Genomic DNA, 57,671 nt, shown 5'->3' on the forward strand with positions numbered 1-57,671 from the left:
TCCCTTTCGACGAAGAATCCGTAGTTGGGACTTCCTTCAGCACATTGCATACCGACGCGCCTTGGACCGTGAGCTCTACGGATGTGGCGCCGATCGACCGCAAATTAGGCTCATTGCGAAATCACGCAGGCAACCGGTGCTTTCCATGTTCACGGTCGGCAAATCGCATTGGATGGGGCGAACGCGATCCACTGTACCAAGTGGGATAGCGCGCACACTGGCAAATTCGTGATGGATCGCGACTCGCGGCGTGTCGCGATCCATCCATTGAATGAAATGGATTCGAGAGAATGAAGCGGAGTTAAGGAACTGGTCGTGAACGGCCGACCCAGTATTTGAGTTCCGTGGGCTCGTGCAATGTCGCACCGCCAATGGACGGCCAAAGAAGGCTCTTGTCGACGGCGCCGGCTGCGGGCTTCGCGTAGTCGCACACTCCATCCGGGAAAATCGATTGGAGCTCGGCAAATTGTGCGTCGGTCATGAAGCCTTTGTAATCGGCTCGATCGAGCGGTTTGAGCTGACACCGAATTACGTCGTCGGTCATCGGCATGCCGGCGACCATGCGCGGTGTGCGCGTGACCGGCAATAGGGTCGAGCACGCTCCCAGACCCGAGTCGAAGTCCTCTGGGATATCGATCTTCAGCGGTACGGTGATATTCAGCAGCGGCAGTCCCGGCAAGATTGGCAGCGCGAGCCCCAGAGGCCCGAAAAGCACATTGGGCAATTCCAGTCTCCCGCCCAGGGTCGAAATGACGCAGCGATCCCCCGCGGCCGCCGGCTTGCTCGCTGCAATGGCGGCCACCCGATCGGCGCCATAGGGCAGATCGCGCAGGGCAGGGAACCACGTTTCCATCGTGGGGTATGCGTCGGGCTGGACGGCAATGCCGCGCCAGATGCTATGGCTCTCGTCCTGTCCAGTGTATTTGCGCAATCGTGCGCGAACGGTGAATGGCCGCACCGCCTCGTGGATATTGGCCAGCGGAATCAAATCGAGGTACGGCGCGAGATCCATGACCGGCGTCTCGGCCATCGCTCCGTGGCCCACGACACCCCCGATGCGGTAGGTCATGGCCTCCACCTCGGGGTCCATTTTCATGCGGGTGGGAACGTAGTTGCCGTCGATGTCGTAGCCACCGATGTTTCGATTGAGGTCCAAAAATTCCGCGGCGCTGATCACGAAATGGTTGAATGCGTCCAACCCGTATTGCACACCCATGTTGTCGAGTGGACGCCGGGCAAAGCCGGTTTTCGGATCGCGCCCGAAGAGGTTCACATTGGCGTCTTGCAAGGTGCATCGCGCCCCGTGCGGATTGGTGACCGGATCGTAACGCAGCTCCTTGGGAACGGAGCCATCACACCCGTTTTTCGCGTCGAGTACGGGCAAGAACGTGGTCACCCAACTCTGGCAAATGCTGTTGAGCGGTGTGCCGCTGAGAAGATTGTGCCCTTCCACCAGAGCGCGCTTCAAGGGGTCCCAGTACCACCCGCGGCCATTGTAATAATGAATCAGCAAGCCACAGTCGCCCACGGTCATGGCCGTGGAGAGGATGTCCGCGAAGGTGGCGCCCGGAAGCGCGGCGCTGAGGAGTCCCGGTGCATTGTTGATGGCATTGAACTGCTGCAATGCGCCACCCGAGACACCGCTGCCGACCATGGCGTCGATCAGGCCGTAGCTCTCGGAGACGTGCTCTTTGACCATCATGGCCGTCTCGATGCTGACCAGCGGGTTGCAATGCACGCCGAAGCTGCTCAGCGTGGAGTGCACGACCACGTCGCCCTTGGCGAGCCGTTGCCCCACCCCGAGCAGATCACCCAATCCGCCGAGCACCTCCGCGGTGCCGTTCGTGCCCTGATGGTAGCCCGTTCCGCACGAAGCTCCGTATGCATAATACACGCGATGATTCCATGTGCCTGCATCGAATGCGGCACCCGGCCCGCGGGCATGGGGATCGTCCAGCACGGCGATGCGCGTGATGCCTCGATTGATGGTGGCCGACTCCAGCCGGACCACGAACGGTACGACCTTGCCTGTCGACGTGACGGTCTTCATCACGTCCGCGGGGTAGGCAGCAAAAGGATCGCTTAGCTTGATGTACCGTTGTGTGAGCGCTGTGCGGTAATACCATTCGTAACGCGTCTGCACACTGCAGTTGGTATCCAGCGGCGCGCCCAAGCCCGCGGCTTCGGTTTGGCAAATGAAGGGCGTCTGATGGGGCCCCGAGAGGACCGGGCCCGTGACGGGATGGTTCTTCACCGTGAGTGCGGCGCGTCGTACGCCGGCCGGTCCACGGGCCGTGGCGACCAATTGGGTGTCGCCGAGCTCCAAACCCGTCACCAGGCCGCGCGCCTCGCCGCGTCCCATGTGCGCGAAGGCCGCCGTGACATCCGTTCCGTTTCGCGTGACCGTGACCTCATCGGCGTCGTCAAGACCGCGAAGTCCCACGAGAACATCCCCGCCGGTCACCGTCTCGGGCAAGGTGGACAAGGTGACGAGTTCGAATTCGCCCGCGCCGAGCGGCGGTGTTTTCCTCGTGTGGTAATCCGCTTCGACCCGATATTCGGTGATGGTGGCGCTCTTGGACGCATCTCCGTTTGGAGCGTCCGCTTTCGACACACCGCTCGAGGACGATGACGGTTCTGCCGAACATTGGGTTAGCGAGGCGCTGCAAAGCGCGAGCAGGCAGAAATCGACGCGGAATCGAATCATGCTTCACCCCTGGCAACCCAGATGGCCGCCGCGCTCGGTATTTTTCTTAAAAGATTACCGGTGCGGTACTTTTCGGGCTGCGGATGAAATGTCCGCTCGAGCTCAGATGCTCCGCTTGATCGCGTCCTTGATCTTCCGAATCTGTGCCTCGTCCCGTTTGTAGAACGTCCACTGCTTGATGCGCTTGGCGCGTACGAGCCCTGCGCGCGAGAGCACCTTGAGGTGCTCGCTCACGGTGGCGGGTGTGACGCGGAGCTTTTCGGCGATGAAGATGCCGCAGACCCCATCCTTGACGAGATCGCCATCGACCTGCGGAGGAAAATGGGCCTCCGGATCTTTGAGCCATTCGAGGATTTGTAGCCTGCGTTCGTTGGCCAGGGCCCGGATTGCGACGACGATGGACACGTTGACAATTTGCCAAATGCCAAATTAGTGTCAAGCCCATCTCCATGACCGAAGAACTGCAGGGGGCACGTATCACCCAGGTTGAAAAACTCATCCGGCCGCATGTGCGCACGACGCCGATCGTGCGGCTCGACGGGGCCGATTTCGGCTTGCCCTCGTTTCCGCTGACCCTCAAGTTGGAGCTGCTTCAGCACGCCGGCTCGTTCAAGACGCGCGGCGCGTTCACCAATTTGCTCACGCGCAAGGTCCCCTCCGTCGGGGTGGCCGCCGCATCGGGCGGCAACCATGGCGCCGCGGTGGCGTATGCGGCGCACAAGCTGGGCATCCCCGCGAAAATCTTCGTGCCCAGCATTTCCTCGCCCGCCAAAGTGCAGCGCATTCGCGACTACGGGGCGGATCTCGTGGTGGGCGGCGATCGCTACGCCGATGCCTTGGCGGCCTGCGAAGCGTACATTGCGCAATCGGGCGCGCTGTCCGTGCACGCGTTCGATCAGGTCGAGACGCTGCTGGGGCAGGCCACGTTGGGCCTCGAGCTCCAGGAGCAAGCGCCCGACGTGAACACGGTGCTTTCGGGCGTCGGGGGCGGTGGGCTCCTCGGCGGCATTCTCGCGTGGTATGCGGGGCGCGTGAAGGTCGTCGGTGTCGAGCCGGATGGCGCACCGACGCTGGCGAAGGCGCTGGAGGCGGGAAAGCCGGTGGACGCGGAAATGGGCAGCATCGCGGCCGATTCGCTGGCCCCGCGGCGCGTGGGCGAGTTGATGTTTCCGCTCGCGCGCAAGTACGGCAGCGGCGTGCGTCTGGTGACGGACGACGAAATACGGCAGGCGCAGCGTGCCCTGTGGAAGGTGCTCCGCATCGTCGCCGAGCCGGGCGGTGCGACGGCGTTCGGGGCGATTCTGTCGGGCCGCTATCAGCCCGAGCCGGGAGAGCATGTGGCCGTCGTCGTCAGCGGCGGTAATACGACGGCGGTGGATTTCGATCGATAGGCAAGGAGACGAGCAATGGCTGGCAAAATCGAAACGCGATTGAAGGAGCTTGGCATCGAACTTCCCGCGGCCACGGCGCCGGTGGCGAATTTCGTTCCCTGCGTCCAAACCGGGAATCTGCTTTACGTGTCGGGCCAAGTGACGGCATTCAACGGGGAAATCCGGCACGTCGGCAAGGTGGGCGGGACCATCTCGCTCGAGGAGGCGGTGCAGGCGGCGCGGCTTTGCGCGCTCAATGTTCTCTCGCAAGCCCGCGCCTTCTTGGGCGATCTGGATCGCGTCACGCGCGTCGTCCAGGTGCAGGGCTTCGTGAATGCGGAGCCGGATTACCGGGATCACCCGAAGGTGGTCAACGGCGCGTCCGACGTGTTCGTCGAGGTGTTCGGCGATGCAGGCAAGCACGCGCGCTTCGCCGTGGGCGTGGGATCGCTGCCGCTCGGCGTCTCCGTCGAGGTAGCGGCCGTTCTCGAGGTGAAATAGGGCGGATCGAAGGCCCGTTCGTCAGCGCGGACGGGCCGTCCGTCGTCCCCGGTGCGCTATCCGCACCTGTACCAGGGATCGCAGTGGCCCCCGCAGCAGTCGGACCAGCAGCAGCTCCGACAGAACTCGCAGTTTGGGCCGCGGCATTCGTTCCAACAGGCCGCGGGTTTGGCCGGGGCGGCAGGGGAGACGTCCGACGGGGCGGAGCTCGGGCTCTGCTCCGTGCCATCGAGGGGGGCGGCGTCCTCCTCGGTTGCGCTGCAGCCTGCCACGACGCCCAAAATGAGAACGACATAACATACGGCCCACGAGCCGATTCGTTTTCGATGCATGGCCTTCCTCCGTAGTGGAAATCCATTTCAAGGCGCTACGTCTGCAAAAGCAGATTCGACCGCGAATAACAATTCGTGTGCCGAGGGAGTGGGGATTTCGAAATATCGAATTTAGGCGCAATCGACGAGGCGACTTCCCGTTGCTGTATCCACGTCAAGCGGCGATTCTGGTACACGGCCGCGGGAAATGGGCCTCATCGCATGTACCAATTGGCGCGGTACACGCGCGGTACATTCAGGACGCTCGAGCTGTCAGGCAGACGTCGCGCTCATTTCCCGCGGCGCATGGTTTCTCGCCAACTCGCGGTGAACTTCAGCAGAAGGCGCCCGAATTGTTCGCGCTCGCGATCGGACCAGTCTTCCATCGCACGCGCGAACTGGGCCTGCCGAAAGCGATGCATCGTGTCTTCGAATTGGTGCCCCGATTCGGTGAGCCGTAGCGTGATGCGCCGGCCATCGGATTGGGAGGCCACGCGTTCCACGTAGCCGGCGTCGATGGCGGTCGCGACCATGCGGCTCGCCCGCGAAGGATCGACGCCGAGCCGCTCGGCCACGAGGCCCACGGTGATCTCACCATCGGGCTCGTCCGCGCCTTCCTGGACCACATCGAGCACCGCCATGGTGCCGAGGTCGACGTCGAGCCCCAGCTCGCGGACGGCAAGCTTTCCCAAGGTGCGATTGGCCATGCTGCGGCGAAGCCGGACCATGCCGCGCTCGACGTCGGCCAGCGCCGGATCGCTCTTCTTCGAAACAGGACGGCTCATGGACGCCGCCAAGCTACCAGGGTGCGCCCCTTGAAATTGAGTGACTTATGCATATGATTGATAAAGTCACACGATTGCTGAAGGCACTCTTTACCGGAGACACCCCATGACCGCTGCAGCGTTCGAAGAGATTTACCGCAAGGATCAACGTGCACCCTGGGATCAGGACGGCCCCACCCCCTTCGTCGTCGAGCTCGAACGCGAGGGCTACATCCGCGGCGCCGTGCTCGATGCCGGCTGCGGCACCGGCGAAAATGCGCTGTATCTGGCCAGTCGAGGCCACGAGGTGTTCGCGCTCGATGGGGCACCCACCGCCATCGAGCGGGCGCGCGAGAAGGCGCGCACCCGCGGCATCGACGTGCCCTTCCAGCTCGCCGACGCGCGCGATCTCGCCGGGTACACCGACCGATTCGACACGGTCATCGACATCGGGCTTTTTCACGTCTTCGACGAAGAGGAGGATCGCCTTCGCTACGCCGCCTCACTCCAGCGCGCTTGCAGACCTGGCGCCTTGGTGCATCTGCTTTGCTTCAACGCCAACAACGACTTCGACGCCACCATCCCGCGCCCGCGCGGCTGCGGCACGCACCCCGTGGACGAGGCCGAGCTGCGCCGTGCCTTTGGCGCCGGATGGACATGGGAGTCCTTTACGGAGGTGACCGGCAGGTCTGCCGCTCCAGGAGGCGGCGCGAGGCGCTTCTGGCTCCTGCGCGTGCGAAAGGCCTCTGGCGTTTGAATCTACCGGTCTCGCGTCGCCCTCTCGTGAGAAGCGGACGAGGGCGCCGGCCCCGCCGGGGATGTTTCGCTGCCGCTGCTTGTCAGGATCGCCCCCCCGGAACTGGGACAAACCATCGAATGTTGCGCTAATTTCTACGAAAATCGCCTAGAGTTTGCCGGCGCATGCCCCGGCATACCGAAGATGAGCCCCAGCTCGATGGCGAAAGTCGCGCGACCGGCGATGGGCTGGTCGTCAAAGTGCGACGCATCCACCGCCGCGACTTGAACCGCGTTTGGGAGTTCCTCAAGCTCTGCTTTCGCGATGTGAACCGCGAGACCGTGGAGTACCAGCGGCCGCGCTCGAAGAAGCGCTTCCTCGAGGTGTACGAGGAAGAAGGGGTGGAGCAGCTTCTCTTCGAAGTGTCCACGGACGATGGCGACGTCGTCGTCGGCTACACCGAGTGCACCTTCGAGATCCTCGGCGAGGACAACTGGATGAACGAGCGCTATTTCGCCAACCGCGACATGCGCCCGCTGTTCATCGAGGAGCTGGCCGTGCACCCGAATTACCAGGGGCAGGGCATCGGCGCCTTCCTCATGGAGCAGCTCGAGCACCTGGCGAAGATCCGCGGCTGCACGCACCTGGTGCTCGAGGTGGCGGAGAACAACGAATCGGCGCTGCACTTTTACCGCGCGCGCAGCTTCTACAAGCTCGATGCGGCCATCTTCATGGCCAAGCGCATCGTGGTGGGCTCGGAGCTGTTGCCGCCGCGCAAGCTGAAAAAAGGGCGCGCACCGCGCAAGGCTCCCGCCAAGGGCAGCAGCTGATTCAGCCGTCCTCGAGCCACGCGAGGGCCTCGCGCATCGTTTCCATCCGCAATGGGTCGGCGGCGGGCACGTACGTGTGGCCCACGGGCCCGAGATCGACGAAGCGCGCCGGGTATCCATCTTGGACGAGGGCTTCCGCGGCGCGTTCCAGCGGCCGGCGCATCATGTCGTATCGGCCGGAGGCAAAGACGGCGCGGCGCACGCCGGCGGCGCGAAGCGCGTCGGCCGTGGGCTGCACGTCGGCGCCGATGAACATGACGCCGCGGTAGCGCGAGTCTTTTCGAGCAATGAGGTTTCGCGCGAGGTAGGCACCTTGGGAAAATCCAATGAGCACGCGCCCGCGCGTCACGTCGACGGCGTCGCCGTAGGTGGCCACCAGCTCGCGTTCGGCATCGTCGATCACGGCCGCGCGCTCGGCGGTGGAGCCGCTCCAAATGGCTCCTCCGCTGGGGCACGGCGTTGTGGCGCTCGGGCAGAGCAACCACGACGATGGCGCGACGCCCTCGCGAAAATAGCCGCAGCCGTGCGAGGGATCGCCGCACATGCCGTGTAGATAAATGGTCACCGGGCGTGCGCCGGGTGAATCCATTTTCGATTCGGGCGAATACGCGTAAATGGGAAATCGTCCCGCGCGCAGCGCGAGCCGGCTTTCGCTGCCGCGGGCATTCGTATCCAATGCGCAAAAGGTGGCCAGCACCGCAGCGCAAATGGCGATCGGTCGAACCATGTCGTCGCTCCTCTGCGAGGTACATCGCGGAGGAATGCGATTTCGTGACGCGCGCTAATGGGTATTCGAACCGAGCTTACGGCCCGCTCCCGCCCGTCGGCTTGCGCGGCGCTCGCCGGGGCGGTGCGGTGCTCGATGGAATGGGCGCAAACGAATCCAAGCCGTGCCCCGAACTGCTCGTCTCGGGCAGCTGCAATTGCGGCGTGGGCCGCAAGGCCTCCGCCGCGGCCGCGCGTGCGCTCTTCACATCGGCATCGTCCTCGAGCTCGGGCACCACGGACACGGCGCGATCGAGCTTCTCGATGCACTCCTTCCACTTGCCCTCGTCGCAAAGCACCAGCGCTTCGTTGCGCTCTCGAATCGCGAGCTCGCGCGGCGTTGGCGCAATCTGCGGTGTCGGCGCGGGATCCCTGGCAATCGGCGCATCCGGCTTTCGAGGCCGGTCGCGCAAAATCCAAATAGCGACCACGATTCCAATGACACCCAATGCCGCCAAAGCCGCCACCTGCGCAGCCCAGCGATCGCGAAAGTGCCTCCGCAGGCGACTCACCCGCTGACGAACGCGCGCCGGCGGAATTTTCTCGCCCTCGGCGATGGACTCCAGCTTTTCACCTTCGCCTTCGCGCAAGAGCCATTGAAACGTTCGTTGCGCATCCTGGCCGTGGGGCAGCTCGCGCATGGCCCATCGCAGCAGATCGTTTACGTCCTCCATCGCAGGCGCAGATTCCAGCGCGGCCGCCTCCGGCGCGTCGAGCACCTCGCGCCGTGCACGTCGATGGTAATCTGCGATTTTGTTCCGTGTGATCCCGTAGATCCATTTGCGCAGCGTCTCGGGATCTTCCGGCCGGTGCGCCGCGGCCATCACTTCCGCCAAGGTCGCTTGAACGACATCCTCGGCGTCTTTTTCGGGAACGCGACGGCGTACGAGCGCGACCAGAGCTTCACGGAATGTCGAGGAGGACCAATCTGCGACGGACATGGCGGCGGGGGACACATCGGATCGTCGTTGCGTAAGAGGAAAGTGTGACAGAGTGCCGGCGCCCGACGCGTTTTTTTTATAAGATGCCCTCGCTCGAGGCGCCCCGGCCCGTTTCGGGCAGAAATAATAGGAGGCTTACCATGCGTTGGAATTCGCTCGTGCGACGGTCTTTGCCTGTATGGCTCGCGGTATTCACCATGGGCTGTTCATCCGAAGCGGACACGCCCGATGATCCTCAGCCGAAGACCTTCGAGCAGGAGATGGAGGCGTGGGTCTCCACGACGGTGAGCGGCATGACGCTCGAAGACAAAGTGAGCCAACTCTTCGTGACGTACATTTACGGCCAAGCGGCCGATGTGGCGCATCCGAAGAACGTGGAAGCCTTCAAAGAGGATACTCCCGCCAAGGTGGTGAAGCGATACCGCCCTGGTGGAATTATCTATTTCAATAATGACACGCGGGACAACATCGATAACCCGCGTCAGATTGCTGCCTTCTCCAACGGCCTGCAGCGCGCGGCGCTCGAGACGGGAATGCACATTCCGCTGTTCATCGCGACCGATCAGGAGATGGGCATCGTGACCCGCGTTGGTCCGCCGGCCACGCAGTTCCCCGGGAATATGGCCGTATGCGCCGGCCGCAATGCCGATGACGCCAAACAGGCCGCGGCCATCACCGGACAAGAGCTTCGCGCATTGGGCATCAACGTCGATTTCGCGCCCGATGCCGACGTGAATTCGAATCCGCTCAATCCGGTCATCGGCGTGCGCTCCTTTTCGAGCGATCCCGCGCTGGCCTCGGAGTTCGTCGCGGCGCAGGTCCATGGCTACCAAGATTCGGGCGACCGCACGAAAACGGTATCGTCCACGGCGAAGCATTTCCCCGGTCACGGCGATGCCGCGACGGACAGCCACACCGGGCTGCCAGTGATTCAGCGCACCAAGGAGGAGTGGCAACAGATCGACGCTCCGCCGTTCCGCGCCGCGGCCGAGGCGGGAATCGATATGATCATGACGGCACATATCCAACTTCCGAAGATCGATCCTTCGGGCGAGCCGTCCACCTTGTCCCGCACCGTGTTGACGGACATGCTGCGCAATGAAGTTGGGTACAAAGGTTTGGTCATCACCGATTCGCTCGAAATGGACGGTGTGCGCATCATGCACCCGGATGCGGACCTTCCGGTGTTGGCTCTGCAAGCGGGCGCGGACCAATTGCTGATGGCGCACGATCTGGGCCTGGCCGTGCAGAGCGTGATGAATGCCATTGCCGATGGCCGCCTCACCGAGGCGCGCATCAACGAGAGCCTCCTGCGCATTCTTCGCACGAAATTCAAGCGCGGCATTCTGCTCAAGCCGTTCGTGAACGAGGACGAGGCGGAGCGTTCGCTCGGCACACCCGACCATCTCGCCACCGCATCGCGCATCACGGATCGCACCGTGACGGTGCTGCGCAACGAGGGCAACGTTCTGCCGCTGCAGGCCGCGCCGGCCAAGGTTCTCGTCACCGGCGTGGGTGCCGTTCCGACGGCCGCGTTGAGCGATGCCTTCAATGCGCACGGCTCCGCAGCGACCACGCAGGCGATCAAGGCAGCGCCGAGCGATGCCGACATTGCAGCCGTCGTTGCGGCCGCGAATCAGTCGGATCTCGTGGTGGTGCTCACCAATGCGATGACCGCAACGGCGAATGCGAACCAGAAGAAGCTCGTGGACCAACTCGTGGCGACGCAAAAGCCCGTCGTCGCCGTGGCCACGCGCAATCCCTACGATGCGACGTACGCGCAGGCTCCCGCATGGCTGGCGACGTATTCGCCCAGCGCGGGCTCGATGCAGTCGGTTGCCAAGGTGCTCTTCGGCGAGGTGCCGCCTGTAGGCAAGTTGCCCGTGCCTCTCCCCGCGGCGAACGATCCCGCGACGATCGTGTACCCGCTCGGTCATGGTTTGACGTGGTGAGATCCATGGACTTCCGCATCGCGTTCCGCGTGAACGCGATGCGGCGGTGCATGTGGTAGGCGTGGCGTAGAAAGATCATTGTTGCGCTCGTCGCACAATCGCAGCACACTGAGGCGTTCGAAGACAACGTTGTCATTCGAGTTCCTGGTGCCATTCGGAGGCTGTGATGAACGTGCGCCGACTTTCCTTTGCCCTCGTGTCCGTTGCTGCTCTTATCCACTGCTCGTCGAGCGATTCGCCAAACCAGCCGCCCGGTGGTGGCGGCAATCCGGATGGCGGACCCGGCACCGATTCGGGGCTCGGCGTGGATGGCGGCGATTCGTCGGTGCCGCAGGGGCCGACCGAATTCTTCTCATCCTTCGAGCCGAAGGACCCGCAGCCCACGTGGACCAACACAGTGGAGACGGGAACCGACGGTACGCCGAAGACCTCCGGTGTGCTCTCGCCGCCGCCCCCCGTGGTGGTGACGGGCAACATCACGGACCGTGTCATTTCCGTCACTGCCAATGGCGAGAACGACGGCGCGGGCGAGGTGGCGGACAACCTGACCGATGACGATACGCATTCGAAATGGCTCGTGTTCGAGAGCTCCGGCTGGATCGTCTACAAGCTCGACGAGGCCATGGCCGTCCGGCGCTACCGGCTGGGATCGGCGAACGACTACGACGAGCGCGATCCGAAGGATTGGACGGTGCAAGGTTCGCAGGATGGCGAAACCTGGGTCGACCTGGACAAGAAGACGAATGAAGACTTTCCCCAGCGCTATCAGCTGCGCGAGTTCGATCTTTCGAGCAACACCACGCCCTATCTCTATTACCGGCTGAACATCACCGCCAACAACAACGGGGGCATCGTTCAGATGTCCGAGTGGCAGATCTTCGATCAACCGGCGAGTGCGCCGGTCGATGCGGGGGCGGCCGACTCGGGCGCGGATGCTGCGCCGCCGCTCACCCCGGAAATGCGCAGCGCCGTGGGGCGTGGCCCGACGCAGTCGCACAATGCCAAGACGCGCGCCGGATTCACCGGGGTGCGCGGATTCGAATACGGCGGCACGCACAATGCGTCGGAGCGCGCGTACTCGTACAACAAGGTGTTCGACGTCGACGTCGTGGTCGCGCAGAACACCGAGCTCTCGTACATGATTCACCCCGCCTTCACGACTGGGGACTTCAATTACCCGAGCACGTACGCCTCCGTTGATCTCGCGTTCGAGGATGGCACGTACCTGAGCGATCTCGGCGCGGTCGATCAGCACGGCGCCGTGGTGTCCCCCAAGGGGCAGGGCGATTCGAAGACGCTCTACACCGATGACTGGAACTACAAGGTCTCCAAGATTGGCGCCGTCGCCGCCGGAAAGCGCATCAAGCGCATCCTGGTGGCGTACGACAATCCGAACGGGCCGCCCGCGGGCAAGCCCAGCACGACCTTCGGTGGCTGGATCGACGATATTCGGATTACGGCCAACCCCGCCGTTACGGTGCGATCGAATCCTTCGGATTGGGTCGATACCCGCCGGGGTACGAACTCGAGCGGCGACTTCTCGCGTGGCAACAACTTCCCCGCGACGGCGGTTCCGCACGGATTCAACTTCTGGACGCCCATGACGTCGGCCAGCTCGCAGAACTGGCTGTACACGTACCACCGCAGCAACAACTCGGAGAACCTGCCGACGTTGCAGGCCTTCGCTCTGAGCCACGAGCCGAGCCCCTGGATGGGCGATCGTCAGAGTTTCCAGGTGATGCCCTCGTCGGCGGCCGGCGCGCCGGTGACGAGCAAGAAGTCGCGCGCGTTGCCCTTCCGCCATGCCAACGAGGTGGCGCAGGCGCACTACTACAGCGTGAAGTTCGAAAACGGGATTCAAACGGAGATTGCGCCGACGGATCACGCGGCCCTGTTCCGATTCACGTTCCCGGACGATAACGCGAACCTGATTTTCGACCATCTGAACGCCAGCGGCGGGCTTACGCTCGATGCGAGCTCGCGTTCATTGAGCTTCTATTCCGACGCCAAGAGCGGCTTGTCCGCAGGCGCCACCCGCATCTTCGTGTACGCCGAGTTCGACCGGCCGGTGACGGCAAGCGCTACGTCGGGCGGCGTGACGGGGTACTTCCGTTTCGGCGTGGATGCCTCCAACCGCGTCGTGAACATGCGCATTGCGACGTCGCTCATCAGTGTGGCGCAGGCGAAGAAGAACCTCGAGCTCGAGATTGCCAAGAACGACACCTTCGACGGGGTGAAAGAGAAGGCGCGCCAGCTCTGGGACAACAAGCTGAAGGTCATCGACGTCGAGGGCGCCAGCGCGGATCAATTGACCACGCTGTATTCGAATTTGTACCGCCTGTTCCTGTACCCCAATTCGGCATACGAGAACGTGGGGACGGCGGACGCGCCGCAGTACAAATACGCCAGCCCCGTGACGAATGCGTCGGGCGCCGGCTCGCCGACGAACACGGGCGCCAAGCTTGTCGACGGCAAGGTTTACGTGAACAACGGCTTCTGGGATACGTACCGTGGCACGTGGTCGGCGTACGCGCTGTTGACGCCGAAGGCCGCCGGCGAGTTGGTGGACGGCTTCGTGCAGCAGTACAAGGACGGTGGCTGGGTCTCGCGTTGGTCTTCGCCGGGCTATGCCGATTTGATGACCGGCACCAGCTCGGACGTGGCCTTTGCCGACGCATACCTTCGCGGTGTCAACTTCGACGCGGCCGCGGCGTACGATGCAGCGGTGCGGAATGCGACCGTGGTCGCGCCGAATGGGAGCGTGGGCCGCAAAGGAAACGCGACATCGACATTCCTCGGATACACGTCCACCGCGACGGGCGCCGGCTTTTCCTGGGCCATGGCTGGATACCTCAACGACTACGGCATTGCCAACCTGGCCAAAGCTCTGAGCAACAATGCGAGCGACCCCCGCCAAAAGGAATATGCTGAAAATGCGGAGTACTTCCTGAGTCGGTCTCAGAATTACGTCAATCTGTTCGATCCTTCGATCCAGTTCTTCCAGGGGCGAGCGGCCAATGGTGCGTGGCGCTTGCCGAAAGAAACCTACAATCCAACCGTCTGGGGATTCGACTACACCGAGACCAATGGGTGGAACATGGCATTCGATCCCGTCCACGACGGGCAAGGATTGGCCAATCTGTACGGAGGTCGGGACAAGCTGGCGGCGAAGCTCGATACGTTCTTCTCGACGCCGGAGAAGGGGGACTTCCGCGGCGGATACAGCGACATCATCCACGAGATGCTCGAAGCGCGCGACGTTCGCATGGGGCAGCTCGGACTGAGCAACCAGCCCTCGTTCCATATCCCATACATGTACCTGTTCACCGGGCAGGCCGCGAAGACGCAGGCCAAGGTGCGCGAAGCCCTGTCGCGACTCTTCATCGGCAGCAACATCGGCCAGGGCTATCCCGGTGACGACGACAACGGTGCGACGTCGTCGTGGGTCATCTTCAGCGCGCTGGGCTTTTTCCCGCTCCAAGTGGGAAGCTCGAATTACGTGATTGGCTCTCCGCTCTTCACGAAGGCGACCGTTCATCTCGAAAACGGGAAGAACATCGTGATCTCGGCGCCGCAGAACAGCCCGAAGAACGTGTACGTGCAAAGCCTGAAGGTGAACGGCGCGCCGTACGGCAAGACGTACATCTCGCACGAGCAGCTGCTCGCCGGCGCCAATCTGGAATTCGTCATGGGCTCCGAGCCCTCGCAATGGGGCAGTGGCGCCGACGACGTGCCGCCGTCGGTGACCCAAGGCAACGAACCCGCGAAGCCACTGCACGATGTGGCCACGGGATGCAATGGCGACGCGCACCTCTACGACAACGACGGCCTCAGCACCGCGACCCTCACCGGCGCGGTGCAGTGCAAGATCCAAGGTACGGCGCCCGTTCGTTTCTACACGCTGACGTCGGCGGCCGACACGACCAATGGCGACCCGACGGACTGGGTCCTCGAAGGATCGAACGATGGCACGACCTGGAAGGAACTCGACAAGCGCACCGGCCAAGTCTTCCCCTGGCGCTCGCAAACGCGCGCATTCAAGGTGGCCGACGCGTCGGCGACGTATGCCAATTACCGCATCACCGTGACCAAGAGCACCAAGCCGACGACGGCCATCGCCGAAATCGAGCTCTTGGCGAATTGACGCCGGCTCGCAAGGAGGTCGCCCCGACAAGGGCGGCCTCCTTCGTCAGCGTGCTCTATTCCTGCCGCGGCTCGGGGCGGTGCATTTCGGCGGCGGCGGCGCCGTCGGCCGAGGAGATGGCCGTGAACTCACCGGTATCGGGGTCGAATCCGTGGATGGCACCCGTGCCGATTTCGAAGATCCAACCGGCGATATGCAATTTGCCGGCGTCGAGTTTCTCGGACACGAAGGGGTAGGCGCGGAGGTGCTCCAGTTGCAGGAGCACGTTCTCGGCGACGGCGGCGGTGATTTTGGCCTCGCCGGGCAGGTGCCCGTAACGTGTTTGGATGGTGTCGCGCAGCCCCTCCGTCTGGGCGAGCCATCGTTTCACGTATTGGAGATTGGCCATCTTGTCCGGTGCGAGGATGGAGGCCATGGCGCCGCACTGCGTGTGGCCGCACACGATGATGTTCTCCACGCCGAGGACTTCTACGGCGTATTCGACGGCGGCGGCCGTGCCACCGGGGAGGTCCGGGCGCGGAATGACGTTGCCCACGTTGCGGACGATGAACAGATCGCCCGGCCGAGAGTTCGTAATCAAATTGGGATCGACCCGCGAGTCGGAGCACGTCACGAAGAGCGTTTCCGGATTCTGTCCACGCGAGGCCAGTCGCTCGAAGAGGTCCTGGTGCTTGGTGAAGAAGTGTTTTTGGAACGAGTGAATGCCTTTGACGAGCTTCTCCATCATGACCGAGGCTCGCATGGAGCCGTGGCCCCCTGCAAGACGAAGGGGTAACCCGCGTTCGCTATGTCGTCAGGGTGACGCCCTCGCGAGCCAGGGCGCGCTGCGCAGCGGGCCGTGCAGCTACCTCATGGGCAAGGCGCTCGAGCGAACGGTAGCCGTCCATCGGCTCTCCGATCCGGTGACCCCACCGGTACATGACGGCAAGGTAAGGATCCACGGCGCTGTAGCCTTCCTCGAGCGCGTGCGTGCGATTCGCCACGCCCGCCAATTTGGCGTCGATCTCGTGGAAAAAGGAACGAACCCTCCGGCGTCCGGTTTCGGCAATGATGCCGTGCGCGGAAGCATCGTCACTGAAGCGTTCGCCTCGCCAGATCTGCGCGAAGGCGACGTGCACGCTGCTCGACAGCCACGCGAGCCACTCTTGAAAGCGTGCGCGCGCGAGGGTCCCCGGCTCGGGGGCGAGCGCCTGCGCAGCCGACGTGCGTTCGCGATCGGCCAGGTAGCTCAAAATGGCACCGGTCTCCGTGATGACGGTGCCCTCGGTGCGAAGGGCGGGGACGCGTGCGCGCGGGTTGATGGCCAAGTACTCGGGGCGGAGGTGTGCCCCTTCCGGAATGGGCACGCGCACCGTATCGAAGGGGCGGCCGATCTCTTCCAAAGCAATGTGAACCGCCAGCGAACAGGCGCCGGGCGAATAGTAAAGGGTGTCCATGGCCCTTACGGTGCGGCAAAACGATGCAGATGAAAAACGCATTGTCGTCATGCGATGTATGCGTAATGCTCATGCATCATGACCCTGCTGGACGTGCGCCATCTTCGGCTCGTGCAGGCCGTTGCGGAATCCGGAACGGTGACCCACGCCGCTGCGGCACTTCACCTCACGCAATCGGCGGTGAGCCGGCAGCTCGTCGAGTTGGAATCGCGCCTCGGCGTGGAGCTTTTCTCCCGCGCGAAGAAGAAGATGACGCCCACGGTCGCGGGCCAGCGCATCTTGCGCACCGCGGGACCGCTGCTCGACGAGCTTCGCGCGCTCGAGCAGGACGTGGCGCAGAAGGCGCGCCCCACGCCGACGCTGCGCATCGCCACGGAGTGTTACACCTGTTACCGGTGGCTTCCGTCGGCCTTTCCGGATCTGCACCGCGTGCAGCCGGAGCTCGAGGTGCGCATCGTTCTCGAGGCGACGCGCCGTCCGATGGATGCGCTGTTGCGCGGTGAAATCGATGCGGCGGTGGTCTCGGGAACGACGCGCGATCGCCGGCTCGCGGCCATTCCGCTGTTCGACGACGAGCTGGTGGCGGTGCTTCATCCCACGCACCCGCTGGCAGCGCGCACGTACATCGAGCCGCGCCATTTCGCAGGCGAAACCTTGTTTACCCACGACTTGCCGCCGGAGCAGTTCTACTTCCTGCGCCAAGTCCTCGGGCCCGCGGGTGTGGAGCCGCGGCGCACCTCGCGCGTGCCGCTCACCGAGGCGATTCTCGAGATGGTTGCCGCCAACCTGGGCATCACGGTGCTGGCGCAGTGGAGCGTGCAGTCCCACGTCGATGCGGGTGCCGTGGTCACGCGCAGGGTGACGCGCTCGGGCCTGTTGCGAACGTGGCGTCTCGCGCACTCGCGCCATGGCGAGATGCTTCCCGCCGTGCAGGCGCTCGCTCGCGCCATGCGTCGGGGGCCGATCTGCGCTACATCGAGAAAATCATGCAAACCGTGACGGACGAACGAGCGCGCGAGGCGGCGGCGATTCTATGGTCGGCTTGGCAGGAGAAACGCCTTCTCGAAGGCTTGCCCGAGCGCTGCAGGCCGCGCGATCTCGGGGAAGGCTACGCGATCCAGCGTGCGCTGGGCGAGCTCGCCGGTGCGACCATCGGCTGGAAGATTGCAGCCACGAGCAAGGCGGGCCAAGCGCATATCAACGTCGATAGGCCGTTTCCGGGGCGTCTATTCGCATGTTTCGCGCACGCATCCGGGGCCACACTGCCCGCGCGGCATCTTCACATGCGCGCCGCGGAGGCGGAGTTCGCTTTCCGTATGGGGCGCGATTTGCCTCCGCGCGATCGGCCCTACGAGCTGGGCGAAGTGATGGCTGCCGTGGGGGCCTTGCACATCGCCATCGAGGTCCCCGATTCGCGGTACCACGACTACGTGGCCGCCGGCGCATGGCAAATGGTGGGTGACGATTCCTGCGCGGGATACTTCGTGCTCGGGCCCGAGGTGGCCGCGTGGAATGGCGACGAGCTACCAGGGCACACCGTTGCATTGCGCAAAGAAGGCGCCGTCGTCGCCACGGGCATCGGTTCCAACGTGCTCGGCGATCCGCGTCTCGCGCTCACCTGGCTGGCCAACGAGCTCTCACAACGCGAACACGGCCTCCGCGCCGGCGAAATCGTCACCACCGGCACGTGCATCACGCCGTACACCATTGGACCGGGTGACGCGCTCACGGCGGATTTCGGCACATACGGCACCGTGTCCGTCGCTTTCGAGCCGTGAGGCGAACTACCACGGGTTCGGCATGCACGCGCCGCGCGTCGCATCGCACCCGGTAAAGCCGAGGGCGGTGCAGTCGACTCGTTCGAGCTTACCGGCGTTGCACAACACCAGCGACGTGCCATCGCAGAGCGGCGCCGGTGGCGGGTAGATGGGATTGCACTCGGTGCCTTGACCGCAAAAGTGCCAATCGTAGGAACCGGACGGCATCGATTGGCACGTGAACCCGTGGCCGACGCCCCCACAATCGACGTTTACCGTGCCGGAGTTGACTTGTGCGAGCAAATCGCTGCCCGTGCACGCGACGCCCCCATACGGGACGATCAGGGCACTGTCCGTCGTGCGGCCGCTCGAACCGAACGGCCCATGGCATCCGGGGTATCCGCTATCCATGCAAACGAGCCCGAGCTCCGTACAGCGCGGGCCCGACTGCAGGACGCCATTCACGCAAACGGTGGGGCGGCCGTCCCTGCAGGATGCGCGAAAGACCGTTAGCTCGCAGGACACGGCGGGCGCAGCGATGCAGCCCGCGTCAGGGTGGCATGAAAGCCCATGGCGCGCGCAATCCACACGAATGCGATGGCGTCCATCGCATCGCTCGAAAACCTCCCCCGCGCAGCTGCTCTTGCAATCGAGTTGCGGTGCATCGTCGATGGTGATCCCGAGGCAATCGCGCAAGGATTGGCAGCCGCTGGTCGCGGTGGAAAGGCAGTTCAAGTCCGCCGTCTGGATGCGTTCGCTCAAAGAGCCCGTGGCGTACGTCTCACGGTACAATCGATCGAGAACCTGGCTCGCATTCTCATTGCGGTCAAGGCAGCTGCCCTGAATCACGGCGGCACGCGCCAGGGCCCGAGCGTCGGGGCCATCGGCATTGGTGCCGGGCGGGGGCGGGAGCGTTTCCGGGGAGCTACTGCAATGAACCAAGAAAGAAAGAACAACGAATGCGAAGCACACCGCTGCAATCGCCCTCGGACGGGCCATGGGATTTACCTCCGGCCGCGCATCCGACGCTTTCTTCGCCTGAAACGCAAGCCGATGGATCCCTATTTTCGCGACGTCGCGAGGGATCTCACTCGATCTTGGCCACCCGGCTCACGTGCCCGTTGCGCGTTCTCGTTCGCAGCCACACCGACCCGCGCACCGCCACTGGACCCGTGTATTCTGCAAATGTAACGCCGTCGGTGGAGTACTCGATGGTCAAGGTCGGATAGCGCACATTGGCCAAGAGCTGCCCTTGCTCGATTTTCCCGCCCGGAAGCGGAACGCGATAATTGACACCTTGCGCCCGCGGAAGCTCGTGGTGGAGGTCCACCGCGCGATAAAAGTCCAATCGCGGCAGCGCGGCTTGACCCAGCGTGTTCACGAATCGCTCCCACGCAGCCGGCATCTCCGCCGGCGCCGGCGTATCCCGATTCCATGCGCGCTCGGCCACACCGAGAATCTTGGGAAACGTGTAATACTCGATCAACTCGTCGGTCTTGACGTTTTCACCCCAGAGCAGCCCGGCCATGCCCAAGATATTGGCGCGTCCCGCGGCGGTGAGTCGTTCCTTCCTATCCCACGCATGCGGATCGAACGGATTGCCCATGCGATCGTGTGTTCCCAGGGCAAAGAGATCGAAAGGCTGGTACTCGAATGTCTTTCGCTCGTCGACGAAATTGGCCCAGTAAAGCCCTGGCTCGTCCGGGTCTTTGTTGTAGGCCATATCCAAGTACAAATTCGTTGCATGCGACAGAATGACCTTGTTCCCGCGATTGGCATATCGGTAGGCAAAGTCTTCTTTGCCCCGGCCCCACACGTTCTGCCAGGGCATGGGAACGAAGCCCTCGAGCTGAAATCCATCGTGCAGAACGTCGTCCCAACCGGTCATCGTCGCGCCCGTGGCCGTGATGATTCGCTGCCACTTGGCCAGGAAGACGTCCCGCAATTGCAGATCGGTCAGGCTCGACGTCTCGGGGGTGGACTTGCACAGCGGCGAGCCTTGCCACCACACATTGCTCTGCAGACTGGGCAGCTCGTCGCCGCCTCCGTGAATCATCGTAAGCTTTGCGCCGGGTACGGCATCGAAACGGGCTTTTAACTCCCTGACGACCTTCGAAAGAAAAGCATAGGACGATGGCAAGCAAGGATTGATGAAGTTGTCCGTATAGCCCTGCACCGTCGTATGCTTCGACGTGTCCTTGGGGTCCACCAGCCGGTACTGCCCCGCCTTCACCGGATCGACGGCGGCGTATTTGGCATACCGGTGCTCCATCGCCCTGACCGCCGCACGCGCGTGCCCGGGCATGTCGATCTCCGGGATGACGTCGATATGCCGTTCCGCCGCATACGCGAGGATCTCTTCGAAATCGCGCACCGTGTAATGGCCCGAGCCTTGGCCTGCGAAGTTGAGCGTGGCCCGTTCGAATCCCTGGTATGCGGGGGATTCGCCTCCATTGGCCTCCGCCTCGGTGCGCGCTTTTCCGCGGATTCCATCGCCCGTGCGCAATCCGTTCGAGGAACCGAGGGCCACGTGCAATTGCCGCTGCTCGTTCGCATCGAAACCGCGCGTCGCACCGTACGACGTCAACTCGGGTATGCCGGGGATCTCGAGCCGCCAGCCCTCGTCGTCCGTCAAATGGAGATGAAGCTTATTGATCTTGTGCAGGGCCAGCAAATCGAGCAGCTTCTCGAGGGCGGCCTTCGAATGGAAATGGCGCGCCACGTCCAAGGCCATCCCGCGGTACGGAAAGAGCGGCGCATCGGTCATGGATAGCGCGGGGAGCTCCACGGTGAGCTTCTTTCCCGGCTCGACGGGCACGAGTTGGCGCAGTGTCTGAATCCCGTAAAACACGCCGGCGGTGTCCGCCCCGCGGATCTCCACTCCATTTCGAGGATCGATGCTCAAGGCATACCCTTCGGGCCCGCCGGCGATGCTCGGATCAAGCACCAGGCGGATGGCGGGGGTCCGCGCAGTCCGTTCGCGCGCATCGATCACGCCGGTGAGAACGTCGCCCAAGGCCGCGCGGAGAAAGGCGGCCTCCTTGGCCAAGCCGCGCGCATGTTCGATCTCGATGCGCGCCCCGCCAAGTCGGTATTGGCCCTCACCATAGGTCACCGATTGTGGCCGCGGCAAGAGCGCATCGCCCGGCTCGAGACGGAGCTTCTTCAACGCCGCATTCTCTTCGTAGCGCAAGGACGCGGTCTGCACGGGCACGACATCGCCGGCGACGCGCTTGGTTTGCTTCGGATCCGACGGATCCATCTGGACCGACGACGAAAGAGCCCACGCCTCCGTGCTCGGCGGAAATACGATATGGAACCCCGACGGCGCGTCGCTCTTGTGGATTGTCCAGCTTACCGCGAGAAACTCGATGACGCGCTCCCGGCCTGGCTCGATGGGAACGAAATTGTCGAGTGGCTCCAGGACGAAATAATCGCCGCTGGCGGCCTTTCGAAGGCGCACGCCTTGTTCGGCCAGGTGCTGCTTGTATTGCGCATTGCCTTCGCCGTCCTTGAGGAAGTTGCGCGGGTAGTAGCTAAAGTAGATTTGCCATCCGCTCGACCCCAGCCGCACGGTGCTGTCGTTGCGTACGGTGAAGCTGCCTAGAAAGAACGACCCGTCGGCCGACGCGAGATTGTTCAGCGGACGAAACGTGATGGAGATGTTGGGCCCGCGGCGCGATGCTTCCAAGTTGGCGGAGTCGGTCGCGTTCGTTTCCGTGTGGGCTGCGCACCCTCCCAAGCATGCCGCGCCCATCCAAATGCCAATCAAGTACGTTCTCATGGATTCTCCATCGAGAGTTGCGGACAGGACTCACCGTTCCAATGGCCGTGGGTGCCAATTTTCGTACAATGGGCGCCCGGAGGTTCAAACGACAATCGTCTGCAGTGCGCTTCGTATTTTCTCCGGGATGGGCACTGCGTGGCGTGTCCCGCGATCGACGAATACGTGCACGAAGTAGCCATGCGCACACGCCTGTTCGCCATTCTCGCGAAAAATGCCAATGCCGTAAGTCACCGACCGATTGCCCAGTTTGTCGACGCGCACTCCGGCGCGGATGGCATCGGGATACGCAACGGCCTCGCGGTACGTGCAGCGTGACTCCACCACCACGCCAATCACCGGGCTGGTCACGATGTCCAATCCACCCTCGCGAATGAGAAAGAGATTCGCCGCCGAATCGAAGTAGCTGTAATACGTCACGTTGTTCACGTGTCCGTACACGTCGTTGTCCATCCAGCGCGTGGTGATGGGGCAAAACCAGCGATAACGGTCCGTCGTCTCGAGGATCTCGCTCATGGCACCGTCCAATCTCGCAGCCGCGACGACAAAAGAAAACCGCCGGGAACATAGCGTCCCCGGCGGTTTCGTCCGCATCTACGAAAAGGTGGACGTCAGTGCGGCAAAGCCCACTGTTGTGCGGCGCTCGCGTTGCAGTCGTAGATCTGCAGCTGCGTTCCATTTTCGGTGGCGCTGTTGGGCACGTCGAGGCAACGGCCCGATTGCGGGTTGCGCAAGGAGCCGTTGGCCCCAGCGACCCATTGCTGGGCGCCCGAGGCGTTGCAGTCCCACAATTGCACCTTGGTGCCATTGGCGGTGCCGCTCGTCGTCACATCGAGGCATTTGCCGACGGCTTGCACCGTGCCATCGCCCGGAAGGCTCCATTGCTGCGCGATGGAGCTGTTGCAATCGTACAACTGCACCTTGGTGCCGTTGGTCTGGCTGCCCTGGTTCACGTCGGCGCACTTGCTCGCGAGCCCGGAGATGGCGCCGGTGGGAATCGCGCTGCCGTACACCTCGAATTCGTAGATGCGGGCGGCGTTGTTGCCATTGTTGGTCGGCGTCGTCGCGGTGAGCTTCACATAGCGCGCCTGGCGTGCGGCGAAGGCGTGGAAGGTGCGGCTCGAACGGTTGCCCGTCGTGCTCGCGACGGTCGTCCAATTGGCATTGTCGAGGCTCGTCTGGACGTTGAACGCGCCCGTGTTCCACCCGGTGGTCTCACCGCCGAGGCCCGCGTGCTTGATGACCACCGACGATACCGTTTGCGCCGAACCGAGGTCCACCTGCAGGAAGGCATTGGCCTGGGTCGAGCACCATTTGCTGTTGTTCACCAGCGCACCGTCGAAGGCCTTGTCCGCCGACTCGGCCGCCGCGCACGGCGTGGAGCCGCTGGCTGCCTTGCCCCGTGCGAGGTTCGTCCCGAGGTTCAGCGCCTTCGGCGGCGGCGTCCATCCCTCGTTGAACGACGGCGGTACGTCGCCGGCGCCCGTGCCCCAGCTCGCGCTGGGCGAGTTGCCCATGGTGTACGAAATCGTACCACCCGAAGCGATGTCCGAGTAGCGCAGGTAGCTGCGGTTCTGCGCAGCGCCATTGAACTGCATGCCCTGCACGTACTGCGGTGCACCGCCGCCGTTGATTTGAATATTGCCGGCCGCGCGCTGAATGGTAATCGAGTTGAACGTCGGCCCGTGAAGGGCGAGCACGTCCGCCCCGGGGATGGCCGGGTACATGCCCAGCGCCGCCCAGACGTACCACGCGGAGGTGGCGCCCAAGTCGTCGTTGCCCGGCAAGCCGCCCGGGCCCGTGTGGAACGCTTCGCTCATGATTCGGCGCACCGCCGACGAGGCCCCCGCCGGGTAGCGCGCGAAGTTGTACGCCCAGGGAACGCCGTGTTCCGGCTCGTTTCCAATCCAGAAATACGGCGTATTGTGCCCCTCGTTCACGCGCGTGAAATGATGGTTCAAGCGCTGCACGGCCGTTTCGGGGCCGCCCATCAGATCGATGAGCGAGGCGAAGTTGTACGTGATCATCCACGTGTACTGCGCCGCGCTTCCCTCGGTGTAGTCGGAGTCACTGCCCGGATCGAGCGGCAGCTTCCAGCTCTTGTCCGAGTTGCGCGTATTGATGTAGCTCGACTCGGTGCTGAAGACGTTGAACCACCACTGGGCGCGCGAGATGTGCGTGTTGTACGAACTCGTATTGCCCAACGACTTGGCAAACGTCGCCACCGCGAAGTCCGACGCCGAGTACTCCAGCGAGTCCGACGCATTGCCGGAGATGAATCCATTTTGCACCAGCTCGGACTGGCGACCGCGGATCGGGCTCCCCTGCATGGTGCCGCCATTGGAGGCCTTGTCCATGAGCGAGAGCGCGGCCGTCGTGTCGAAGTTGCGCGCACCGAAGGCGTAGGCGCTGGCCACGATGATGGGGCCGGGGTCGCCGGTCATGATGAAGTCTTCCACGGTCTGGTTGGACCACTTGGGCAACAATCCGCCTTGCTGCCCGTCGAGGACCATCGACTTGACGACGTCGTTCATCACGTCGGGCGCGACGAGGCCCATCAGCGCGGCCCACGAACGGTAAATGTCCCATCCGGAGTAGTTCTGATAAACGGTCATCCCGCTCGCCGTGTGCACGGCGTTGTCGAACCCTTTGTACTGGCCATTGACGTCGCTGGAGACGCTGGGGCTCTGGAAGACGTGGTAGAGCGCCGTGTAGAACTTCTGCAGATCGTCGTTCGAGCCGCCGCTCACCTGAATGCGATTGAGCAGGTTGTTCCACGCGGTATCGGCATTGGTGCGCACCGCGTTGAAGTCCCAATTCGGGATCTCCGTGGTGAGATTCTGCTGCGCATTGGCCGTGCTCACGAACGAGATGGCCACCTTGAATTGCACCGTGGCCGAGCTGCTCGTGTCGAAGGTGACGTAGGCACCGGTGTTCGTGCCCGAGGTGCTGGCCGAACCCGCCGAAACCGTGCCGCCGTTCCATGTGCCGAAGCCGGTGGGCGCGCGATCGAATTGGATGGCGAAGTAAATGGGGAACGTGTGGCCCGAGCCGCAGAAGTTGCCCGAGGTGACCTGACCGGTGACCGTGCTGCCGGAGACATTCACGGAACCGCTGCGGCTTCCCGTGGCCGAGCGGCTCGTGTTGACCAAAAGGCGCGCCTGGTTCGTGGCGGGGAAGGTCAGCTTTCCGAACCCCGTACGCGTCGAGGCCGTGAGCTCGACATTGGTCGAATACTTGTCCAATCGCGTCTTGTAGTAGCCCGGGGCGGCGGCTTCGTTGCCCTTGGTGTAGCCCGACGCGTAGCTCGTCCAGTTGGTGCCAGGCGATGTGGAGACCGCGCCGGTAATCGGTAGTATCTGGATATCTTGGTTGTTGTCACAGCCTGCGCCTGCAAAGTGGGTGAGGCTGAAGTCTTGAATGGTGGTATCCGAATAACGGTATCCGGTGGCCGAGCCCACGCGCGTGTCGGGGCTGAACTGCACCATGCCGAATGGCATCGCGGGGCCGGGGTAGTCGTTGCCGGTGGACTCGCCGGAGGTCGGCGGCAGGGGCGTCGTTCCCGGATCGGTGCCGATGAACGGATTGACGTATTGGGTGAGGTTGAGCGCCGCCAATTCGGCCGATGCCGAAGTGGTACCTTGCGCCTCTTCGTTCGCGGCGTCGTCGCCTGCGGAGCATGCAGGGACACACGCGGCCAGCAGTGCGGCTGACAACGTTGTCCGGGTGAAAGGGAGATTCGGCATTGGGGCTGGTCCTTTCCGACTCTCGGCAGCAGTTCCGGTACGAAGACAACGTTGTCATCGTCCGCCAGAGCCATTGCTGTGGCCGTCGCCCAGCGATACGTCGAGGCGGACACCTCGGTCAATGCTCTTCGACATGTCGCAAGGCGTCATTCGCTGAACACGCAAAAGAGACACCCGTACTGTTCTTTCTCGAAAGTAAACGACACGACGTCGATCCGGTGATGCGCCATCCGTCGTGCCTCTCGAACATCGCCACTTCTTGGCGCGATGTTCGGAATGGTCACTCAGTCACTCAGTCATTCATTCACTCATTAAGGAGAGAACCCGATGCGCTACATGTGCCTCATCTACGGTGACGAAGTTGGATTCGCAAACCTGAGCCCGGAGGAGCAGGGAAAGATCTATGCGGCATACGGCGAGTTCGAGAAGGAGCTCGCAGGCGCCGCCAACGTCAAGCTGGCGGGTGACGCGCTCAAGCCTCCCCACACGGCCACGAGCGTTCGCGTCCGCAACGGCAAAGTTCAGACGACGGACGGCCCCTTCGCGGAGACGAAGGAGCAACTCGGCGGCTACTACATTTTCGAGTGCAAGAACCTCGACGAGGCCTTGAAATGGGCAGCCAAAATTCCAGGCGCCAAGGACGGCACGGTCGAAGTGCGCCCGATCATGGAGTTCTGATGGAGCCGTAGCAGACGGTGGCGGAGAGGGAGACTCTCCTGGGATTCTCTTCCTCTTTGCGGCACGATGGAGTCGTGGGGATGGGCGAGAGCATGACGGCCGCGGTCGAGCGCGTTTTCCGGGAGGAATCCGGGCGTGTGCTGGCCACCCTCATTCGCGTCCTCGGCGATTTTCAACTCGCCGAGGACGCGCTGCAGGATGCCTTCGTGCGCGCCGCGCAGGTTTGGCCGGGCGAGGGCATTCCCGAGAAGCCCGCGGCGTGGATCACCACCGTCGCACGCCATCGTGCAATCGATTTGCGGCGCCGAACGCGCGGCTCGCCCGTCGAGTCGCGCGATCCGTCGAAAATCCCGGAGCAGGGTGCGCCGTCGCTGCCGGCCGAGATCGAGGTCGTGCCCGACGATCAGCTCCGGCTCATCTTTACGTGCTGCCATCCGTCCCTTTCCGAGTCGACGCGCGTGGCATTGACGCTGCGCACCTTGGGCGGTCTCACCACCGAGGAGATTGCGCGCGCGTTCCTTTCGCCCGAGCCGAGCATGGCGCAGCGCCTCGTGCGCGCGAAAAAGAAGATCCGTGAGGCGAACATTCCATACGCCGTGCCCGCGGCGGACGATCTCCCGGAGCGGTTGGATGCCGTGCTGTCGGTGATTTATCTGGTATTCAACGAAGGGTATTCGGCGACCGCCGGTCCCGATTTGGTGCGCATCGATTTGTGTGCGCATGCGATTCGCCTCGGGCGGTTGCTCGCGGAGATGATGCCGCACGAGCCGGAGGCGCTGGGCCTTCTCGCGTTGATGCTGTTGCACGATGCGCGGCGTCCCGCGCGTATCGACGCGAAGGGTGATTTCGTGCCGCTCGAGGAGCAAGACCGTTCCCTCTGCGACGCGCGGCGGGTGGAAGAAGGCATTGCCCGACTGGATCACGCCTTGACGCTGCGCCGTACGGGGCCGTATCAAATCCAAGCTGCCATTGCAGCGTTGCACGCACAGGCGCAACGGGCCGAGGATACGGATTGGAAGCAGATCGGGTGGCTCTATCGCGCGCTCTATCGCGTTTGGCCGTCGCCGGTGGTGAAACTCAATTATGCCGTTTCAGTGGCCATGGTCGATGGGCCGGAAAAGGGGCTGGCCATCATCGACGCGCTGTCCGGCGCCGAGGAGCTCGCGGGGTATCATCTCCTCCCCGCGGCGCGCGCGGACCTGTTGCGAAGGGCAGGCCGATGGGCCGAGGCGGTCACGGCCTACCGTGCCGCACTGACGCTGGTGAAGAACGATCGCGAGCGCGCATTCCTCGAACGGCGCCTGCGCGAAGTCGACGAAGCCGCAAATGCGAGCCGCTAATCGCGGTTCTCGAACAGGAAGAAGGAAACCGCCAGGCCGCCAGGATCGCCAACTGAACCAACAATAAATTCCAAAAATCAGAGTTTATTGTTGGTTCACCTGGCGATCCTGGCGCCTCTCTTTTGGCGCCCTGGCGGTTTCTTCTTCTCTTCGTGACGCTGTTCGAGGACCGCGCTCGCTGATGTAGGGCAGTCGGTGCTTCAGCACATCAATCCATCTTGGCGTCCTTGGCGTCTGGGCGGTTTTCCTCTTCTGTTCGAGCACCGAGCACGTGTCACTGGCCGTCTTGCGGCAAGATGGTGCGCGCGGCGAGTTCCTCTGCGTTGTACTCGGTGAGGATTTCACGCGCGCGGCGGATGCGCTCCTGCGCGGCCTCGTGGCGCTTTGCCAAATAGGCTTGGCCCGCCGCTTCGTCCGGCGACATGGGCTTGCTCTCCTTGAGCCACTCGGGAAGCTCTTTCCAATTTTCATGGCGCGGGGTGAGCGCCAGAAGATGCACGCGGGCCGACATCATTCCCAACTTGGTGGACACTTCGACGTAATACGTCTTTCCGCCGACCAGGTTGGCGCGAAGCGCACCGGTATTCTCGCCCCACACCACGAAAATGTGCTCTCCCGGCGGGACCTTCACCGAGAAATAGCTTTTGGGCAAACTGTCGCCGAGAAATCGCCCATTGGCATCGAGCACCGTCATGAGCTGGCCGCCGGCATAACCCGAAGGCCGAATGAACACCACGGTCGCTGCATCCGCCGTGGCCGGCGCGGGAGGCGTGCCCGCGCGCATATAATCGGAATGTGCACTGCACCCCACGAACAGGACCATGGCGAAGAGCAAAAAGAGCTTCATGGCCAGCGTTTTACTACGGTCCTTCGGTACGTCGGTGTCGGAGATGGCTCCGTCCCCGAAGTTCCTTACCAGCCCATCCCATCGGCCCTATAGCTCCCCGTTCATGGCTTCTTCCCGCAACGAAACGGTGACCGGAGTCGGTTTGGCGCTCGGAGGCATTTTCTCCGTGCAAATTGGGGCCGCTCTGGCGACGCCCATTTTCGAGCGCATTGGTCCGGCCGCCACGGCGTGGTTGCGCCTTTGTTGGGCCGCCGCCATTTTCTTGGCCATTGCGCGCCCGCGCCTCTCGAAGCTCCCGCGGCGCGATTTGGCGAGCGCGGCGGCGTTGGGCTTCGTCAGTGCCGCGAACTCGATGATGTTCTTCGAAGGCATTGCGCGCATTCCCCTCGCCACGGTCGTCGCCATCGAGTTTCTCGGCCCTCTCGGCGTTGCGGTCTGGCATCGCTCGGGGCCGTGGGGGCTGGCGTGGCCTCCTCTGGCTTTCGCTGGGGTTCTCTTGGTGACGGAGCCTTGGCACGGCGACATCAACTTGGTCGGTGTCCTCCTCGCGCTGGGCGCGGGCGTGGGTTGGGGCGCGTACATCTTGCTCACACAACGCGTCGGCGACCGCTTTCACGGCATCGCGGGGCTCTCCATTGCGATGCCCGTCGCCGCGCTCGCGGCCACGCCCGTGGGCGCATTTCAAGCGTGGGGCCGTGTCGATGGCATCTCTCTTCTATTGTGCGCCGGGCTCGCGCTCCTCTTTCCCGTCGCCTCTTACTCCTTGGAGCTCAATGCCCTCCGCAAGCTCGACACCGCCACGTTCGGTACCCTCATGAGCATCGAGCCCGCCGCAGCCCTCCTCGTTGGCGCCGTGGGTCTGCACCAAATCCCCGACGCGGGGCAGGTGCTCGGTGTGCTCTTCGTCACCATCGCCGCCATCGGCGCTGCACGCACCGGTCAGCGTGAAATTCCGGCCGCGCCCGAGAGCACCCGATCGATGAACGCCGACGCACTGCCCAAATAGTGTCCCGGAGCCGTTGCCTGCGCAATGGTTGCATCGTCCAGGTGCGCTCGCGTTTCCGGCGTGCGCCGCAATGCCTCCGCCAGATCGAGGCCGTCGGCCATGGCCCGTGCGCAGGCGCGTTCGACCAAATGATGCGCCTCGCCGCGGCCCACCTTGGGCGCAAGCGCCATCATCACCGCCTCGGCCATGAGCAGCCCGCCCCCCGCTTCGGCGTTGCGCCGCATGCGCGCTTCGTCGAGGCGCAATCCCGACACGATGCCCCGCGCATGCTCGAGCGCCCCGTGCGCGAGCACGAACGCCTGCGGCACGGCGGCGGGCTCCACTTGCCATGGGCCCGTGGCGCGCTCGTGATCCTGCGCCATCGCGTTTTGCATCAGCGGCACCATGGCCTGCACCGTGCGCGCGGCCGCGAGCACGTACTCGGATGCAATCGGGTTGCGCTTCTGCGGCATCGTCGATGAACCGCCGCGGCCTTCTTCGTAAGGCTCGAAAACCTCCGCGACCTCCGTTTGGCCCAGCAAGATCACGTCCGTGGCGATCTTCGACAGGCTCCCGCAAAGCAGCCCGAGAAAGCCCACGGCCTCCACGAACCCATCGCGCGCCACGTGCCATGGCACGCCGCCACCCTCGAGTCCAAGCTCCGCGGCCAGCAGATCGCCCACCTCCGCGCCGCGCGCGCCCAGCGAAGCGAGCGTCCCCACCGCGCCCCCGAACTGAACGCGCTCCACGCGCGGCCGCAATTGATCCAGCCTCTCCACGTGCGCCACCAGCGGCGCGAGCCACACCGCGCACTTCAAACCGAACGAAATCGGCGCCGCATGCTGCAGATGCGTGCGCCCCACCATGACGGTGCCCCGATGCCGATCGGCCAGCGTGGTCAGGGCATCGATGACCGCCACCGAGCTGGCGCGCACCAGCGCCAATCCGTCCTTCACCTGCAGCGCCACGGCGGTGTCCAGAATGTCCTGCGTCGTCGCGCCCCAATGCGTGTAGCGCCCTGCGTCCTCACCCGCCGCACGCGAGAGCGCACGCACCACGGCCACCACGGGGTAGCCCACATTGCGAACGCTTTTCGCGAGCTCGCCCTCGTCGAGCACCTCCACGCGGGCGGCGCGCGAAATGGCCTCGGCCGCCTCCGCCGGAATGATCCCGAGCCGCGCCTCGCACCGTGCGAGCGCGGCCTCCACGTCGAGCATGCGCTGGAAGAGCGCGCGCTCGTCGAAGACGGCCCGCATCGCATCGGTGCCGTAGAGCGTCCCGAAAACCGGGCTGTCCGCCGGATGAATGGCCACCGCTCACTCCTCCTTCTTCAGCGCCTTCTTGGCCGCGCGCATCGCCGCATTCGCCGCCGGCACCCCGGCATAGACGGCCACCTGCTGCAGCACCTCCGAGAGATCCGCCGGCGATGCCCCCGTGTTCGACATGGCCCGCACGTGCGTCTCGAATTCCTCGGTGTGGCCCAGGGCTGCTAGCAGCGCCAAGGTCAAAAGATGCCGGGTCCGCCGATCCAATCCCGGCCTCGCCCACATGCTTCCCCACGCGGTGCGCGTGAGGAAAGCCTGAAAATCCCGATCCAAGTCCGTGATGGCGGCCAGCGCGTTGGCCACGTACTGCTCGCCGAGCACCTCCTTGCGTACGGCCAACCCGAGCTCGTAGGCATCCGCGCTCGGCGGCCGCAAGAACTCGGCAAGCACCGCGGTCACCGCGTCGGCTTTCTCGAGCATGGGAAGATGCGCCGCCTGCTCGAGCACCACCAGCTTGGCGCCCAGCGCATCGCGGATCGCTTCGGACAAGGCCACCGGCGTGGCGGCGTCGCCATCCCCCACGACCACCAGCGAGGGCACCCGCAGAGAGCGCGCACGTTCGCGAAAATCCCACGAGGCCAGCGCCTCTGCCGACGAGGCGTAGCCCTCCGCCGGCGTCGTGGTCAGCATCGCGCGAAGCCCTTTTGCCTCCGGTGAATCGATGCGCGCCGGCGTCACCCATCGCGCGACGATCCCGTCGGCCAAGGTCTCCATTCCGCCCGCGCGCACGATGCGTGCTCGTTCGAGCCATGGTTCCGGCGGCGGCACCGCCATGGCCGTATCGAACAGTGCGAGCGAGCGCACGCGATCCGGCGCAGCATGCGCCAAGGCCATCGCCACCATGCCACCGAGCGAGACCCCGCCCACGTGCGCGGCACGCAGCTCCAGGGCATCGAGCAGCGCGAGCACGTCGTCGGCGAGACGCTCCACCGTGTACGGTCCCCGCGTCGTTTCGCTCAAACCGTGCCCGCGCAAGTCCGGCCGAATCACCCGAAACGTGCGCGCGAGGACCGCCGCCTGCGGATCCCACAGCCGGAGATCCGTCCCCAGCGAATGCAAAAGAACCACCGGCGGCGCCCCCGGCGGTCCTTCGATGGCAACGTGCGTCCTGAGCGATCTCGTGGCCACGAACATAAAGCGATCTTACTGGTAGGCCTCCGCCGTCGCACCTACATAACGCGCCGCTTTCCTTGGTTCGACGATCAGATCGGTTGCTGCCGGAAGAAAGACCGCGCGTCCATCGTTAGGGAAAGCGGGGCAGGCATGCGAGGGATCCCGGAAGCTTTTCAGAGTCGACGCGCCATTCGAAGACTGAACATTGCCGCCGTTGGCTTGGCACTCGGCTGCATCACCGGCGTCGTCATCGGGCACATCCTTCGCGACGCCATTGGCTATTACCATCCGGGATTCCCAATCGCCTTGGCCACGTTTTGCGTTGGCGCCTTTTGGGCGGCCTACTTTCGCCCGAAGCGCCGAGCCGGCGTGCGTCAATTCCGTATCGGCTGGGGAACCTCGCTGGTGCTGGGCATGGTCAACGCGCAGTTTGCCTGCTTGCTCGCGGTGGGGGCAGATCACGAGCTCGGGCTGCACGAGGCCGGGCGGATTCTCGTGGCCGCGCCGACCATTGGCGTTTTCTTGTGGCTGCCGGCGCTGATTTTCACATTGGTCTGCTTTGGATGGCCCATCGTGAGCGCGCAGGCCCTCGGCGAAAAAGGCCTCGCCGGCGAGGAGCGCGGTGAGCGCATCGTCGGCGTGACGTCCTTCGTGATTGCGGCCATCGGTCTTCTCGCATCCTATGGACTGTCCTCGGCCCAAGTGCTCGAGACCTTTTCGCCCCTTCGCATCGTGGGCTATTTGGGAATGCTCACCGGAGGGCTGGCTGCCTATGCGGCCTTCGTTCGCGAGCGGCGCCGTCGAGCGTTCGTGCGCGATGTGGAGGCGGGGGCCGTGGCAGGCTTTCGTGTGGACCCCAGCCCCGAGGGCAAAGTCCTCGTGCGTGTGACCTCGCAAGGAGAGGGATACCGTGTATCCGATTTTCGCGAGGAGCTCGTCGAGTTGGACGTGAGCGGCGAGGCGAAGCGGGCGCGCTACGGCGAATTGCCATAGAGGGCGCGCGTGCGCGCCATGTTGCGCATCGAAATCACCTCGAGCACGCTCGCCAGCGAGGGGCCCGACAGGACCACAGGTGGCGATACTTCGTGCCGCACCATGCTTCCATCCGAGGCTTTCCAGCGCTGCCCGCTCGATAGCTTGCCGACGAGCCGGCACGTCGGACAGTACGCAAGCTCCAAGGTGGCCGTCCGTCGCGCATGGCGCGGGGCCAGCGGCAGGCCTTGAAGAAGCAGCACCCAATCGAGATCTCCCGTTTTGGCTGCCAACACCGCGACGCGCACTTGCTCTTGCACCTCGAGCGATAAAGTCGCGTGCGTCTCCACCAGCTCGTCGTGGCATGCGCTACAGGCTTCGCGTTGCGACACATTCACCAGGCCCGTGCCCAATAGCGCGGCGGCGGATGCTGCCCCGAACGCGAGCCAACTTGGCTCGGAACCGCTCGCGAGAAAGTACGCCAGGCTTCCCACGCCCGCCGCGAACAAGCCTGCGCCGGCAAAACACGGGACGCGTCGAAAGAGCTTCGTGAGATCCGGCGCCTCATGCGTCGCAGTCGGCAAGGAGTCCATCCCTTCCACAAGAGTTCACCGGAACGCCATCGTCAAATGGATCCGCTCAGACGGAAAAATGCCGACACCACGATACGACGGTGGTCGCCACAGCCGCGCCGTATCCTGACATTACGCTGTCATCGGGCGGACGCATCATGGGACCCATGATGGCCGCGCAACGACACGAACCACTGGATTCGACGCTTCATACCGTCTCGGGCGAGCTGCTCGTGCAGGCGCCGGCGGACTTTGCACACATGCTCTCCTTCATGCGCGGCTTCGCACCGATGGCGGGGGAGCAATGCCTGGGGCGAAGCTCCGTGACGGCTGCGCGAATGGTCGACGGCCGTCCGGTCGTCTTCGAGCTGACCGCCACCGACGATCCCGAGCGCCTCGCCTACCGCCTTCATTCGGAGACCCCGCTCTCCTTCGACGCGCGCGTGCGCCTTCTGCGCCGTGTGCGATTCCAATTCGGCCTCGATGACGATCTCGCCGCGTTTTACGACCTCGCCGAGCGCGATCGTGCTTTTTCACGCGTGGTGACGCAGCTCTATGGCATGCACCACGTGAAGTTTCCCAGTGCCTTCGAGGCGGCGTGTTGGTCGGTGCTCATGCAGCGCGAGCCCATGGCGCGGGCACGCCAGACCAAGCGCGCCCTCGTGGAGCGATTCGGCGCATCGCTCGAGGTGGAAGGGCACGTACATTGGGCCTTTCCCGAAGCGCGCGCCATTGCGGGGGCGTCTCCCTCGGCGGTGGCCGAGGTGGTGCGGCATCCGAAGAAGGCGGCGGCTATTTTCACGCTGGCACGCGCCTTTGCGGAGATGCCCGACGATTTTCTGCGTACGGCATCTCATACCGAGGCGGAGTCGTGGCTGCGCGCCCTGCCCATGATTGGCGACTTCTCCGCGACGTTCATTCTGTTCCGAGGCCTCGGCCGCATGCAGCGCTTCGCCGCCGCTCAAAACGAGCACCTCGTGGAGGCCGCGCGACGCGTGTATCATGCACCGACTCTGTCCGACACCGATATTTCGAATATGGGCGATCGATACGGCGAATGGCGAGGCTATTGGGCCCTGTACCTTCGCGCCTCGGGCACCGTCGGCTGCTGAAAAAAGCGTCCACTCGAGGTGACACCTGTGCACTCGACGGTGCGCCTCGAGGACGCGATCCGGCTTTTTTCCCGGGCCGGGCGATGGCACGCGCGCTGCTCTATCTGGAAGCACCAGGAGGTGATTCCAATGAGCAAATTGCCGCGTGTGAATGTCATGGATAAGCAGATTGCCGTCGCCGTCGAAGAGGAACGCAAGAACGGCGAATCTCTCGGGCCCGAGGCTCTCGAGGCCGTGAACGGTGGCCGCCTATCGTGGGGGTGGGCGCTGCCGATGTACGGCGTGGGCCTGATCTTCAAGATGAAAAACTGGCGCCGGCGCCATTGAGCCCATGGAATCGCTCGCAAATCGCCGCGCCGCGTATGCGGTGTGGGAATTGACACTCAAGTGCAACCTCGCCTGCGGCCATTGCGGATCCCGCGCCGGCGCGCGGCGTGACGACGAGCTGTCCACCGAGGAGGCCCTCGACTTGGTCCGTCAATTGGCCGAGGCGGGCATCACCGAGGTGACCATCGAGGGGGGCGAGGCCTTCCTCCGCGCCGATTGGCTCACGATTGCGCGGGCGATTACCGATCATGGCATGTTCTGTTCGATGGTGACGGGCGGTTATGGCATTTCGCGCGAGACCGCCCGTCGCATGAAAGAGGCGGGCATCGGCGCCGTCTCCGTGTCCGTCGATGGCCTCGAGGCGACGCATGACCGCATTCGAGGGCGCCAAGGCTCGTTTCGATTCTGCTTCGAGTCACTCGGGCATTTCGAGGCCGTCGGGCTCGAATCGAATGCCAATACGCAGATCAATCGCCTCTCGGCGCCGGAGCTGCCCGAGCTCTACGAGAGGCTGCGCGATGCGGGCATCCAGGCCTGGCAAATCCAATTTACGACGCCCATGGGAAATGCCGCCGACCGGGCCTGGCTGCTCCTTCAACCGGCGGAGCTCGATGATGTGTACCGCATGCTGGCCCGCATCGGCCGGCGTGCCCAGGCCGAAGGGCAGGTGGTGCTGGTGCCGGGAAACAACATCGGTTACTTCGGGCCGTACGACGCGACGATCTTCGCTGCGAACGGCGGACGCAAATGGTTCGGATGCACGGCGGGGCTCGCCGTATTGGGGATTCACGCCGATGGATCCATCAAGGGCTGCCCCACACTTCCGTCGGAATACATCGGCGGGAACGTCCGCGAGAAGAGCTTGGACGAGATTCTCGAGTCGCGCGAGCTGACGTTCAATATGGGCGCCGGGACGCCGGAAGGCATGTCGCATCTCTGGGGCTTTTGCCAAACGTGCCCGCACGCCCGAAGCTGCCGCGGGGGCTGCAGCCAAACGGCTACCGTGGTGCTCGGGCGGCGTGGGAACAATCCGTATTGCCACTCGCGCGCGCTCGACCTTCGAAAGCGCGGCCTTCGCGAGCGCGTGGTGCCGCGGCTGCTCGCGATTGGCAAGCCGTTCGATCACGGGGCCTTCCAGCTGATCGAGGAACCGCTCGATGCGCCGTGGCCGCCGGACGATCCGCATCATTTCACCTCCGAGCGCGTCGCATGGCCGCCGGGGTGGGAAGCGTGGGCATGCTAGACAGGGAGGCGTGAAGGACGAAACGCCGTACGACCGACTTCCGTATACGGATCATGCCTACGCGGAGTCGCACCCCAATCGGCTCGCGGTGGTGGCCCGGCTGTCGGGGTGGGTTGCGCCGGAGCTCGCGGCGGCGCGCATTCTCGAGATAGGGTGTGCGCGCGGCGGGAACTTGTTGCCCATGGCGATGAGCCTTCCCGGTGCGGCGCTGGTGGGCATCGATCCCTCGCAGCGGCAGGTGGACGAGGCTCTGCGCATCGCGGGCGAGGCGCAGTTGCCCAACGTCCGCGTGCTGCACACGGGGTTCGAGACGGCGGAGCTCGAGCCGGGCTCGTTCGACTACGTGCTCTGCCATGGACTCTATTCGTGGATCGCCGTGGAGTCGCGCCGTGCGCTGCTTCGTGCCATCGGGCAATGGCTCGCGCCCGGCGGCGTCGCGTACGTGAGCTTCAACACGTTGCCCGGGTGGTACGAGCGCATGGCGGCGAAGGATTGGCTGCGGCGTGCGCCGTCGGACGAGGCACTTGCATCGCTGGGGTGGCTGCGGGAGCAGGTTTCCCCGGAGTTGGCCACGTACCGGTACGGCCTTTCGCGCGTGCTGGAGCGCCTGCACGAGACGGATCCCGCGTACCTGGTGCACGAGTACCTCTCGGAGGAGCACCACCCCGAATACGTGGGCACGTTCCTCGCGGAGGCCGCAGAGGCGGGCCTTGCGTACTTGGGGGATGCCATTCCGCAGAACGTCGCGCTCGAGCTTCTGCCGGACGATGTGGGGGCGCGGGTGCGCGAGCTCGAGGTGGCCACCACGCAAGAGACCATCGACTTCGTCAAGGGCACCTCCTTTCGCCGCGCGCTGCTCGTGCGCGCGGAGGCGTGTGCGGAACGTGGGTGGCGCTGGCCGAAGCGACTCGACCCTGCGGCCATCGGTTCGCTTCGCATCGCGAGCCGGCTGCGCGAAGAGTCACCGGGCAGCGACTTTTTCCGCGGTGCCCGCGAGAGCGTGCAGGTTCCCGACCCCGCGGCGCGTGCCGCATTGCGGGAGCTCCAGCGCGTGGCGCCGCGCTCGCTCGCGTTTCAAGAGCTGCCGGGGGCAGACCCGGCGCTGGCGTCCGAGTTGTTCGACGTGTGGCTCGCGACGGGCGAGCTCGATCTGTACGCGCACGCACCGCCCATGGCACAGAGCGCCGGCGAGCATCCCGAGGCCCCGCCGCTGGTGCGCTTGCAGGCGGCGCACGCGGGCGATGCGACGATCACGAACCTCTGGCACCAAGAGGTGCGTCTGCTGGAGCCGCTCGTGCGCTTCGTGTTGGCGCGGCTCGATGGAACTCGAACGGCGCCACAACTCGTGCGCGAGGCCGAGCGCGCGGGCTTGCTCGCGGACGAGGCATCGGTGCGCATCGCGATGGACCTCTTGGCCGCGTCCGCGCTGCTTTCGCGATGACAAAAAGAAAAACACCGCGCAAGGCCCGGGGGGGGAGAGCCATCCACGCGGTGTCGATGAATCTATTAGCGAGTCGCGTGCCAGGGACGCGTTGCTCGATTTCTCGAGATTTTGCGAATGAGGTTGCCTCGATTCCTTCTCAAAGTGAAATCTGGCATTTCACATTTGGGACCCAACCGTGCACGACTGCCTCGCATTAGGCGCACATTCCCATTCAAGGTAAGAATCCCGTTGGCGTCGAATGCGAAAACGTGTCGTCGGGCGCTACGAATGAGCTGTCCATCCCGATAGGATGTGCAGATGCGCAATGGTCTCGCCGTACTCTGCTTCGTGATCCTCGGATGCGGCACCAGCGACGGCTCGGGCAATGAGCCTGACGGTGGTGGCAGCGGAAGCGATGGCGGCGGTGGCGGTGGCGGTGGGAACACGCCCCCGCTGGGTGAGAAGCAAACCGGTGTGGCCACGTACTACGCCGCCAATGGCGGGGGAAATTGCTCGTTCGATCCGACGCCGAACGATCTCGATGTCGCGGCGATGAACCATGAGCAGTACGCCGGGAGCGCGGCCTGCGGGGCGTGCGCGGCGGTGCAGGGGCCCAAGGGAAAGATCACGGTGCGCATCGTCGATCAGTGCCCGGAGTGCGCTCGGGGGCACCTCGACTTGAGCAAGGAAGCCTTTGCGAAGATCGCCAACGTCGACGACGGGCGCGTGCCCATCACGTGGCAAACGGTGGCGTGCGACGTTTCCGGCAACGTGGCTTACCACTACAAAGATGGCTCGTCGCAATATTGGACCGCCATTCAAGTGCGCAATCATCGCCTGCCGATTCGAAAGCTCGAAATCCGGACCTCGTCCGGCTTCGTGGAGGCCCCCCGCAAAGACTACAACTACTTCGTCGCGGAAAAGGGCGCAGGCCCCGGCCCGGTCACCGTGCGGGTGACCGCCATCGATGGCCAAACCCTGGAAGATACACTCCCGGCCGCGAGCTCCGATGCGACCGCGTCGGGTAAGTCACAATTCAAGTGACTATTTGGCGAGATCCATCGTGAGATCGTGCAAATAGCGCGCGCCGTCGGCGAGCCATTTCGTGGGGCGTCGTTCGTCGGGGCCGTGGGCGCCGTGGCCGGAGAGCGACTCCTTTTTCGAAATGGGGCTCACGCTCACGCCGTAGGCGGCAATGCCGATGGCGCGCAGGTGGCGTGAATCCGTGGCGCCGGTACCCATAGCACCGACGACGGGCACGCCCGGCCAGGTCTTGCCCGCAATGCGCTTGATCGCGGCGGGCACGATGCCGTCGGCGGGCGAGTAGGGGCCGTAGCCGTAGTCCGCGGCCGGCGTGATGTCGACCGCGGGATCTCCCACGATCTTCTTCAACGTCTCCAGCAATTGCTCGCGTGTCTCATCGGGCAAAAGCCGGCAATTGATGTTCGCCTCCGCGGTCGTCGGGAGCACGTTGTCCTGCGGTGCGGCTTGGAGCTGCGTGGTCACGCACGTCGTTCGCGTCAGCGCATTGTAGAACGTATCTTTCGAGAGCACGCGCTCGTCGTCCGGCCCGATGCGCCCCGAGCTCGCGATGCGCTTCAACACGTCGGAGAGCGGCTTTGCGAGCAGCGGCGCCTCGCCGGCGAATTGTTCGCGGGTCACGGGCAGGATGCGCGCAGGAAACCGATGTTGCGAGACCTTGAGCAGCGCACGCGACAAGGTGGCGACCGGATCGGCATCGACGGGCGGCAACGACGAATGCCCGCCCTTGCCCTTGGTCACGAGGTGGTACGTCTGAATCGTCTTTTCGGCGACGCCGGCGGTCACCAGGACCACCTTTTCCTGATCATCCGAAAGGCGCACGCTCCCCAGCTCGTTCAGGGCAATTTCCGAGGTGATGAGGTCCTCGTGGTTTTGCGCGAGCCACTTGGCGCCGGCCAGGCCGCCGGTCTCCTCGCCCGCGGTCAAGGCGAAGATCACATCGCGCGAGAGCACCGGCTTGCTGTGCGCGAGCTCCAGGGCAATGGCCACGATGGCGGCCGCCATGGCTTTGTCGTCGTTGATGCCGCGGCCCCAGAGAAAGCCGTCCTTCTCGGTGACTTGAAACGGAGGCACGGTCCAGGGCTGGCCCTCGACGGGGACGACATCGACGTGGGCAATCAAGAGCAGCGGCCGCTTCGTGCCATTTCCCTTGTAGCGAGCGACCAGGTTGCCGCGTCCAGGGGCGCTCTCCAGAAGCTGCACGCCGCTGAGACCCGCCGCGCGAAAGCGCTCGGCGATGGGCTTGAGGGCAGCGCTTTCATTGCCGTGGCTCGTGTCGACGGCCACGAGCTGCTCGAGCACGGCGCGCGTCTCTTCGGCGAGCGGTCGCGGAGGCTCGGGTTTCGCCGGCGGCGGTGGTGCGGGTGCTGGTGGCTCTTGGGCCGGCGCGGTCGAGGCGGTGACCTTCGCCGGCGGCGGTGAGGAGCTCGATCCCGCGCACGCGGCGCACCCGAGGAGTGAGAGGAGGCCCAGGAAAGCGCAGCGCGTCATGGGCGCGAGGGTAGCCCAATGCCGCGCAGGCTACGATGATTATCGGAAATGCTCGCGCTATTCGAAGTACGGTAAAGGACCGTGCACCTTTTTCCGAATCGTCGTGAATGGGCTGAGGCCGGAAGCAATGTTCGCGAGCGGCTCTTTCGCGGGCACATCGCCGATCTGCGTCCTCAACAACCCGGAGCGATCCTCGCCGAGGGTCCGCAGCGCACCGTGTGGCGTTACCATCGCACGGCGCCGGCGCGCGGGCGTCCCGTGCTTCTCGTTCCGCCGCTCGCGGCCCCCGCGCTCTGTTTCGATCTGCGCCGCGGCTGCAGTGTGGCCGAGCACATGATTGCGTCGGGCCGTCCGACGTACCTCGTCGACTACGGGGCCATCTCTTTCGGTGACCGCCATCTCGGCCTCGAACATTGGGTGCGCGACGTGCTGCCGGAGGCGGTGCGCTCGGTGAGTGCCGACGCCGGCGGCGAGCCCGTGCAGTTGGTGGGCTGGTGTCTCGGCGGCATCATGTCGGTGGTGATGGCCGCCGAACACTCGGAGTTGCCCATCGCGAGCATCGCGTTGGTGGCGAGCCCCTTCGACTTTTCCCAGGTGCCGCTCATTGCACCTTTGCGTCCGTTGTTCGAGATGACCGACGGTGCGATTGGACGCGTGTTCTACCGCACCTTTGGCGGCGCCCCCGCGCGCCTCGTCCAAGCGGCATATCAATTCGCGGGCCTCGAGAAGTACCTCACCAAGCCGCTCGCGATCGTGCGCAACCTGGACGACCGCGAATTCCTCGCCCAAATCGAGGCGGTCGATCGATTCATGAGCAACATGCTGGCCTATCCCGGGCGCACCTTCGGCCAGCTCTATCACCATATCCTCGGCGCAAACGCCCTCGCCGAGGGACGAATGACCCTCGCCGGGCAAACCATCGACATTCGCTCCGTCCTGGTCCCCCTGTTGAACATCGCCGGCGAGGGCGATGGCATCGCGCCCAAAGCCGCAGTCCACCACCTCGGCCGATTGATCCCGAGCACCCAGCTCGAAACATGCCCCGGCGGCCACCTCGGAGTGCTCACCGGCCGTGCCGCAAGGCACACGACCTGGGCCGTCATCGACGCCTTTCTCGATCGAACGAAATGAAGAGGGAGAGAGATTCACATGAAGGCGGGAAGGGATGGAAGGTTTTTGGGAAAGTTTCTTTGATGGTCATCAACCAACAAACCTTCCCGCCTTCATGTGTTCTCTCTCGTTCTTTCGAACGGGCGGATCGACGCTTTTTTCGATCGAACGAAATGAAGAGGGAGAGAAATTCACATGAAGGCGGGAAGGGATGGAAGGTTTTTGGGAAAGTTTCTTTGATGGTCATCAATCAACAAACCTTCCCGCCTTCCCGCCTTCATGTGTTCTCTCTCTTCTTTCGAACGGGCGGATCGACGCCTTTCTCGATCGAACGAAATGAAGAGGGAGAGAGATTCACATGAAGGCGGGAAGGGATGGGAGGTTTTGGGAAAGTTTCTTTGATGGTCATCAACCAACAAACCTTCCCGCCTTCCCGCCTTCATGTGTTCTCTCTCTTCTTTCGAACGGGCGGATCGACGCTTTTCTCGATCGAACGAAATGAAGAGGGAGAGAAATTCACATGAAGGCGGGAAGGGATGGGAGGTTTTGGGAAAGTTTCTTTGATGGTCATCATCAACCAACAAAACCTTCCCGCCTTCCCGCCTTCATGTGTTCTCTCTCTCTTCTTTCGAACGGGCGGACGGACCTCTAAATGAAGAAGTCGGGAATGAGGTCGGCGCCGGGGGTCATGGCGTATTTCGAAAGATCGGTGACCCCGGCGGAGGCGAGCACCTCGTCGTCGACGCAGAAATGGCCGGTGAATTGGCGGCTCGGTTTGGTGAGGATGACGTAGGCGGCATCGGCCATGATGTCGGGGCTGCGGCTGCCGCGGATGGTCTCGTCGCCGCCGAGCAGATTTTGCACCGCCGCCGTGGCGATGACCGTGCGCGGCCAGAGCGCGTTGACGGCGATGCCTTGCGATTTGAACTCCTCGGCCATGCCGAGGACGCACATGCTCATACCGAATTTGGCCATGGTGTAGGCCACGTGCGGGCCGAACCACTTGGCCTCCATGTTGAGGGGCGGCGAAAGGTTCAAAATGTGCGGGTTTTGCGCCTTGAGCAGGTGCGGAATGCACGCTTGCGAACAGGCGTACGTGCCGCGCGTGTTGATCTGGTGCATCAAATCGTAGCGCTTCATCGGCGTGGCGAGCGTCCCCGTCAGGCTGATGGCGCTGGCATTGTTGACCAGGATGTCGATGCCACCAAACGTGTCGACGGCCTGCTTCACGGCGGCCGCAATCTGATCTTCGGCGCGAACGTCGACGACGAGGGGAAGGGCGCGCCCTCCGGCCTTCTCGATTTCCTCGGCAGCCGTATAAATGGTGCCGGGCAGCTTGGCATGCGGCTCGGCGGTCTTGGCCGCGATGACCACGTTGGCGCCGTCGCGCGCTGCGCGAAGGCCGATGGCTTTGCCGATGCCCCGGCTCGCACCGGTAATGAAAAGCGTTTTGCCTTTGAGGGATGTCGCCATGCGGCAAGGCTAGCGTAGCTTTTGTTTCGTGTACGAAAGAATTTGACCGAAGGGCTCTTCGCGACCATTTGGACGAAGGCGAAGGGAGCTTCGCATCAGCCACCTCGGTGTATGGCGTATGTCCACAACTTGGGGGACTCGACCGTAGGCACGGGTTCTGCTCTCGTGTCGCGAAGAGCCAGGAGGGTGCCCATGAACAGATACGTGAAGTGGCTTGCGACGGCTTCCGTCTTGTCGGTGACGGGGGCGGGCTGCAGTGCGAGTGACGAAGGCCTCGATAGCGAGAAGGTTCCCGATACCGAATCATCCGCGATAGGCGAGGCGTATCTGCCTTACGGCGTTTCCGTTCCCGAAGGCCAAACCATCTTCGCGCGGCCGGAACCCTATTCGCCGAGCAAGCACGGTGCGCCCTTGGCCAATTCGCTCGCGGCCGCAAATCGTGCGGATGCGCGCGACATTCCGCGCGATCTCGAGCTGCGTCACAGAGGCCGCCCGGGCGCGCCGTATCCGCCGCCCGGCGACGGCGATCGCGGCTTTTGGGTGAACGCCGGAACGGGCATTTATGCCGGCAACGACGTGCAGGACAACCTCAGTATTCCCAATTCGTCCGTCGGCGCGACCATTTATGCGCCCACGCACCAATCCGGCGGAGGCTCCTGCATCGAGACGGTGACTGCCCATTATCGATACAGTGGAATGGCCACCACCGCGCACGGACACGGTTTTTGGGACTGGTGCCGCGCTTCGCCGGGATGGGGCGTATTCGAGGCCATGGACGCCACGTGGAAAGGCAAATACGCGCGCGTGAATGGTGGCGAAAATGTCTATTTTACCCAGGTCTACAAGACGGGCGGCAATTGCTGGGCGGGCCTTCTTTACAATTATACGAGCGGCGCCTGGGAGACCAAATTGACCAGTTGCGGAACCACGAAAACCGGATTCGGTAACACCGGCTGGTCCATGTGGGAGTCTTGGAGCCTGGTGGGCTGCCCCTCTCTTCCGCGGGTGCGTGCGCAATCGGTTCAGATCCTCAATGGCGCCTGGCAGGCCCTGGCGCCGGCCACCACGAGCCAATTGGGGCCTTCGGCGGGCTCCTGCTTTGCGTCGTCGGCGTACACGTTCAAGGTGTGGACGGCCAACTCGTTCTGGGAGGGCTTTACGCCTTGACCCGCGGCCGGCCCGAGCTCATAAGCGCAAGTATGAAGAAGCCCGTTTGCGCCGTCGTGGGAATTGGGCCCGGAAATGGAGCCGCGTTCGTTCGTCGCTTCGTCGAGGAAGGGTACGCCGTGGCCGCGCTTTCCAGGAGCGCCTCGGCGAGCGAGGCGACGGACGGCCTTCCTGACGCGCACGCGTACACGTGCGACGTGACGGATCCTGCTGCGGTGCAAGCCGCGTTCGATCGCGTGACGGCGGAACTCGGGGACGTATCCGTGCTCGTCTACAATGCCGGCTCCGGCGTGTGGGGCACCATCGAAGAGCTCACGCCGGCGGACTTCGAGGCGTCGTGGCGCGTGAATGCGCTCGGCGCCTTCGTCGTTTCGCAGAAGGTGATTCCGGCGATGAAGCGCGCCGGCCGTGGCAACATCGTATTCATCGGTGCTACGGCCTCGCGCCGGGGCGTGGCCAAAACGGCGGTCTTCGCACCGGCCAAGGCCGCGCAACGCAGCCTTGCCGAATCCATGGCGCGCCATTTGTGGCCCGCGGGCATTCACGTGTCGCTCGTGGTGATCGACGGCGTGATCGACTCGCCGCGTGTGCGGGCGCGCATGCCGAACCAGCCGGCGGACTTCTTCTTGAATCCCGACGACATCGCCGATGCCGTGGTCCGCCTCACCGAGCAGCCGAAATCGGCCTGGTCGTTCGAGATCGAGGTTCGCCCCTTCGGCGAGAAGTGGTAATGGCCGAGCGCCGCCGCGCCTGAGCTGCGTCTCGCGCAGTTCAATGGGCCGCCGCGTAAGGTGCCTTCCTTCTTCACGAGCATCGCCTCGCGGGGTAGGATATTTGGCGCTGGGGTGAGATATAAAATGATCGATCGATTCAAGATTTCCAGAAGTTTGGTTGTGTATCCGCACTAGCCCGGGTCGATTACGGACCTGGGAGAGTCATATGTCGAAAATTCGCTTTGCGAGGCACCTCGTATTTCCGGTGCTGGTCGCCGCCGTTGGTTGCGCGAGTGAAAGCTCGCCCCAAAGCAACGATTCGGAGGCCCTTCAACAGGGGCAAGCCTTCGTTCCCATCTCGCGCACCCTCGCGAGCGCGGACACGACGAGCGTGACGGGGCTGAAGCTGCAGTCCGTCCCGAATGGGAGCGGCAAAGAATCGTTTTACCTGGCCATCAACAAAAAGGAGCTGAATCGCCGGTATTTCCTGTCCGCGTACATGAAGCAGGCGTACCCGGGATCCGTCGGCGCGGGGGCCGCAAGCTCGCTGGGAACGCGCGTGGTCACGTTCCGCGAGCAGAATGGAAAGCTCTTCGTGTTCGACGCCCAGGATGGCCGCGCGTCCAGTGACACGTTCGACCCCTCACTGATCATCGAGGCGTATCCGGTCGTCGACCATTATGCACCCTTCCTCGGCCTTTCGGGACACGACGATTACCTGCTTTTCGATCCCGCGGCCGGTCTGAATCGATTTGGCGTGGTATCGGATTTTTATGCAAGTAGTACGGAGACCCCTCTCCATTTCCAGGTAGACCTTTCGTACCTGCAGAATTTCCGGCGTATCAACGACGGCACGACCTTCGAGCAGGTATTCACCGGTGCAGTGAACGATACCTTACAGGCAGATCAACCTGGGCCCGCGAACTGGTATACGGCTTCCGGCACCTTGGGGATTGCCTTGCGGCGCTACGCCGAGGGCGAAGGGTTTCAGCCTTTCGATGCCAACAGCACGTCGCGTGAATACTATTTCCGCGCGGATCCTCTTCTGGAGAAGAACACGGGGGAGACGCTCAGCCGCGCCATCAAGTGGAACATCCACCCGGGCATGAAGCCCATCAAGTGGGTCATTTCCGACCAATTTGCCGAGGTGGCCAAGCAGTATCCGAAATACGATATCGTCGGCGCCATCAAGGCGGGCATCGAGAACTGGAACGCGGTCTTCGGGTTCAAGGCCTTCGAGGCCAGCGTCGCCACCCCACAGGACTCGTACGCGGACGACGACAAGAATTACTTCATTTACGATGGGGATCCCACCTACGGGTATGCCTTCGCCAACTGGCGGCTCAACCCGAACAGCGGAGAAATCCGCGGGGCGAGCGTTTACTTCAACGCGATTTGGCTGCAAGGGGCCATCGACGAGTTCGACCCGCAGCCCGATTCTGCATCCCGCGCGGCAGCGCGTGCGTCGCAGACCCGTCCCCACGTTCCGCAGATCACCTGGGGGCAGTTCCGATCGAAGCCCTTGTGCACGCTCTGGGAGCCGGGTGCGGGCTCGGCGCGGGATGCCCTTCGGGCCGAGGGCGTGCAGCCAGCGGCAGACGGGGCGCGCAACGTGGAGAAGTTCCTCACGCACGTGGCGGTTCACGAGGTTGGCCACACCCTCGGCCTTCGCCACAACTTCAAGGGCTCGCTCCTGCCGTTGCCGCAGCAAAGCTCCGTGATGGAGTATATCCTCGATCCGGACGCGGTGGCCGGCGGTCGCGACCTTCCCGGGCCCTACGACTACGATGCGATCCGTCTGCTGTATGGGCTCTCGACGAGTGAGCCGTCGCAGGCTTTCTGCACCGACGACGACACCACAGTTGACCCCGATTGCGCGACGTTCGACCGCAGCGACGACCCGTTGGGCAAGTACTGGGGCCCCGCCTACAACACGCTGCTCGGGCGCGTGCTGCGCAATGAGGACCCGGAGGGCGCGTACCTGCGCAGCATCAATCGGTTCTACCTCGGCGGTGCAGCGGGCTTCCTTCGCGCGGGCACGCCGGTCGAGCAGGCGCGCGGATGGTCGCAGCTCGACCAGCTCTTGGCCGTCGGCGTCGATCACACCGCGGACAACTCGAAGTACCCGGGTTACACGGATCGGTTGAGCGCGTTTCAGAATTACTTGCTCAATCGCCTCTTCTTCGACCCGGAGAACGTGCGCGGCGACATCACGAACGATCCCGTCCTGACCGGCGATGCCCTGGCCGCCGTCATCACCTCGCTGAAAGGCGTCATCGTCAACAGCGACGGCTATCGCGCATGGGCGACGCGCCGCACCTCGGTCGACGTGCTGAAGAAGCTGCAAGTGCAGCCGGCGTACGACGCGTTGCTCGCCTCCCGGGCCTCACTCGCGGCGTCGCGTCCGAGCCTGCCGGCGGGCAGCAGCGAAGCGGCGTTGGCCGACGACCTGATCGCACGGATCGATAACGCCACGCACCCGTACTACAAGTAAGAACCGCCCCGTAAGGCGACGCTCCACCCCCGGTGGCCGATGTTTCGTCGGGCATCGGGGGTGTTGCATTTAAGTGGTCGTCGTTTGCGAGACCGCGGAGCCGGCTCGAGCTCGTTTGAAGGGTAGGTGCGCGTGGGGCCGTCTCCGATGATAAATGAGCCGCGTCGATTTCGACATTTCAAAAAAGTCAGTTCGTTATATCCCTTGCTCGAGACGATTGACGACGTGGGAGAGTCACATGTCCAAAATTCGTTCTGCGAGGCGTCTTCTTTTGCCACTGGCGGTCGCCGCCGTAGGCTGCACGAGCGAAAACTCGCCCCAGACCAACGATTCGGATGTTCTTCAACGGGGGCAAGCCTTCGTTGCCATTCCGCGCGCGAATGGAGGAAACAATGAATCGTTTTATTTGGCAGTCAGCAAGAAGGAGCTCGATCGACGGTATTTCCTATCCGCCGATATGAAGCAAGCATATCCAGGAAGGGCGGCCTCCAGCGCGGTCCGCTCGCTTGGTACGCGTGTCGTTGCTTTTCATGAACAGGACGGAAAAATCCTCGTCCTCGACGTGCAGGATGGTCGCACCTCGAAAGACGCGATCAGCGTACCTGTCGACCCGCTGCAGATGGTCGAGGCCTATCCGATCGTGGACGATTACGCGCCCTTCTTCCATTTGGCCGAACACGACCATTACGTTCTTTTCGACCCGGCGGCAGGCATCCGTCGATTTGGTGTGGCGCCCGACTCGTATGAAAGCCAGGCGACGAGCCCGCTCCGTTTGCGCGTGGACCTTTCGTATCTCCAAAGCTTTCGGTCCATCCACGACGGTGCGGCCTTCGAGCAAGTGTTCGCCGGCACGCTGAACGATGCCTCGGGGGCCCCTCGGCGGGAGCCGACGGTCTCGGGCACGCTGGGCATTGCATTGCGCCGCTACGCCGAGGGCGAGAATTTTCGAGCCGCAAATGCCACCGGTTTCTCTCGACCGTACTTCCTTCGCGCCGAGCCGCTGCGGGCGAAGAATCCAGGCGACATGGTCAGGCCCGTCAACGAATTCAGACCCGTTGCCAAATGGAATATCCACCCTGGCATGAAGCCGATTCGCTGGCGCATCTCTCGACCATTCGTCGATTTGGGCACGCAGTATCCAAAATACGATATCGTCGGCGCCATTCAGGCCGGCGTCGAAAACTGGAACGCGGTATTCGGCTTCAAGGCTTTGGAGGCACACGTCGCCTCGACTCCGGATGCGCAAACGGACGACGACGAGAATGACGTCATTTACGATAACGATCCCACGTACCGGTTTGCCTTTGCCGATTCGCGGGTCAATCCGAATACGGGCGAGATTCGCGGCGCCAGCGTCTACTTCAATGCCGTATGGCTGCGGGAGGCCATCGAGCGGCTGGACCCGCAGCCCGGATCGAGCGCGCCTGACAGCGCACGCGTCCCGCAGATCCTGCCCCCGGCTCTTCCGATCACGTGGGGCGAGTTCCGGCCGACGCCCTTGTGCACACTCTGGGCGCCCGGCACGGGTTTGCCGCAAAATGCGGCTACGCGCGTGGATCCGGCGCGCGCGGTGGAGAAGTTCCTCACCTTCATCACGCTGCACGAGATTGGCCACACGCTCGGTCTTCGTCACAACTTCAAAGGATCCCTCGTGCCATCGCCGCAGCAAAACTCCGTCATGGATTACCTCGACGCGGAGGATGTCGTGGCGGCCGATCGCGATCACCCAGGGCCGTACGACGACGATGCCATTCGTCTTCTCTATGGATTCTCGTCGAGCGAGCCCGCGCAGCCTTTTTGCACCGACGACAGCGTCGGCGTCGATCCGACGTGCATGGCCTACGACCACACCGAAGATCCTCTGGCCAAGTTTTGGGGCCCCACCTACAACGGCTTTCTCGAGAGCGTGTTGCGCAATCAGGATCCCACCGGGTCCTTCATGCGCGCCATCCATCGGTTTTACCTTACGGGCCTATCGGGCTTCCTCATCTCGGGCACATCCTCCGACCAGGCGCGCGCATGGTCGCAGCTCGATCAGCTTTTGGCCGTGGGCATCGATCACACGGCGGACAATATCAACTATCCTGGGTACACGAATCGTTTGAGCGCGTATCAGAATCATCTGCTCCATCGACTCTTCTTCGACCCGCCCAATCGGCCTGGTTCCACGGCAAGGGACCTCGTACTCACCGGTGATGCGTTGGCCGCATTCACCACGTCGTTGAAAGGCGTCATCGTCAACGGCGATCGCTACCGCGGATGGGACACGCGCCGTACCGCGGTGGACGTGCTGAAGAAGATGCAAGTTCAGGCAGCGTACGACGCACTGCTCGCCGCGCGCGCTTCGCTTGCGGCCTCGCGGCCGAAGCCGGGTGACGATGCCACGGGCGGCGAGGCCACGCGCACGGACGATCTCATCGCGTGGATCGATAGCGTGACGCACCCGTATTACAAGTAGCCGATCCGCTCGTAGGGCATCCGGCACCGCCCGTCGCCCACCCGGTGTCCGTCGTCGGTTTTCTCGGCGGCACCGGGGGGCGGTGCGTCAGGTTCCAAGCATGTTTGGTCTTTTTGCGAGCACCCTACTGCTCGCAACGCTTACCCTCGAGGATGCTCGGGGGCTCGCCCGGCAGAACATCGATGTTCGCGTCGCCGCGCTGCAGGTGCAGCAGGCTCGCGAGCAGCAGCGCATCGCGCGTGCCGCCGTGCTTCCGCAGGTGGCCGTGCGCGCGGAGTTTGGCGCCATCTGGACGGGCCCGCAGCGTTACACCTCGACGTTTCCCTCGGGGCCGGCCGGCGAGGCGTACGAGCGGCAATCGGTGGAGGTGCCCGCGTACGAGCAAGCCGTCTACAGCCTCGGCCTCGGCATTTCGCAGCTGCTTTACGACGGCGGGCGCTTCTGGAACGAGATTGCGCGCACACGCACCTTGGTCGAGGCGGAAAAAGGGCGGCTCGCGGAACAAGAGCTCGCGGTGACCCTGGAGACCGATCGACTCTATTTCGAGGTGTGGCGCGCGACGCGCGTTCGCGAATCGCTGGATCGGGCCATCGAGCACTCGGCGGAGCAGAAAAAGCGCGCCGAGGTGCAGCTTGCCTACGGCCGTGCGCAACGCCGCGACGTCATCGACGCCGAGCTCAATCACGCGAACGACCAGCTGGCGCGTGCGCGGCAAGAGGCGCGCGTGACCCATGGTCGAAGCGCGCTCGCGGCTTGGTTGCTCCTCGATCACGATGGTTTCGCGATTGGGGCGCTGGCGCCGCTTGGACCCTTGGCACCTGCCGAGCCGGCCGATGCGCTGCCTCGGTGGCTTGCGCGGGCGCGCGCGAAGCGGCCGCTGTTGACGGCGTTGATCCGCGAGCGCGAGGCCGCCGAACGGCAGATTGCCACGGCGCGCGCAGCGTGGTTTCCGCGCGTGACCGCGGAGCTCGGGTACCAGCGGCAGGGGGCGACGTTCTCACCGTTCTTCACCGACCCCTCGAAGCAAAATGCCTTCCAGGGAAGCATCGTGGCGACTTGGAACATCTTCGACGGATTCGCCACCTCCGCGGCGGTCGCAAGCGCGAAGCTCCGCGTCGAGCAAGTGAAGCTCGAGGCACGCCGCGCGGAAGTCCAAATCGAAGCGGAGATACGGCAGGCCGTCGCGACCCATGCCGCGAGTTGGAATGCGTACGTCATTGCCGAGCGAAGCCGCGGGCTCGCCGGGCTCGATCTGCGGCTGGCCGAGGAGCGCTTCGAGGCCGGCACCGGCTCCACGTTGGAGATCCGCGATGCGCAGGTGAAATGGCTGCAGGCGGAGCTCTCCGCCATCGACGCGGAGGCCGAGGTGCGTCTTTCGCGCTCGACCCTCACCCGGGTCGTGGGCGGGCCATGATTTCCCTCGCACGCGCGACCCTGATTCACGAGTGGCGGCGCTTCGTGCCCGCCGTGTTCGCGGTCGCTTTCTCGGGGTTGTTGGTGCTCGTGCAGATTGCGCTCTTGGTGGGCGCCTTTGCCAACGTCACCGTGTACATCGACCAATCGCGCGCGGATCTGTGGGTCGGATTTCGCGATACGCCGGCCGTCGATCAAGCGCGCAACATCCCCGAGCGAACCTTGACCTCACTCTGGATGCACCCCGAGGTGGTGCGTGTGGAAGCCTTCAACTGGGGCGGTGGCGACTTCCGCCGGCCCGACGGCGCACCGGTGAGCGGCTACCTCGTCGGCGTCGATACGCGAGCGGACGCGCTCACCTTCGGCAAGCTTCTCAACGCCGAGCAGCGCCACTTGCTCGACGAGCCCGATGGCATCGTCATCGACGCGGCGGACCAGGAAAAGCTGGGTGTCGAGGTGGGTGATCACGCCGAGCTCAATGGCCGTCACGTCAAAGTCGTCGGCACCGTGCGGGGCATCCGCGCGCCGGGTGGCGCCAACATCGTCTCCTCCCTGGCGACGGCACGCCGCATCGATCCTTCGCTGCTCCACACGGAGGATGTCGCCTATTACCTCGTCAAGCTGCGCGATCCCAAGCGGGCCGAGGCCGTGCGCGATGCGCTGCAACCCAAGGGGACATTTCGCCCATTCACGGTGTGGACGGCGGAGGAGTTCTCGTCGCAATCGCAAATGTATTGGGTCATGGAATCCGGCTCCGGCTCGGGTTTCGCGTTCTCCTCGCTTCTCGGCGCGGTGGTGGGCGCGGTGATCACGAGCCAGACCTTGATGGCGGCCATCGTGGCTTCGCTGCGTGAATACGCCACGTTGCGCGCGTTGGGCGTGTCGCTCGGTGCATTGCGGCGCGTCGTTCTGGAGCAATCGCTGTGGGTGGGGCTCATTGGATTGGTCATTACCCTGCTCACCACCTTCGCCCTACGAATGGCCGCCGATCGCATGGCCGTGACCATGCTGGTTCCGCCCGTGGCGGTGGCCGGCACCTCGGTTCTCGTGTTGGCCATTGCCGCGTGCTCGGGCCTTCTCGCGGTTCGTCAACTGGCGCGGGCCGAGCCTGCGTCCCTTCTTCGATGAGAGACCCTTCCGTGAACTCGACCATCTCCGCCACAGAACTGCACCGCTCGTTCACCAGCGGCAAGACCGTGACCACCGTGTTGCGCGGCATCGACGTCGATGTGTGCCCCGGTGAATTGACCTTGATCATCGGCCCCTCAGGCTCGGGCAAGAGCACCTTGCTGGCGATTTTGAGCGGCCTTCTCCGCCCCGATCGCGGTACCGTGCACGTGCTCGGCGCCGATTTATGGACCTTGTCGCCGGCGCGGCTCGATGCGTTTCGCCTCGCGCACATGGGGTTCGTCTTTCAAGGGTTCAACCTCTTTCCGTCGCTCACGGCGCTGGAGCAGCTTCTCGTCTTGTTGCGCTACCGCGGCATCACCGGCCGGGCGGCGAGTGCGCGTGCCGAGCGTGCGCTCGACGAGGTGGGGCTCTCGCACCGCAAGAATCTCCGACCCGCGGAGTTGTCCGGCGGGGAAAAACAGCGCGTGGCCATCGCACGGGCGCTGGTGAAACAGCCCGAGCTGCTCTTTGCCGACGAGCCCACGAGTGCCCTCGACGGTCACAATGGCCAAATCGTCATCGAGTTGCTCCACCGCATTGCACGCCAGCACCGCACCACCGTGCTCGGGGTCACGCACGATGGGCGTCTGCTCCGGCACGCCGATCGGGTCATCAACGTCGAGGACGGCGTCATCGTGAGCGACGAGCGTCCGTCATGAAGCGCCCTATCATTTTGCTCGCGCTGGCGTTGTTCGCGTGCAGCAAGCCGCTCGAGGAGCCCGCGGAGAAGAGCACCCCATGGGTGGCCGTTGCCAAAGGGAAAATCGATATCGAGGGCGGCGTGATCAAGCTGGCGGCGAGCCGTGATGGCCTCATCAAGCAGGTGTTCGTCGAGGAAGGTGCGAACGTCAAGGCGGGCACCCCGCTCGCGCAGCTCGATGATCAGCAGGCCGCGCTCTCCGCGACCGTGGCGAACAAGGAGCTCGCCCAAGCGCGGGCCGCGCTGGCCTCGTTGGAAGTGCGTGCGCGCGCGGCCGATCGCGAGGTGCGGCGGCTCGAGGGGCTCACCGCTTCCAGCGCCGCGCCGAAGGGCGAGCTCGATCGGGCGCGGGACGAGCAGGCGCTGGTGGCGACCGACATCGCCGCCGCACGCGCCAACATCGAGGTGGCGCGCGCCCGGCAAGCTTTGGCCGCGTACGAGGTGAGCCTGCGCACGGTGCGCGCACCGCTCGACGGCGAGGTCATTCGCCGCTACGCGCGCCCGGGCGACGGCGTCAGCACGCTCAATGTGACACCCCTGTTTCTCTTCGCGCCCGATGCAAAGCGCATCGTGCGCAGTGAATTGGTGGATCGCTTCGTGGACAAGGTAACCCCGGGCATGCCCGCGGAGGTGCTCGTCGAATCGGACGAATCGCAGGTGTACCCGGCGAAGGTGCTGCGCGTGGGGCGCGTCTTCGGCTTGAAGCAACCGAGTGACGACCCGGCGGAGAAAGTCGATCAGCGCGTGGTGGAGTGCGTGCTGGCCATCGACTCGCAGGAAATCCGCATCGGGCAGCGCGTGCTGGTGCGCATTTTACCCTCCGCCCCCACGCCGGAGGCCGACCGCGTTCGCAAATAGCGCATCTTTCACCGCCTGCGCGCGGTCGCGCGATACGGGCACGAGGCACGAGCGCTCGCCGAGTTGCACCAAGAGCTCGGCCATCTCTTTCACGTAGCGGCGCACGAGCGTGGGGCGCACGAGCCAATTGCGGTGCACCCGCAGGAACGTGCCCTCGAACGCCGTCTCCAGCGCGGACAGCGACAAATCCACGGAAAATCGCCCACCCACGCAATGCGCGAAGCAAAGGCGCGCCGCCGCTTCGAAGGCGAGAACCTCTTCCAACGGGACGAATACCAGGCTCGAGCCATCGCGCGCCACGATCCTGCGCGGCCCCGCTGGCTCGGCGGAGGGCTCCTTCACGGGGCGCGCGGCAAGGAGCCGCTCCACGCACTGCGCGACACGAATGGCCGTGAACGGTTTGAGCAAATAGTCGCTCACCCCCAGATCGAAGGCCGAAAGCGCGTGCTCGGGAAGGGCGGTGGCCAACACGAATTGGATGGGACGCGCCGGCGAGACGGTTCGGATCCAATCCAGCCCGGAAGTATCTCCGGATTTGCCCGAGAGCATGATGTCCACGAACACCGCATCGACGTCCACCCGTTGGAGCGTTTGCATCGCCTCGTCGAGTGTGGCCACCGCGGCCACGACATCCACCTTGGACGTGCGTTGGAGCAATTCGATCAAGTAATGGCGCGCGGGCCATTCGTCTTCGACGACGAGGGCGCGGAGTTGGGGCGAAATCATGCAGTTTGAGCTTGAACGGCGTTAAGGGAAAGTGTCGCGCGGGTTCCGCGGTCCGAGCTCTCGAGGCGTAAGATAGCGTCGGGAGACTCGAGGGCGAGACGTCTTCGTACCATGTCGAGCCCTCGCGCGCCCTCGCGCGGAGCATCCTCGGCCAACCCCGGTCCATTGTCCTCGACCACCACGACGAGCTGATCGTTGTCGAGATGTGCCGAAAGCCGAATTCGTCCGTCCGACGCTCGGCAAAGCGCCCCATGTTGCACGGCGTTCTCGACCAGTGGCTGCAGCACCAACGTCGGCACTTTGTGCGCGCGCAGGGCGGGCGCCACGTCCCACTCGAAGGCGAGCCTCCCGGCATGACGCGTCTCCAGAATGGCCGTATACCGTTCGAGCCATTCGAGCTCGTCCCCCAGCGGTCGCTCCCGCTCCTGCGATTCGCGCACGAGATCGCGCAGCAATGCGCCGAGGTCGCCCACGAGCTGACGAGCCGTTTCCGGCTCTTCGGTCATCAGGCCGCCGATGGCATTCAGCGTATTGAGCACGAAATGCGGTTCGAGCGTGGTGCGAATCCGATACAGCTCCATTTCGCGTCGCAGCCGGTCCGCCTCGGATGCGCGCTCGCGCGCCTCGAGAAGGGCCGTGGGATAGAAGATCACCAAGGTCCACGTGGAAAGGATGAAAAACGAATCGGCCAATCCCAGCACGAACAAGAATGTCGCCGTCTCGGGCTCGCCGGGCTCGGGCGGGAGAAGCCCCCACGTGGGGAACGCGTGCCGAAGGACCAAAAAAGCGCCATAGCCCGGGGCCGAGGTGGCAGCCGCCACCAGCAGCGACACCAACGCCGCCTTCTTCGGCCCATAGCCTCGCTGCCTACTCCGATGAAAGGCGATGGTGAGCAGAACCATCTGCGCGCACAACCAAATACCGCTGATCACGAAATCGGCGAGCGTGGGCAGTGCGTCGGGAACCCCGAAGGCCGCACGCACGACGTCCCGCACATATAGAACTGCCAGGGCTGCGAGCAGGCCCAGGAAGATGAATTTCGGCTTGGCCACGTGGGAAAACATAGCATCGCCGACCACTGGGTCGATGGGCGGTTCGGGCCGGTGATATCAAAAGAAGCCCCGACCTGCGCAATCCGGTATTCTCGAGGGGAACGGAGGCACGCGATGACTTCTCGCCCCTGGATGCCATTTGCCCTGGCGTTTGCGTTTGCCACGGCCCTCGTCACGACCGCACGCCCCGCCGCCGCGAGGAACTGTTTCGACGACAGGGATTGCGCGGCGCCGACACCCGCCTGCAACGCTGGACAATGCGCCGAGTGCTCTGCGACGAATCAAGGCCAGTGCAGCGGCCGCAGCCCCGCGTGCGTTCTTCCCGCCGGCATATGCGGTTGTGAGAACGACGGCCAATGCGGAAATGCCACATCGGGCCTTCTGTGCACCCGGCCGGCGCCCGCGTCGGGGTCGGCCCCGTACTGCCGCTCGGGCTGCGCTACCGGACGCAATGGGTGCGACACCGACAATGGTTATGCATGCAACAACGGCCAGTGCACGAAGCTCTGCGCTCTGGGAGCGCAGTGCACGTCGCCACCCCGCGACCAGTGCCGCCTTCTCGTGCTGACCCTGACCTGCCTCGAATGCGAGGCGGACCAAGATTGCGCGGCCAAGCCCGGCGCGACCGTCTGCGACACCACGTCCCACAGCTGCGTCCAGTGCAACGTCGATACGGATTGCCAGTCAAGCCCGCACGGTCGCATCTGCCGCGGCGGCAATTCGCCGCAGCGCAGTTGTGGATGCAACAGTGATACGGATTGTGGTGCCGACCGCATTTGCGATGAAACCGTCAAGGTATGCGTGGACGGCTGTCGCATCCCCGGCGGTGGTCAGTGCCCACCCGGCAATCACTGCTTCGCGGGCGACGATGGCGGCTCGGCGTGCGTGCCCATCGATGGCGGCACCGGCACGGGAGACGGTGGCACGGGCCCCGGTGATGGCAGCACGGGCGACGCGGGGGATGCAGGGGGATCGCGCGATGCAGGAGCGCGCGACGCCGGGCGGACCGATGGCGGCGGCGGTGGTGGTGGCGGCAATCCGGGCGATTTCTCGCTGGAGGGCGGCGGATGGTCGTGCGCGATGTCGCCGGCCGAGGATGCGCTCCCCATCGGCGGCATCTTGGCCGTGGGCGGACTCTTGGCCTTCTTCGCGCGTCGCCGCCCCCGGCGCTGAGCATTTACCCGACGACGTCAGAGGAATCGCCTCAGATGTTCCAATGTGACCGCGGGGCGCTCTTCGGCAATGAAGTGGCCGCACTCGGGAATGGCTTCGCCGCGCACGTCGGTCGCGTACCGATGCCAGATATCGACCACGGGGAACTTCTTGAGAAAGCTCTCCGAGCCCCACAAGAGCAAAAGCGGCATGCTCAAGCGGCGGCCCGCCGCGAAATCCGCATCGTCCAAATCGAGATCCGTGGGAAACGTCGCCCGGTAATCGTCGAACCCCGCGCGCAACGCACCCGGGGCGGAGAAGGCGCGCACGTATTCGTCGATGGCCGAGGCGGGCAGGCCATGGCGATTGTACGTCCACTTCTCGAAGAAGTACCCGAGGTAGGCGCCGACGTTTTGTCCCACGAGCTGCTCGGGCAAATCCGGTTGCAGGTGAAACCACCAGTGCCAATAGCCGTGGGTAATGCCCATATCGAGCTGCTCGCGCACCTCGCGCGTGGGCAGTATATCCATGAGCACCAGCCGTTCGACCTGATCCGGCCGATCCAGCGCCCATCGGTGCGCCACGCGCGCGCCGCGATCGTGCGCCACGACCCTGGCCTTGTCGAAGCCCAGCTTCTCCACGAGCTGGGCGATATCCGATGCCATGGTCCGCTTGTCGTAGCCCGTGGTGGGCTTGTCCGTGCGGCCATATCCGCGCAGATCCGGTGCAAGCACGGTGAACTTCGCCGCGAGCTCCGGCACGACGTGGCGCCAGCAATGGCTCGTCTGCGGCCATCCGTGCAACAGCACGACGAGCGGGCCCTTTCCTGCGCGCAGGTAGTGCATGCGCACGCCATTGACCGCGGCCACGTCCGCGTGAATTGAAATTTCACCCATGATCGGTTCCTTCCTTGGTGGCTAACCGTATCATGGGGTTATATCGGCTTGTCGGCAAGGTGCGCCGTTCAAGAAA

48 protein-coding genes are annotated in these 57,671 nt (G+C 64.1%); 27 read left to right on the forward strand and 21 right to left on the reverse strand.

Features of this window, described 5'->3' with window-relative positions; translation table 11 throughout:
- Window positions 1–301: 301 nt before the first annotated feature.
- Together LZC95_00465 and LZC95_00470 are read right to left on the reverse strand one after the other, a co-directional pair.
- Entirely contained in the window at window positions 302–2,707 is a 2,406-nt protein-coding gene (locus tag LZC95_00465; GenBank protein WXA95312.1) for a DUF6351 family protein, read from the reverse strand.
- A gap of 102 nt (window positions 2,708–2,809) precedes the next feature.
- On the reverse strand, window positions 2,810–3,112 hold the full coding sequence (locus tag LZC95_00470) for a helix-turn-helix domain-containing protein (GenBank protein ID WXA95313.1): 303 nt from the start codon (window positions 3,110–3,112) through the stop codon (window positions 2,810–2,812).
- A gap of 44 nt (window positions 3,113–3,156) precedes the next feature.
- Here LZC95_00470 and LZC95_00475 point away from each other — a divergent pair, with 44 nt between their 5' ends.
- Both LZC95_00475 and LZC95_00480 read left to right on the forward strand, forming a co-directional pair.
- Window positions 3,157–4,098: a threonine/serine dehydratase gene (locus tag LZC95_00475; protein ID WXA95314.1), complete on the forward strand. Its 942-nt coding sequence runs from the start codon at window positions 3,157–3,159 to the stop codon at window positions 4,096–4,098.
- A gap of 15 nt (window positions 4,099–4,113) precedes the next feature.
- Window positions 4,114–4,578 carry a RidA family protein gene (locus LZC95_00480; protein WXA95315.1) on the forward strand — a complete coding sequence of 155 codons (465 nt, stop codon included), beginning with the start codon at window positions 4,114–4,116 and terminating at the stop codon, window positions 4,576–4,578.
- Between the two features lie 56 nt (window positions 4,579–4,634).
- On the opposite strand, the gene LZC95_00485 is transcribed toward LZC95_00480, so the two are convergent.
- The gene (locus LZC95_00485) at window positions 4,635–4,910 is read right to left on the reverse strand and encodes a hypothetical protein (protein WXA95316.1); all 276 of its coding nucleotides are present in this window, start codon (window positions 4,908–4,910) and stop codon (window positions 4,635–4,637) included.
- Between the two features lie 269 nt (window positions 4,911–5,179).
- The gene (locus LZC95_00490) at window positions 5,180–5,674 is read right to left on the reverse strand and encodes a MarR family winged helix-turn-helix transcriptional regulator (GenBank protein WXA95317.1); all 495 of its coding nucleotides are present in this window, start codon (window positions 5,672–5,674) and stop codon (window positions 5,180–5,182) included.
- A gap of 106 nt (window positions 5,675–5,780) precedes the next feature.
- Here LZC95_00490 and LZC95_00495 point away from each other — a divergent pair, with 106 nt between their 5' ends.
- Together LZC95_00495 and LZC95_00500 are read left to right on the forward strand one after the other, a co-directional pair.
- Complete coding sequence (locus tag LZC95_00495; protein ID WXA95318.1) at window positions 5,781–6,410, forward strand: class I SAM-dependent methyltransferase; 630 nt, start codon at window positions 5,781–5,783, stop codon at window positions 6,408–6,410.
- 164 nt (window positions 6,411–6,574) lie between these two features.
- A complete protein-coding gene (locus LZC95_00500; GenBank protein WXA95319.1) occupies window positions 6,575–7,219 on the forward strand; it encodes a GNAT family N-acetyltransferase in 645 nt (214 codons plus the stop codon).
- A 1-nt stretch (window position 7,220) separates the two neighbouring features.
- Here LZC95_00500 and LZC95_00505 read toward each other — a convergent pair whose 3' ends face one another.
- Together LZC95_00505 and LZC95_00510 are read right to left on the reverse strand one after the other, a co-directional pair.
- Window positions 7,221–7,946 carry a hypothetical protein gene (locus LZC95_00505; protein WXA95320.1) on the reverse strand — a complete coding sequence of 242 codons (726 nt, stop codon included), beginning with the start codon at window positions 7,944–7,946 and terminating at the stop codon, window positions 7,221–7,223.
- A 76-nt stretch (window positions 7,947–8,022) separates the two neighbouring features.
- A complete protein-coding gene (locus tag LZC95_00510; protein ID WXA95321.1) occupies window positions 8,023–8,925 on the reverse strand; it encodes a sigma-70 family RNA polymerase sigma factor in 903 nt (300 codons plus the stop codon).
- A 140-nt stretch (window positions 8,926–9,065) separates the two neighbouring features.
- On the opposite strand from LZC95_00510, the gene LZC95_00515 reads away from it, so the two are divergent.
- Complete coding sequence (locus tag LZC95_00515) at window positions 9,066–10,877, forward strand: glycoside hydrolase family 3 protein (protein ID WXA95322.1); 1,812 nt, start codon at window positions 9,066–9,068, stop codon at window positions 10,875–10,877.
- A 166-nt stretch (window positions 10,878–11,043) separates the two neighbouring features.
- A complete protein-coding gene (locus tag LZC95_00520) occupies window positions 11,044–15,021 on the forward strand; it encodes a GH92 family glycosyl hydrolase (protein ID WXA95323.1) in 3,978 nt (1,325 codons plus the stop codon).
- Window positions 15,022–15,076: 55 nt separating this feature from the next.
- On the opposite strand, the gene LZC95_00525 is transcribed toward LZC95_00520, so the two are convergent.
- Both LZC95_00525 and LZC95_00530 read right to left on the reverse strand, forming a co-directional pair.
- Window positions 15,077–15,748 carry a carbonic anhydrase gene (locus LZC95_00525; protein WXA95324.1) on the reverse strand — a complete coding sequence of 224 codons (672 nt, stop codon included), beginning with the start codon at window positions 15,746–15,748 and terminating at the stop codon, window positions 15,077–15,079.
- Between the two features lie 58 nt (window positions 15,749–15,806).
- Window positions 15,807–16,457, reverse strand: coding sequence for a glutathione S-transferase N-terminal domain-containing protein (locus LZC95_00530; GenBank protein WXA95325.1), 651 nt, complete (start codon window positions 16,455–16,457; stop codon window positions 15,807–15,809).
- A 78-nt stretch (window positions 16,458–16,535) separates the two neighbouring features.
- Between LZC95_00530 and LZC95_00535 the strand changes: the two genes are divergently transcribed.
- Both LZC95_00535 and LZC95_00540 read left to right on the forward strand, forming a co-directional pair.
- Entirely contained in the window at window positions 16,536–17,456 is a 921-nt protein-coding gene (locus LZC95_00535) for a LysR substrate-binding domain-containing protein (protein ID WXA95326.1), read from the forward strand.
- On the forward strand, window positions 17,444–18,235 hold the full coding sequence (locus LZC95_00540; protein ID WXA95327.1) for a fumarylacetoacetate hydrolase family protein: 792 nt from the start codon (window positions 17,444–17,446) through the stop codon (window positions 18,233–18,235). Before LZC95_00535 ends, LZC95_00540 begins: the two co-directional genes overlap by 13 nt.
- Window positions 18,236–18,241: 6 nt before the next feature.
- On the opposite strand, the gene LZC95_00545 is transcribed toward LZC95_00540, so the two are convergent.
- The 4 genes from LZC95_00545 to LZC95_00560 form a co-directional block, all read right to left on the reverse strand.
- The gene (locus LZC95_00545; GenBank protein ID WXA95328.1) at window positions 18,242–19,213 is read right to left on the reverse strand and encodes a hypothetical protein; all 972 of its coding nucleotides are present in this window, start codon (window positions 19,211–19,213) and stop codon (window positions 18,242–18,244) included.
- Window positions 19,214–19,301: 88 nt separating this feature from the next.
- Window positions 19,302–21,998, reverse strand: coding sequence for a family 20 glycosylhydrolase (locus LZC95_00550; protein ID WXA95329.1), 2,697 nt, complete (start codon window positions 21,996–21,998; stop codon window positions 19,302–19,304).
- A gap of 84 nt (window positions 21,999–22,082) precedes the next feature.
- On the reverse strand, window positions 22,083–22,514 hold the full coding sequence (locus LZC95_00555; GenBank protein WXA95330.1) for an acyl-CoA thioesterase: 432 nt from the start codon (window positions 22,512–22,514) through the stop codon (window positions 22,083–22,085).
- 95 nt (window positions 22,515–22,609) lie between these two features.
- Complete coding sequence (locus LZC95_00560; protein WXA95331.1) at window positions 22,610–25,744, reverse strand: GH92 family glycosyl hydrolase; 3,135 nt, start codon at window positions 25,742–25,744, stop codon at window positions 22,610–22,612.
- 327 nt (window positions 25,745–26,071) lie between these two features.
- Between LZC95_00560 and LZC95_00565 the strand changes: the two genes are divergently transcribed.
- Both LZC95_00565 and LZC95_00570 read left to right on the forward strand, forming a co-directional pair.
- Window positions 26,072–26,422 (forward strand): YciI family protein, encoded by a 351-nt coding sequence (locus tag LZC95_00565; protein WXA95332.1) that lies wholly within the window; start codon window positions 26,072–26,074, stop codon window positions 26,420–26,422.
- Window positions 26,423–26,502: 80 nt separating this feature from the next.
- Window positions 26,503–27,762, forward strand: coding sequence for an RNA polymerase sigma factor (locus tag LZC95_00570; GenBank protein ID WXA95333.1), 1,260 nt, complete (start codon window positions 26,503–26,505; stop codon window positions 27,760–27,762).
- Between the two features lie 274 nt (window positions 27,763–28,036).
- On the opposite strand, the gene LZC95_00575 is transcribed toward LZC95_00570, so the two are convergent.
- The gene (locus LZC95_00575) at window positions 28,037–28,609 is read right to left on the reverse strand and encodes a DUF2846 domain-containing protein (GenBank protein ID WXA95334.1); all 573 of its coding nucleotides are present in this window, start codon (window positions 28,607–28,609) and stop codon (window positions 28,037–28,039) included.
- 103 nt (window positions 28,610–28,712) lie between these two features.
- On the opposite strand from LZC95_00575, the gene LZC95_00580 reads away from it, so the two are divergent.
- Window positions 28,713–29,615, forward strand: coding sequence for an EamA family transporter (locus LZC95_00580; protein ID WXA95335.1), 903 nt, complete (start codon window positions 28,713–28,715; stop codon window positions 29,613–29,615).
- On the opposite strand, the gene LZC95_00585 is transcribed toward LZC95_00580, so the two are convergent.
- Window positions 29,549–30,907: an adenylosuccinate lyase family protein gene (locus LZC95_00585; GenBank protein WXA95336.1), complete on the reverse strand. Its 1,359-nt coding sequence runs from the start codon at window positions 30,905–30,907 to the stop codon at window positions 29,549–29,551. The two genes, LZC95_00580 and LZC95_00585, sit on opposite strands and share 67 nt — an antisense overlap.
- Window positions 30,908–30,910: 3 nt before the next feature.
- Window positions 30,911–32,047 carry a 3-oxoadipate enol-lactonase gene (pcaD, locus tag LZC95_00590; protein ID WXA95337.1) on the reverse strand — a complete coding sequence of 379 codons (1,137 nt, stop codon included), beginning with the start codon at window positions 32,045–32,047 and terminating at the stop codon, window positions 30,911–30,913.
- Window positions 32,048–32,182: 135 nt separating this feature from the next.
- Between pcaD and LZC95_00595 the strand changes: the two genes are divergently transcribed.
- Window positions 32,183–33,025, forward strand: a complete 843-nt coding sequence (locus LZC95_00595) for a hypothetical protein (GenBank protein ID WXA95338.1) — start codon at window positions 32,183–32,185, stop codon at window positions 33,023–33,025.
- Here the strand turns inward: LZC95_00595 and LZC95_00600 are convergent.
- The gene (locus tag LZC95_00600; protein WXA95339.1) at window positions 33,007–33,588 is read right to left on the reverse strand and encodes a hypothetical protein; all 582 of its coding nucleotides are present in this window, start codon (window positions 33,586–33,588) and stop codon (window positions 33,007–33,009) included. The genes LZC95_00595 and LZC95_00600 overlap by 19 nt on opposite strands.
- A 146-nt stretch (window positions 33,589–33,734) precedes the next feature.
- Here LZC95_00600 and LZC95_00605 point away from each other — a divergent pair, with 146 nt between their 5' ends.
- The 5 genes from LZC95_00605 (at window position 33,735) to LZC95_00625 (ending at window position 38,725) form a co-directional block, all read left to right on the forward strand.
- Window positions 33,735–34,688, forward strand: coding sequence for a hypothetical protein (locus tag LZC95_00605; GenBank protein WXA95340.1), 954 nt, complete (start codon window positions 33,735–33,737; stop codon window positions 34,686–34,688).
- A 129-nt stretch (window positions 34,689–34,817) separates the two neighbouring features.
- Entirely contained in the window at window positions 34,818–35,015 is a 198-nt protein-coding gene (locus LZC95_00610) for a hypothetical protein (GenBank protein ID WXA95341.1), read from the forward strand.
- 4 nt (window positions 35,016–35,019) lie between these two features.
- The gene (locus LZC95_00615; GenBank protein ID WXA95342.1) at window positions 35,020–36,258 is read left to right on the forward strand and encodes a radical SAM protein; all 1,239 of its coding nucleotides are present in this window, start codon (window positions 35,020–35,022) and stop codon (window positions 36,256–36,258) included.
- Between the two features lie 10 nt (window positions 36,259–36,268).
- Window positions 36,269–37,699: a class I SAM-dependent methyltransferase gene (locus LZC95_00620; protein WXA95343.1), complete on the forward strand. Its 1,431-nt coding sequence runs from the start codon at window positions 36,269–36,271 to the stop codon at window positions 37,697–37,699.
- Between the two features lie 300 nt (window positions 37,700–37,999).
- Window positions 38,000–38,725: a hypothetical protein gene (locus LZC95_00625; protein ID WXA95344.1), complete on the forward strand. Its 726-nt coding sequence runs from the start codon at window positions 38,000–38,002 to the stop codon at window positions 38,723–38,725.
- Here the strand turns inward: LZC95_00625 and LZC95_00630 are convergent, their stop codons facing one another.
- On the reverse strand, window positions 38,726–40,213 hold the full coding sequence (locus LZC95_00630) for a M20/M25/M40 family metallo-hydrolase (protein ID WXA95345.1): 1,488 nt from the start codon (window positions 40,211–40,213) through the stop codon (window positions 38,726–38,728). It abuts the gene before it with no gap.
- 81 nt (window positions 40,214–40,294) lie between these two features.
- Here LZC95_00630 and LZC95_00635 point away from each other — a divergent pair, with 81 nt between their 5' ends.
- Entirely contained in the window at window positions 40,295–41,344 is a 1,050-nt protein-coding gene (locus tag LZC95_00635; GenBank protein WXA95346.1) for an alpha/beta fold hydrolase, read from the forward strand.
- Between the two features lie 627 nt (window positions 41,345–41,971).
- Here LZC95_00635 and LZC95_00640 read toward each other — a convergent pair.
- The gene (locus LZC95_00640) at window positions 41,972–42,796 is read right to left on the reverse strand and encodes an NAD(P)-dependent oxidoreductase (GenBank protein WXA95347.1); all 825 of its coding nucleotides are present in this window, start codon (window positions 42,794–42,796) and stop codon (window positions 41,972–41,974) included.
- A gap of 192 nt (window positions 42,797–42,988) precedes the next feature.
- Between LZC95_00640 and LZC95_00645 the strand changes: the two genes are divergently transcribed.
- The 8 genes from LZC95_00645 to LZC95_00680 all read left to right on the forward strand — a co-directional run bounded on the left by LZC95_00645 (window position 42,989) and on the right by LZC95_00680 (window position 53,769).
- Window positions 42,989–43,963, forward strand: coding sequence for a hypothetical protein (locus LZC95_00645; protein ID WXA95348.1), 975 nt, complete (start codon window positions 42,989–42,991; stop codon window positions 43,961–43,963).
- A gap of 32 nt (window positions 43,964–43,995) precedes the next feature.
- Window positions 43,996–44,694, forward strand: coding sequence for an SDR family NAD(P)-dependent oxidoreductase (locus LZC95_00650; protein ID WXA95349.1), 699 nt, complete (start codon window positions 43,996–43,998; stop codon window positions 44,692–44,694).
- A gap of 208 nt (window positions 44,695–44,902) precedes the next feature.
- Window positions 44,903–47,170 (forward strand): zinc-dependent metalloprotease, encoded by a 2,268-nt coding sequence (locus tag LZC95_00655; protein ID WXA95350.1) that lies wholly within the window; start codon window positions 44,903–44,905, stop codon window positions 47,168–47,170.
- A 238-nt stretch (window positions 47,171–47,408) separates the two neighbouring features.
- Window positions 47,409–49,628 (forward strand): zinc-dependent metalloprotease, encoded by a 2,220-nt coding sequence (locus tag LZC95_00660; GenBank protein ID WXA95351.1) that lies wholly within the window; start codon window positions 47,409–47,411, stop codon window positions 49,626–49,628.
- A 100-nt stretch (window positions 49,629–49,728) separates the two neighbouring features.
- Complete coding sequence (locus tag LZC95_00665; GenBank protein ID WXA95352.1) at window positions 49,729–51,042, forward strand: TolC family protein; 1,314 nt, start codon at window positions 49,729–49,731, stop codon at window positions 51,040–51,042.
- The gene (locus tag LZC95_00670) at window positions 51,039–52,169 is read left to right on the forward strand and encodes an ABC transporter permease (GenBank protein WXA95353.1); all 1,131 of its coding nucleotides are present in this window, start codon (window positions 51,039–51,041) and stop codon (window positions 52,167–52,169) included. Before LZC95_00665 ends, LZC95_00670 begins: the two co-directional genes overlap by 4 nt.
- Window positions 52,170–52,180: 11 nt before the next feature.
- On the forward strand, window positions 52,181–52,870 hold the full coding sequence (locus tag LZC95_00675; GenBank protein WXA95354.1) for an ABC transporter ATP-binding protein: 690 nt from the start codon (window positions 52,181–52,183) through the stop codon (window positions 52,868–52,870).
- Window positions 52,867–53,769, forward strand: a complete 903-nt coding sequence (locus tag LZC95_00680) for an HlyD family efflux transporter periplasmic adaptor subunit (GenBank protein WXA95355.1) — start codon at window positions 52,867–52,869, stop codon at window positions 53,767–53,769. Before LZC95_00675 ends, LZC95_00680 begins: the two co-directional genes overlap by 4 nt.
- Here the strand turns inward: LZC95_00680 and LZC95_00685 are convergent.
- Both LZC95_00685 and LZC95_00690 read right to left on the reverse strand, forming a co-directional pair.
- Window positions 53,725–54,495, reverse strand: coding sequence for a LytTR family DNA-binding domain-containing protein (locus LZC95_00685; GenBank protein ID WXA95356.1), 771 nt, complete (start codon window positions 54,493–54,495; stop codon window positions 53,725–53,727). The two genes, LZC95_00680 and LZC95_00685, sit on opposite strands and share 45 nt — an antisense overlap.
- Entirely contained in the window at window positions 54,492–55,547 is a 1,056-nt protein-coding gene (locus LZC95_00690) for a histidine kinase (GenBank protein ID WXA95357.1), read from the reverse strand. Before LZC95_00690 ends, LZC95_00685 begins: the two co-directional genes overlap by 4 nt.
- A gap of 114 nt (window positions 55,548–55,661) precedes the next feature.
- Here LZC95_00690 and LZC95_00695 point away from each other — a divergent pair, with 114 nt between their 5' ends.
- Window positions 55,662–56,720 carry a hypothetical protein gene (locus LZC95_00695; protein WXA95358.1) on the forward strand — a complete coding sequence of 353 codons (1,059 nt, stop codon included), beginning with the start codon at window positions 55,662–55,664 and terminating at the stop codon, window positions 56,718–56,720.
- 17 nt (window positions 56,721–56,737) lie between these two features.
- Here the strand turns inward: LZC95_00695 and LZC95_00700 are convergent, their stop codons facing one another.
- Window positions 56,738–57,595, reverse strand: coding sequence for an alpha/beta hydrolase (locus LZC95_00700; protein WXA95359.1), 858 nt, complete (start codon window positions 57,593–57,595; stop codon window positions 56,738–56,740).
- Between the last annotated feature and the right edge of the window lie 76 nt (window positions 57,596–57,671).

Source organism: Sorangiineae bacterium MSr12523, from assembly GCA_037157775.1.
Lineage (GTDB): Bacteria > Myxococcota_A > Polyangia > Polyangiales > Polyangiaceae > Pendulispora > Pendulispora brunnea.

Bases quoted from the DNA above. Each gene is read 5' to 3' on its own strand.
- LZC95_00465 (WXA95312.1), bottom strand. From the start codon at position 2,707: ATGATTCGATTCCGCGTCGATTTCTGCCTGCTCGCGCTTTGCAGCGCC.
- LZC95_00475 (WXA95314.1), top strand. From the start codon at position 3,157: ATGACCGAAGAACTGCAGGGGGCACGTATCACCCAGGTTGAAAAACTC.
- LZC95_00480 (WXA95315.1), top strand. From the start codon at position 4,114: ATGGCTGGCAAAATCGAAACGCGATTGAAGGAGCTTGGCATCGAACTT.
- LZC95_00485 (WXA95316.1), bottom strand. From the start codon at position 4,910: ATGCATCGAAAACGAATCGGCTCGTGGGCCGTATGTTATGTCGTTCTC.
- LZC95_00490 (WXA95317.1), bottom strand. From the start codon at position 5,674: ATGAGCCGTCCTGTTTCGAAGAAGAGCGATCCGGCGCTGGCCGACGTC.
- LZC95_00495 (WXA95318.1), top strand. From the start codon at position 5,781: ATGACCGCTGCAGCGTTCGAAGAGATTTACCGCAAGGATCAACGTGCA.
- LZC95_00500 (WXA95319.1), top strand. From the start codon at position 6,575: ATGCCCCGGCATACCGAAGATGAGCCCCAGCTCGATGGCGAAAGTCGC.
- LZC95_00505 (WXA95320.1), bottom strand. From the start codon at position 7,946: ATGGTTCGACCGATCGCCATTTGCGCTGCGGTGCTGGCCACCTTTTGC.
- LZC95_00510 (WXA95321.1), bottom strand. From the start codon at position 8,925: ATGTCCGTCGCAGATTGGTCCTCCTCGACATTCCGTGAAGCTCTGGTC.
- LZC95_00515 (WXA95322.1), top strand. From the start codon at position 9,066: ATGCGTTGGAATTCGCTCGTGCGACGGTCTTTGCCTGTATGGCTCGCG.
- LZC95_00520 (WXA95323.1), top strand. From the start codon at position 11,044: ATGAACGTGCGCCGACTTTCCTTTGCCCTCGTGTCCGTTGCTGCTCTT.
- LZC95_00525 (WXA95324.1), bottom strand. From the start codon at position 15,748: ATGATGGAGAAGCTCGTCAAAGGCATTCACTCGTTCCAAAAACACTTC.
- LZC95_00530 (WXA95325.1), bottom strand. From the start codon at position 16,457: ATGGACACCCTTTACTATTCGCCCGGCGCCTGTTCGCTGGCGGTTCAC.
- LZC95_00535 (WXA95326.1), top strand. From the start codon at position 16,536: ATGACCCTGCTGGACGTGCGCCATCTTCGGCTCGTGCAGGCCGTTGCG.
- LZC95_00540 (WXA95327.1), top strand. From the start codon at position 17,444: ATGCAAACCGTGACGGACGAACGAGCGCGCGAGGCGGCGGCGATTCTA.
- LZC95_00545 (WXA95328.1), bottom strand. From the start codon at position 19,213: ATGGCCCGTCCGAGGGCGATTGCAGCGGTGTGCTTCGCATTCGTTGTT.
- LZC95_00550 (WXA95329.1), bottom strand. From the start codon at position 21,998: ATGAGAACGTACTTGATTGGCATTTGGATGGGCGCGGCATGCTTGGGA.
- LZC95_00555 (WXA95330.1), bottom strand. From the start codon at position 22,514: ATGAGCGAGATCCTCGAGACGACGGACCGTTATCGCTGGTTTTGCCCC.
- LZC95_00560 (WXA95331.1), bottom strand. From the start codon at position 25,744: ATGCCGAATCTCCCTTTCACCCGGACAACGTTGTCAGCCGCACTGCTG.
- LZC95_00565 (WXA95332.1), top strand. From the start codon at position 26,072: ATGCGCTACATGTGCCTCATCTACGGTGACGAAGTTGGATTCGCAAAC.
- LZC95_00570 (WXA95333.1), top strand. From the start codon at position 26,503: ATGGGCGAGAGCATGACGGCCGCGGTCGAGCGCGTTTTCCGGGAGGAA.
- LZC95_00575 (WXA95334.1), bottom strand. From the start codon at position 28,609: ATGAAGCTCTTTTTGCTCTTCGCCATGGTCCTGTTCGTGGGGTGCAGT.
- LZC95_00580 (WXA95335.1), top strand. From the start codon at position 28,713: ATGGCTTCTTCCCGCAACGAAACGGTGACCGGAGTCGGTTTGGCGCTC.
- LZC95_00595 (WXA95338.1), top strand. From the start codon at position 32,183: ATGCGAGGGATCCCGGAAGCTTTTCAGAGTCGACGCGCCATTCGAAGA.
- LZC95_00605 (WXA95340.1), top strand. From the start codon at position 33,735: ATGGGACCCATGATGGCCGCGCAACGACACGAACCACTGGATTCGACG.
- LZC95_00610 (WXA95341.1), top strand. From the start codon at position 34,818: ATGAGCAAATTGCCGCGTGTGAATGTCATGGATAAGCAGATTGCCGTC.
- LZC95_00615 (WXA95342.1), top strand. From the start codon at position 35,020: ATGGAATCGCTCGCAAATCGCCGCGCCGCGTATGCGGTGTGGGAATTG.
- LZC95_00625 (WXA95344.1), top strand. From the start codon at position 38,000: ATGCGCAATGGTCTCGCCGTACTCTGCTTCGTGATCCTCGGATGCGGC.
- LZC95_00630 (WXA95345.1), bottom strand. From the start codon at position 40,213: ATGACGCGCTGCGCTTTCCTGGGCCTCCTCTCACTCCTCGGGTGCGCC.
- LZC95_00640 (WXA95347.1), bottom strand. From the start codon at position 42,796: ATGGCGACATCCCTCAAAGGCAAAACGCTTTTCATTACCGGTGCGAGC.
- LZC95_00645 (WXA95348.1), top strand. From the start codon at position 42,989: ATGAACAGATACGTGAAGTGGCTTGCGACGGCTTCCGTCTTGTCGGTG.
- LZC95_00650 (WXA95349.1), top strand. From the start codon at position 43,996: ATGAAGAAGCCCGTTTGCGCCGTCGTGGGAATTGGGCCCGGAAATGGA.
- LZC95_00655 (WXA95350.1), top strand. From the start codon at position 44,903: ATGTCGAAAATTCGCTTTGCGAGGCACCTCGTATTTCCGGTGCTGGTC.
- LZC95_00660 (WXA95351.1), top strand. From the start codon at position 47,409: ATGTCCAAAATTCGTTCTGCGAGGCGTCTTCTTTTGCCACTGGCGGTC.
- LZC95_00665 (WXA95352.1), top strand. From the start codon at position 49,729: ATGTTTGGTCTTTTTGCGAGCACCCTACTGCTCGCAACGCTTACCCTC.
- LZC95_00670 (WXA95353.1), top strand. From the start codon at position 51,039: ATGATTTCCCTCGCACGCGCGACCCTGATTCACGAGTGGCGGCGCTTC.
- LZC95_00680 (WXA95355.1), top strand. From the start codon at position 52,867: ATGAAGCGCCCTATCATTTTGCTCGCGCTGGCGTTGTTCGCGTGCAGC.
- LZC95_00685 (WXA95356.1), bottom strand. From the start codon at position 54,495: ATGATTTCGCCCCAACTCCGCGCCCTCGTCGTCGAAGACGAATGGCCC.
- LZC95_00695 (WXA95358.1), top strand. From the start codon at position 55,662: ATGACTTCTCGCCCCTGGATGCCATTTGCCCTGGCGTTTGCGTTTGCC.
- LZC95_00700 (WXA95359.1), bottom strand. From the start codon at position 57,595: ATGGGTGAAATTTCAATTCACGCGGACGTGGCCGCGGTCAATGGCGTG.